Origin of the sequence: Thalassolituus pacificus (assembly GCF_025318105.1) — a bacterium.
Taxonomy (GTDB): domain Bacteria; phylum Pseudomonadota; class Gammaproteobacteria; order Pseudomonadales; family Oceanobacteraceae; genus Venatoribacter; species Venatoribacter pacificus.
In genome coordinates this window covers 173015-230685 of sequence record NZ_JAOANI010000014.1, presented here as the reverse complement: position 1 = coordinate 230685, position 57671 = coordinate 173015, and the positions used below count along the sequence as shown (strand labels likewise).

General features: G+C 53.0%; 52 protein-coding genes and 1 pseudogene (2 of these 53 running past the window's edge). 27 read left to right on the top strand and 26 right to left on the bottom strand.

The window, feature by feature from the left end:
- From NYR02_RS05770 to NYR02_RS05755, 4 genes are all read right to left on the bottom strand, one after another.
- Window positions 1-130, bottom strand: the start of a protein-coding gene (locus NYR02_RS05770) for a hypothetical protein (RefSeq protein ID WP_260975432.1). Its footprint begins 728 nt before the window's first position; the window shows 130 of its 858 coding nt (coding positions 1-130); the start codon lies at window positions 128-130; its stop codon lies off the left edge, out of view.
- Complete coding sequence (locus NYR02_RS05765) at window positions 105-812, bottom strand: hypothetical protein (RefSeq protein WP_260975431.1); 708 nt, start codon at window positions 810-812, stop codon at window positions 105-107. The genes NYR02_RS05770 and NYR02_RS05765 overlap by 26 nt, the downstream gene beginning before the upstream one ends.
- 128 nt (window positions 813-940) lie before the next feature.
- The gene (locus NYR02_RS05760) at window positions 941-2317 is read right to left on the bottom strand and encodes a DUF3422 family protein (protein WP_260975430.1); all 1377 of its coding nucleotides are present in this window, start codon (window positions 2315-2317) and stop codon (window positions 941-943) included.
- A 68-nt stretch (window positions 2318-2385) separates the two neighbouring features.
- Window positions 2386-3675 carry a YihY family inner membrane protein gene (locus NYR02_RS05755; protein WP_260975429.1) on the bottom strand — a complete coding sequence of 430 codons (1290 nt, stop codon included), beginning with the start codon at window positions 3673-3675 and terminating at the stop codon, window positions 2386-2388.
- A gap of 199 nt (window positions 3676-3874) precedes the next feature.
- Between NYR02_RS05755 and arsC the strand changes: the two genes are divergently transcribed.
- The 4 genes and pseudogenes from arsC to NYR02_RS05735 all read left to right on the top strand — a co-directional run bounded on the left by arsC (window position 3875) and on the right by NYR02_RS05735 (window position 5659).
- The gene (gene arsC / locus NYR02_RS05750) at window positions 3875-4225 is read left to right on the top strand and encodes an arsenate reductase (glutaredoxin) (RefSeq protein WP_260975428.1); all 351 of its coding nucleotides are present in this window, start codon (window positions 3875-3877) and stop codon (window positions 4223-4225) included.
- Complete coding sequence (gene wrbA, locus NYR02_RS05745; protein WP_260975427.1) at window positions 4225-4833, top strand: NAD(P)H:quinone oxidoreductase; 609 nt, start codon at window positions 4225-4227, stop codon at window positions 4831-4833. The genes arsC and wrbA overlap by 1 nt, the downstream gene beginning before the upstream one ends.
- Window positions 4830-5204, top strand: a complete 375-nt coding sequence (locus NYR02_RS05740) for a DUF2069 domain-containing protein (RefSeq protein ID WP_260975426.1) — start codon at window positions 4830-4832, stop codon at window positions 5202-5204. Before wrbA ends, NYR02_RS05740 begins: the two co-directional genes overlap by 4 nt.
- Before the next feature lie 16 nt (window positions 5205-5220).
- Window positions 5221-5659: pseudogene (locus NYR02_RS05735) on the top strand (YtoQ family protein).
- A gap of 72 nt (window positions 5660-5731) precedes the next feature.
- Here the strand turns inward: NYR02_RS05735 and NYR02_RS05730 are convergent.
- The gene (locus NYR02_RS05730) at window positions 5732-5962 is read right to left on the bottom strand and encodes a hypothetical protein (protein WP_260975425.1); all 231 of its coding nucleotides are present in this window, start codon (window positions 5960-5962) and stop codon (window positions 5732-5734) included.
- 121 nt (window positions 5963-6083) lie between these two features.
- On the opposite strand from NYR02_RS05730, the gene NYR02_RS05725 reads away from it, so the two are divergent.
- The 3 genes from NYR02_RS05725 to NYR02_RS05715 all read left to right on the top strand — a co-directional run bounded on the left by NYR02_RS05725 (window position 6084) and on the right by NYR02_RS05715 (window position 11856).
- A complete protein-coding gene (locus tag NYR02_RS05725; protein ID WP_260975424.1) occupies window positions 6084-8399 on the top strand; it encodes a methyl-accepting chemotaxis protein in 2316 nt (771 codons plus the stop codon).
- Window positions 8400-8592: 193 nt separating this feature from the next.
- A complete protein-coding gene (locus NYR02_RS05720) occupies window positions 8593-9261 on the top strand; it encodes a glutathione S-transferase (RefSeq protein WP_260975423.1) in 669 nt (222 codons plus the stop codon).
- A gap of 138 nt (window positions 9262-9399) precedes the next feature.
- The gene (locus NYR02_RS05715; protein WP_260975422.1) at window positions 9400-11856 is read left to right on the top strand and encodes a fatty acid cis/trans isomerase; all 2457 of its coding nucleotides are present in this window, start codon (window positions 9400-9402) and stop codon (window positions 11854-11856) included.
- Window positions 11857-11861: 5 nt separating this feature from the next.
- On the opposite strand, the gene NYR02_RS05710 is transcribed toward NYR02_RS05715, so the two are convergent.
- Together NYR02_RS05710 and NYR02_RS05705 are read right to left on the bottom strand one after the other, a co-directional pair.
- On the bottom strand, window positions 11862-12908 hold the full coding sequence (locus NYR02_RS05710; protein ID WP_260975421.1) for an AraC family transcriptional regulator: 1047 nt from the start codon (window positions 12906-12908) through the stop codon (window positions 11862-11864).
- Window positions 12905-13816 (bottom strand): diguanylate cyclase domain-containing protein, encoded by a 912-nt coding sequence (locus tag NYR02_RS05705; protein WP_260975420.1) that lies wholly within the window; start codon window positions 13814-13816, stop codon window positions 12905-12907. The genes NYR02_RS05710 and NYR02_RS05705 overlap by 4 nt, the downstream gene beginning before the upstream one ends.
- A 59-nt stretch (window positions 13817-13875) precedes the next feature.
- Here NYR02_RS05705 and NYR02_RS05700 point away from each other — a divergent pair, with 59 nt between their 5' ends.
- The 3 genes from NYR02_RS05700 to NYR02_RS05690 all read left to right on the top strand — a co-directional run bounded on the left by NYR02_RS05700 (window position 13876) and on the right by NYR02_RS05690 (window position 19108).
- On the top strand, window positions 13876-14310 hold the full coding sequence (locus tag NYR02_RS05700; RefSeq protein WP_260975419.1) for a hypothetical protein: 435 nt from the start codon (window positions 13876-13878) through the stop codon (window positions 14308-14310).
- Complete coding sequence (locus NYR02_RS05695; protein WP_260975418.1) at window positions 14294-17035, top strand: TonB-dependent receptor; 2742 nt, start codon at window positions 14294-14296, stop codon at window positions 17033-17035. The genes NYR02_RS05700 and NYR02_RS05695 overlap by 17 nt, the downstream gene beginning before the upstream one ends.
- A gap of 108 nt (window positions 17036-17143) precedes the next feature.
- A complete protein-coding gene (locus NYR02_RS05690) occupies window positions 17144-19108 on the top strand; it encodes a phytase (RefSeq protein ID WP_260975417.1) in 1965 nt (654 codons plus the stop codon).
- Between the two features lie 44 nt (window positions 19109-19152).
- On the opposite strand, the gene NYR02_RS05685 is transcribed toward NYR02_RS05690, so the two are convergent.
- The 3 genes from NYR02_RS05685 to NYR02_RS05675 form a co-directional block, all read right to left on the bottom strand.
- Window positions 19153-21636, bottom strand: coding sequence for an InlB B-repeat-containing protein (locus NYR02_RS05685; RefSeq protein ID WP_260975416.1), 2484 nt, complete (start codon window positions 21634-21636; stop codon window positions 19153-19155).
- Window positions 21637-21809: 173 nt separating this feature from the next.
- Window positions 21810-23189 carry a molecular chaperone gene (gene yegD, locus NYR02_RS05680; RefSeq protein WP_260975415.1) on the bottom strand — a complete coding sequence of 460 codons (1380 nt, stop codon included), beginning with the start codon at window positions 23187-23189 and terminating at the stop codon, window positions 21810-21812.
- 99 nt (window positions 23190-23288) lie between these two features.
- Window positions 23289-23768, bottom strand: a complete 480-nt coding sequence (locus NYR02_RS05675) for an MgtC/SapB family protein (RefSeq protein ID WP_260975414.1) — start codon at window positions 23766-23768, stop codon at window positions 23289-23291.
- 165 nt (window positions 23769-23933) lie between these two features.
- On the opposite strand from NYR02_RS05675, the gene NYR02_RS05670 reads away from it, so the two are divergent.
- Entirely contained in the window at window positions 23934-24506 is a 573-nt protein-coding gene (locus NYR02_RS05670; protein ID WP_260975413.1) for a VF530 family protein, read from the top strand.
- A gap of 38 nt (window positions 24507-24544) precedes the next feature.
- Here the strand turns inward: NYR02_RS05670 and NYR02_RS05665 are convergent, their stop codons facing one another.
- The 3 genes from NYR02_RS05665 to NYR02_RS05655 form a co-directional block, all read right to left on the bottom strand.
- Window positions 24545-25132: a glutathione peroxidase gene (locus NYR02_RS05665; RefSeq protein WP_260975412.1), complete on the bottom strand. Its 588-nt coding sequence runs from the start codon at window positions 25130-25132 to the stop codon at window positions 24545-24547.
- Between the two features lie 90 nt (window positions 25133-25222).
- A complete protein-coding gene (locus tag NYR02_RS05660) occupies window positions 25223-25606 on the bottom strand; it encodes a DUF2750 domain-containing protein (protein ID WP_260975411.1) in 384 nt (127 codons plus the stop codon).
- A 100-nt stretch (window positions 25607-25706) separates the two neighbouring features.
- On the bottom strand, window positions 25707-26588 hold the full coding sequence (locus tag NYR02_RS05655; protein WP_270049511.1) for a LysR substrate-binding domain-containing protein: 882 nt from the start codon (window positions 26586-26588) through the stop codon (window positions 25707-25709).
- A 129-nt stretch (window positions 26589-26717) separates the two neighbouring features.
- Here NYR02_RS05655 and NYR02_RS05650 point away from each other — a divergent pair, with 129 nt between their 5' ends.
- The gene (locus NYR02_RS05650; protein ID WP_145470110.1) at window positions 26718-27848 is read left to right on the top strand and encodes an S-(hydroxymethyl)glutathione dehydrogenase/class III alcohol dehydrogenase; all 1131 of its coding nucleotides are present in this window, start codon (window positions 26718-26720) and stop codon (window positions 27846-27848) included.
- A gap of 9 nt (window positions 27849-27857) precedes the next feature.
- Entirely contained in the window at window positions 27858-28724 is an 867-nt protein-coding gene (fghA, locus tag NYR02_RS05645) for an S-formylglutathione hydrolase (RefSeq protein ID WP_260975410.1), read from the top strand.
- Window positions 28725-28816: 92 nt separating this feature from the next.
- On the opposite strand, the gene NYR02_RS05640 is transcribed toward fghA, so the two are convergent.
- A complete protein-coding gene (locus tag NYR02_RS05640) occupies window positions 28817-30109 on the bottom strand; it encodes an NCS2 family permease (RefSeq protein WP_260975409.1) in 1293 nt (430 codons plus the stop codon).
- 269 nt (window positions 30110-30378) lie between these two features.
- On the opposite strand from NYR02_RS05640, the gene NYR02_RS05635 reads away from it, so the two are divergent.
- Together NYR02_RS05635 and NYR02_RS05630 are read left to right on the top strand one after the other, a co-directional pair.
- Complete coding sequence (locus tag NYR02_RS05635; protein WP_260975408.1) at window positions 30379-30921, top strand: adenine phosphoribosyltransferase; 543 nt, start codon at window positions 30379-30381, stop codon at window positions 30919-30921.
- 352 nt (window positions 30922-31273) lie between these two features.
- Entirely contained in the window at window positions 31274-32374 is a 1101-nt protein-coding gene (locus tag NYR02_RS05630; RefSeq protein WP_260975407.1) for a nucleoid-associated protein, read from the top strand.
- Between the two features lie 73 nt (window positions 32375-32447).
- Here the strand turns inward: NYR02_RS05630 and NYR02_RS05625 are convergent, their stop codons facing one another.
- Window positions 32448-33224 (bottom strand): hypothetical protein, encoded by a 777-nt coding sequence (locus tag NYR02_RS05625; protein WP_260975406.1) that lies wholly within the window; start codon window positions 33222-33224, stop codon window positions 32448-32450.
- Between the two features lie 273 nt (window positions 33225-33497).
- On the opposite strand from NYR02_RS05625, the gene dmeF reads away from it, so the two are divergent.
- From dmeF to NYR02_RS05610, 3 genes are all read left to right on the top strand, one after another.
- Entirely contained in the window at window positions 33498-34535 is a 1038-nt protein-coding gene (gene dmeF / locus NYR02_RS05620; RefSeq protein WP_260975405.1) for a CDF family Co(II)/Ni(II) efflux transporter DmeF, read from the top strand.
- 89 nt (window positions 34536-34624) lie between these two features.
- A complete protein-coding gene (locus tag NYR02_RS05615) occupies window positions 34625-35332 on the top strand; it encodes a DUF4336 domain-containing protein (RefSeq protein ID WP_260975404.1) in 708 nt (235 codons plus the stop codon).
- Complete coding sequence (locus NYR02_RS05610) at window positions 35329-35682, top strand: GFA family protein (protein WP_260975403.1); 354 nt, start codon at window positions 35329-35331, stop codon at window positions 35680-35682. The genes NYR02_RS05615 and NYR02_RS05610 overlap by 4 nt, the downstream gene beginning before the upstream one ends.
- A 28-nt stretch (window positions 35683-35710) precedes the next feature.
- On the opposite strand, the gene tcdA is transcribed toward NYR02_RS05610, so the two are convergent.
- From tcdA to NYR02_RS05590, 4 genes are all read right to left on the bottom strand, one after another.
- On the bottom strand, window positions 35711-36505 hold the full coding sequence (gene tcdA / locus NYR02_RS05605; RefSeq protein WP_260975402.1) for a tRNA cyclic N6-threonylcarbamoyladenosine(37) synthase TcdA: 795 nt from the start codon (window positions 36503-36505) through the stop codon (window positions 35711-35713).
- Window positions 36506-36574: 69 nt separating this feature from the next.
- Window positions 36575-37240, bottom strand: a complete 666-nt coding sequence (locus NYR02_RS05600; RefSeq protein ID WP_260975401.1) for a hypothetical protein — start codon at window positions 37238-37240, stop codon at window positions 36575-36577.
- 159 nt (window positions 37241-37399) lie between these two features.
- Window positions 37400-38566: a TonB family protein gene (locus NYR02_RS05595; RefSeq protein ID WP_260975400.1), complete on the bottom strand. Its 1167-nt coding sequence runs from the start codon at window positions 38564-38566 to the stop codon at window positions 37400-37402.
- Between the two features lie 98 nt (window positions 38567-38664).
- Complete coding sequence (locus tag NYR02_RS05590; protein ID WP_260975399.1) at window positions 38665-39135, bottom strand: SUF system Fe-S cluster assembly regulator; 471 nt, start codon at window positions 39133-39135, stop codon at window positions 38665-38667.
- A 327-nt stretch (window positions 39136-39462) separates the two neighbouring features.
- Here NYR02_RS05590 and sufB point away from each other — a divergent pair, with 327 nt between their 5' ends.
- From sufB to sufT, 6 genes are all read left to right on the top strand, one after another.
- Window positions 39463-40905, top strand: a complete 1443-nt coding sequence (gene sufB, locus NYR02_RS05585; protein ID WP_260975398.1) for a Fe-S cluster assembly protein SufB — start codon at window positions 39463-39465, stop codon at window positions 40903-40905.
- A gap of 90 nt (window positions 40906-40995) precedes the next feature.
- A complete protein-coding gene (gene sufC, locus NYR02_RS05580; RefSeq protein WP_260975397.1) occupies window positions 40996-41754 on the top strand; it encodes a Fe-S cluster assembly ATPase SufC in 759 nt (252 codons plus the stop codon).
- Between the two features lies 1 nt (window position 41755).
- Window positions 41756-43117: a Fe-S cluster assembly protein SufD gene (gene sufD, locus NYR02_RS05575; RefSeq protein ID WP_260975396.1), complete on the top strand. Its 1362-nt coding sequence runs from the start codon at window positions 41756-41758 to the stop codon at window positions 43115-43117.
- Window positions 43114-44346: an aminotransferase class V-fold PLP-dependent enzyme gene (locus NYR02_RS05570; RefSeq protein ID WP_260975395.1), complete on the top strand. Its 1233-nt coding sequence runs from the start codon at window positions 43114-43116 to the stop codon at window positions 44344-44346. The genes sufD and NYR02_RS05570 overlap by 4 nt, the downstream gene beginning before the upstream one ends.
- A 13-nt stretch (window positions 44347-44359) precedes the next feature.
- On the top strand, window positions 44360-44746 hold the full coding sequence (locus NYR02_RS05565; protein ID WP_260975394.1) for a HesB/IscA family protein: 387 nt from the start codon (window positions 44360-44362) through the stop codon (window positions 44744-44746).
- 91 nt (window positions 44747-44837) lie between these two features.
- Window positions 44838-45365 carry a putative Fe-S cluster assembly protein SufT gene (gene sufT, locus NYR02_RS05560; protein ID WP_260975393.1) on the top strand — a complete coding sequence of 176 codons (528 nt, stop codon included), beginning with the start codon at window positions 44838-44840 and terminating at the stop codon, window positions 45363-45365.
- A gap of 83 nt (window positions 45366-45448) precedes the next feature.
- On the opposite strand, the gene NYR02_RS05555 is transcribed toward sufT, so the two are convergent.
- From NYR02_RS05555 to NYR02_RS05535, 5 genes are all read right to left on the bottom strand, one after another.
- Window positions 45449-45766 carry a hypothetical protein gene (locus NYR02_RS05555; RefSeq protein WP_260975392.1) on the bottom strand — a complete coding sequence of 106 codons (318 nt, stop codon included), beginning with the start codon at window positions 45764-45766 and terminating at the stop codon, window positions 45449-45451.
- A gap of 13 nt (window positions 45767-45779) precedes the next feature.
- The gene (locus NYR02_RS05550; RefSeq protein ID WP_260975391.1) at window positions 45780-47663 is read right to left on the bottom strand and encodes a TIGR03545 family protein; all 1884 of its coding nucleotides are present in this window, start codon (window positions 47661-47663) and stop codon (window positions 45780-45782) included.
- A 4-nt stretch (window positions 47664-47667) separates the two neighbouring features.
- On the bottom strand, window positions 47668-48174 hold the full coding sequence (locus tag NYR02_RS05545) for a TIGR03546 family protein (protein ID WP_260975390.1): 507 nt from the start codon (window positions 48172-48174) through the stop codon (window positions 47668-47670).
- A gap of 102 nt (window positions 48175-48276) precedes the next feature.
- Window positions 48277-49131, bottom strand: coding sequence for a DMT family transporter (locus NYR02_RS05540; RefSeq protein ID WP_260975389.1), 855 nt, complete (start codon window positions 49129-49131; stop codon window positions 48277-48279).
- A 40-nt stretch (window positions 49132-49171) separates the two neighbouring features.
- Window positions 49172-50017 (bottom strand): HDOD domain-containing protein, encoded by an 846-nt coding sequence (locus tag NYR02_RS05535; RefSeq protein WP_260975388.1) that lies wholly within the window; start codon window positions 50015-50017, stop codon window positions 49172-49174.
- A gap of 562 nt (window positions 50018-50579) precedes the next feature.
- Here NYR02_RS05535 and NYR02_RS05530 point away from each other — a divergent pair.
- From NYR02_RS05530 to NYR02_RS05520, 3 genes are all read left to right on the top strand, one after another.
- Entirely contained in the window at window positions 50580-51725 is a 1146-nt protein-coding gene (locus NYR02_RS05530) for an efflux RND transporter periplasmic adaptor subunit (RefSeq protein ID WP_260975387.1), read from the top strand.
- Between the two features lie 15 nt (window positions 51726-51740).
- Window positions 51741-54854 carry an efflux RND transporter permease subunit gene (locus tag NYR02_RS05525; RefSeq protein ID WP_260975386.1) on the top strand — a complete coding sequence of 1038 codons (3114 nt, stop codon included), beginning with the start codon at window positions 51741-51743 and terminating at the stop codon, window positions 54852-54854.
- A 211-nt stretch (window positions 54855-55065) separates the two neighbouring features.
- Window positions 55066-55647 (top strand): chalcone isomerase family protein, encoded by a 582-nt coding sequence (locus tag NYR02_RS05520; RefSeq protein WP_260975385.1) that lies wholly within the window; start codon window positions 55066-55068, stop codon window positions 55645-55647.
- A 7-nt stretch (window positions 55648-55654) separates the two neighbouring features.
- On the opposite strand, the gene NYR02_RS05515 is transcribed toward NYR02_RS05520, so the two are convergent.
- Together NYR02_RS05515 and recJ are read right to left on the bottom strand one after the other, a co-directional pair.
- On the bottom strand, window positions 55655-56095 hold the full coding sequence (locus tag NYR02_RS05515; protein WP_260975384.1) for a DUF4124 domain-containing protein: 441 nt from the start codon (window positions 56093-56095) through the stop codon (window positions 55655-55657).
- Between the two features lie 45 nt (window positions 56096-56140).
- Window positions 56141-57671: the 3' portion of a single-stranded-DNA-specific exonuclease RecJ gene (gene recJ / locus NYR02_RS05510; RefSeq protein WP_260975383.1), read on the bottom strand. Its footprint extends 182 nt past the window's final position; 1531 of the gene's 1713 nt are visible here — the last part of the coding sequence; its start codon lies off the right edge, out of view; its stop codon occupies window positions 56141-56143.

Genomic DNA, 57671 nt, shown 5'->3' with positions numbered 1-57671 from the left:
CGCTGTCCGGTGTCGCCGGGCCTTCGTTCGCCCAATACAAACCATCTGCCACGGCGGCACAGCTGCATAAGCACGCAGCCAGCAGTGCGCCGATTTTACGTACATCAGTCATCATCGGTATAAAGGTCATTATATGCATCCTGAACGCTGGCATAACTGGCCAGTGCGCCTGTCGATTGTTCATTTTTACGGACTTTATCCAGTGCGGTCAGAACATTGAGGACGTTATCAAAGCCTTCAATAACATCGGCTGGCGCATCCACTTCTTTCAAAAGATCAGTGTAGTTGGCGACGAACTCATACGCTTCGGTTTCGGCGCGACGCTGAGCCGGTGTGGCACTTTCATCCATGCGGCCAATCACATCGACAACATTGAGTAATGATTTGGCGGCTTCGCTGTCACCGTCCACCGCTTCGTTCAGAATAAAACTGTTGAGAAAATTGGATGCCTCGGCAATGGCAGACACTTGCTGCGTTTGCCCACCCAGCGCCTGAAAATCACCATTGGATAAAAAACCATCTTCATAAAGACGCTGGGTCAGCGCCGGAATCTGGCTGGAATTGATGGTGCCGGAAAAAAACTCCGCACTGATGCGGCTGAGTTTTTCCGCACGGTAGGAAAAAGAGACTTTATCACTGCTGTCGGTCGTTACACGATTCGCCGCAGGCGTGGCTGAGCCGGTCGCCGCGGCCTCACGGCTTGCAGCCGCCTGGCTGCTGTCGCCGTTCAGTGCATCGGTTGTTGAAGCAACGCTTTTACCCAACATCGCCAGCAGGTTCTGATAACCGGACGAGGAATTATTGATATCCACCTGACATCCTCCCAAAGAGACTGGAAAGAAAGGAGCAATTACCAGGCCAGACGAATAATCCTATTAATAATCAATAATTTATAAACAAAAGCGGCAATCACTCGCCGCTTAGCGTCAGCTTTTTGCCGTTACTTTTCCTTTTGGCCATCCGCTTCCTGAGCCGCACCGGGTTCACGGGCACGACGGGTAATATGCTGACGCAGACTGTGTACGCCCCAGTACACCGCAGCCAGAACGACCGGTAAGGCAATACCTTTCAGCAGATCGCTGTTGATATTCAGCCCCGCCGCTTTCAGGGCGGTAAAAGCAATGCCGAGCAAGGCCAGAATGTAGTAACCGATGGCCACCACCGATAACCCTTCCACCGTTTGCTGTAACCGCAACTGCAACTGACTGCGGCGGTTCATCGACGACAGCAGATGCTGGTTCTGCTCCTGAATCGACAGGTCGACACGGGTGCGTAACAGACTGGTGGTGCGGTTGATGCGGCGCGATAAATCTTCCAGCCGGTCACGTACCGAATTACAGGTTTTAATACCCGGCGTCAGACGCCGCTCAAGAAATTCACGCAGGCTCTGCATGCCTTCTATTGGGCTTTCTTTCAGCTGGCGCAGGCGGTCACGCACCAGATCGTGGTAGGCCACGGCCGCCGAAAAACGGAAGTTGGTGTTGGAACGGTGACGTTCCACTTCGGCCGCCAGTTGTGACAATTCCTGCAGCAGGACACGCTCATCTTTACCGGCATCAATATCGGAAATACTCTGATTCAGCGTCGCCAGACTGTCTTCAATACGGCTTAATTCGCCGCCCATCTGGCGTGCAATCGGCAGCGCCATTAATGACATCAGGCGGTAGGTTTCCAGCTCAAATAAACGCTGCACCAGACGCCCGGTCTGATACGGCGTCAATTGCTGCGTCGTGGTTGCCGCGCCTTTATTGCACACCACAATGCGGCCAAAGCCATCAGAATGCAGTTTAAACGCGGTCCATACCTGGGCTTTATCATCGGCCACCCAGGCGCCGGATACGCGCTGTCCTTCAAACCAGCGCTGGATCTGCTTATCGTCCGGCAGGCTGTCGACCAGGGCCAGATTCACCGCCACCACCAGCTCACCGGGCATCGCCGCCAGCCAGTCTTTGGGCACAAAGCTCAGTGCATCGGCAGAGAAAGGCTCCACATCGGGACAGATAAAGGTGAAGTTGGCAAACTCCAGATGGCGCTCCCAGCGCAGCTCAAAACCACCAAAATCCTGATACAGGCAGGACGATTCCGGTGCTGGTGCGGGCACGCTGAAACGCCGGCAAAGATCGACCACATGGGCATGCAGATCTTCGCGGTTATCGTTCAGCAGAACAGTGAAATGAGCAACGTGACAGCTGCCTTCGATGATGGGTGAAGGACGGTTATGCAGCTCTTCATACAAAGCCGAACGCCATGGATGCACCTTCAGAGCGACCGAAGGTGCGGCGATGTCCGGTGCCTGATCCGTTAAGGCGTGTTTCATAATTCCATCCCGCTGCCTGCTATAAAAGTGCGCGGATTCTACCCAAGCAGACGCACAGATGCGACTGTTCAGGCCTGTTCGCGCTCTTTTCCAACAACCGTGGCCGCTGCCGGCAACAATTCACTCAACGGCATACTCAACGCTTCGCGCCGCTGAGCCAGCCACTGTTGTTGCCAGCTCTGCAACGCCGTAAAAGCAGAAGCTGCAATATTGTCAGGTAACGGCTGCTGTAATTCGTGCAAGGTCAGCGATTGAAAAAACTGCTCCAGCTTCAGACTATGCAGATCGGCCACCCATACCCAATGCTGGTCCTGGGTTTGAGTTGCCCAGCCCTGCTGCTGAAACTCCTGCAACAAACGTCCGACATCTGCCGGAGGCAAGTCCCGAGCCTGCCGACACAAGCGCGCTTCATCCGGTAAACGACCCGACTGTTGCTCCTGCCATAACGTCTGCAGCAACAGTAATCGCTGCCATAGTGCTGGCAGGCGACGCTTCTGGCTGCGGACATGGCTCAGGCTGTAACTCAGCTCCGCGCCCAGCAGCAATAACATCCAGGCCAGATAAATCCACAGCAAAAACAAAGGCACCGCCGCAAAAGCCCCGTAAATAAGCTGATACGACGGAAATAACCCCACCGCTTTGGCAAACAGGAACTTGCCCGCTTCAAATACCGTGGCCACCAGCACCGCAGCCAACAGCGCATTGCGCCAAGGCACCCGGCAATTGGGCACCAGCATATACAGCGCACAAATCGCCCCGCTGCTCAGCAGCCAGGGCAGCAAGCGCACCGGCAAAGCAATCTGATCGGTGACGGTATCCTGCCATAATGGCAATGCCGCCAGCAGCGAGCTGGCGGCAAAGGCAGCACCAAACAACAGCGGGCCAAGACTGAGTACCGCCCAATAGCGGAAGAAGGTTTGCAACCCGGAACGCGGTTTGTCGACATTCCAGATACGGTTGAACTGCATCTCGATGGTACGCAGCAGCATAAAAGCAGTAACAAACAGAAAGGCCACACCGACCCAGGTCAGCTTGCGTGCCTGCTGGCTGAACTGTACTAAATAGGCCGAAATGGTTTCGCTGCCCTCTGGCATAACATAAGCCAGAAGCTCCCCGTGGGCCTGATCGCCCCAGCTTTGCAATTCCGGAATCGCGCTGAGAATGGCGTAGGTCACTGTGATTACCGGCACCAGCGCAAACAGTGTGGTGTAAGTTAAGGCGGCGGCATCACGACGTCGCTCTTCGCCCTCAAAGCGTTTGAGCGTCTGCCATAACACCCGGCCAGTCAGACGCAAGCGCCGCCAGAGACGGCGCACAGGCGTAATGATGGCCGCAGAGTCCTGCCCGCTGAATGTCATACACAAGTTCCTGATCGTAGAAATACAATGCCGCCAGACATAAAAACAGCGCCTTTTTACGCAAGCTTTTCCTTCCGGGCGGCATCCTTTGTTAAGATGTCGGCCATTAAAATATCGGCCTACACAGGCATCGTACTCAGATGCTATCCACTGGTTGCCCGTGAACGTCCGGCACCACTGACAGAGGACAACGTAAAGCATGAGCGAAATACAGATCTATCACAATCCTCGCTGTTCCAAATCCCGCGAAACCCTGGCACTGCTGCAGGAGCTGGGTATCGAGCCCGGCGTGATCGAATATCTCAAGGATGTCCCTTCCGCCGCAGAACTGAAAAGCGTACTGAGCAAACTGGGCATCGGCGCGCGCGACCTGCTGCGCACAAAAGAAGCCGAATACAAAGAAGCCGGTCTCGACAACCTGAACCTCAGCGACGATGACATCATTGCCGCCATGTGCGCACACCCAAAGCTGATTGAGCGCCCGATTGTGATTAACGGTTCGCAGGCGCGCATTGGTCGTCCGCCACAACAGGTTCTGGAGATTCTGTAATGGCTCAGCCTTACGTTCTGGTGCTGTATTACAGCCGTCATGGTAAAACGGAGCGCATGGCGCAGCAGATGGCACGCGGCATTGAAAAAGTCAGCGGCATGGAAGCACGCCTGCGCACCGTGCCGGAAGTCTCGGCCAATACCGACGCCAGCCTGCCAGCGGTACCGGACAGCGGCGCGGTGTACTGCAGCGCCGATGACCTGAAGCACTGCGCCGGGCTGCTGCTCGGCAGTCCGACCCGCTTCGGCAACATGGCGGCACCGCTGAAGTTCTTCCTCGACGGCACCAGCCCACTGTGGCTGACCGGTGCCCTGATCAACAAACCGGCCGGGGTGTTTACCTCCAGCTCGTCATTGCATGGCGGCCAGGAAAGTACCCTGCTGAGCATGGCGCTGCCACTGTTGCATCACGGTATGGTGTTTGCCGGTATTCCTTACAGTGAAGCGGCCCTGCTGAATACCCAGAGCGGTGGTACGCCTTATGGTGCCAGCCACTGGGCCGGTGCCGATAACAATAACGACCTGAGTACGGCGGAAAGCCAGCTCTGTCAGGCACAGGGACAACGCATTGCATCCCTGGCCAAAGCGCTGGCGGAGGCCACAGTATGAAAACCTTAAATGCATACCGCATTATGTTGGCCAGCTATCTGGCGATTCTGCTGGTGCTACTGTACGGCACCCTGAGCAACGCCCCGGCTGGTAGCGAAGGCTCGGCAAATTACGCCGTTGGTGTACTCTGGTGGCTGATTAAAATTCTGCCCTTCCTGCTGTTTATTCCCGGCCTGATCAAGCGCTCACACAAAGCGGCGGCCTGGCTGTCTTATCTGTCGATTCTGAGCTTCGCCATTCTGGTCGGGCTGGGCTCCATTGTCGCCGCCAGTCTGTGCATCGTGTTGTTTCTCAGCAGCATGCTCTATACCCGCTGGGCTAAAGCCGATGCTGCTGCCATCAACTCTGCAACTAAGACCGCTCACGAATAATAAGGAATGCATAACCATGAAACTGACCGTGTATTTATCCGGCGAAATTCACACCGGCTGGCGTGAAGAGATTGCCCGTGGCGTTAAAGACGCCGGGCTGGACGTTGAACTGACCGGGCCAAATACCAACCATGGCGCCAGCGACGACTGTGGCGACCAGATTCTGGGCGCCGAAGAAAAGGCCTTCTGGAAAGATCATAAAGCCGCCAAAATCAACGCCCTGCGCACCCGCAAGCTGATGGCTGAAGCGGATATTGTGGTGGTGCGTTTTGGTGATCAATACAAACAATGGAATGCCGCCTTTGATGCAGGCTACGCTGCGGAAATCGCTGATCGTGCAACACGACCCGGCCCTGACTCACCCGCTGAAAGAAGTGGATGCCGCCGCACTGGCGGTGTGTGAAACACCTCTGCAGGTGGTGGAGATTCTGCGTTATATCAACCGCGACAGCTGATCGGCCCAAATACCGATAGCGCTGCAGCAATAAAGCCCGGGAGCCTGCTACAGGCTCCCGCGGTAAGAACGATTATTCGTCGTCCCAATCACCGTCGGTACTGTCATCCGCAATCTCAGTGGTTACGGATTCGCCACATTTAGCGCACTTGCCTTCGATAAAGATCACACCTTCCTGCTCAAACTCCACCGGCTCAACCATGCCCAGGTCGGCTTCCATACAGTTGTTACACCAGGTCTGGCTCAGGAAAGCATCCTGATCTTCTTTATCACGTGCGTAAAAATCGCGTTCGGTTCGTTCCATTGTGTTACTCCGGTTTTAATACTAAATGACCACATGATGGCATGAAATTATCGAGATATTTCCCGAAAATAACTGGCGACTATTCTACGCTGTATAACAAAGCCTGAATATGGACCTGTCTATGAATATCAAAAACCAGCTGATTCTGACCATCGTCGCCAGTACGCTCTGCGCGGTCATTCTCACGGCACTGGTTGGCAGTCAGACATCCATCAGTACAGCTCAGGAAGGTGCCGACGCACAGGTGATGCAAGCACTCATAAGTCGCCGCGATCTTAACAAAGCCAGCATCGAACGCTATCTGGCCACGCTGGAGTCGCAGCTGGTCACACTGAGCAGCAGCCCGCTGATACAACAGGCCAGCGTACTGCTGAAAACGGCTTTTTTTGATTACCCGTTACAGTACGGCGAATCCCTAAACGAACAACCGCTGAAGAAATACTATGCCAACGATTTCAACGCCACCTTCGCACAACTGAATGATGGTAAAGACTCGCCACAGCAGCAGGTTTACGCCAGCCTGAGCGATAACGCCCGTTACCTGCAAAGCGCGTATATTTCCGGCAACAGCCATCCATTGGGGGCCAAGTCAGAGCTGGATGCCCTCGGCAACGGCACCGAATACGACGAACTGCATCGCACCATTCATCCCTATCTGCGCCAGTTCCAGCAACGCTTTGGTTATTACGACGTATTCATTGCTGATGCTGATAGCGGACATATTATTTATTCTGTATTCAAAGAGCTGGATTTTGCTACATCGCTGCGCACCGGGCCTTACAAAGACAGCGGCATTGCCGCTGTCTTTAATAAAGCCATGGCATTGCCTGAGGGTGAAGTCGCTTTCAGCGATTTTGCCGTGTATCTGCCGTCCTACAATGCACCGGCATCTTTTATCGCTACTCCCATTTTCACCGATGGTAAACGCAGCGGAGTTCTTATTTTCCAGATGCCGGTGGATAAAATTAACGGCATTATGACCAACGACAGCCGCTGGGCAGAAGTTGGTTTTGGTCATTCCGGTGAAAGCTACCTGGTCGGTAACGACCTGACACCGCGCAGCCAGAGCCGCTTCTTGATTGAAGATAAACCCGCTTACCTGCAGGCCTTGCAGCAGTCGGGCTTACCCAAAACACTGTTAAATGAAATCGACCAGCGTAATTCCTCCATTGGTCTGCAACCACTGGACACCCCGTCCGTCAGAAAAGCGCTGCAGGGCGAAAGTGGCGTACACACCATCGATGATTACCGTGATGTGCCGGTACTGTCGGCGTATACCTATATCGACTTTGTTGGCACACGCTGGGCGCTGATCAGTGAAATTGATCGTGACGAGGCCTATGCCGCTGTCAGCACAATGACCACAACCCTTATGCGCAACAGCATTATTCTGGTTGTGGTGATGGCTGCACTGATGACGCTGATAGGAATATGGAGCGGCAACCGGGTTACCCGCCCGATTGTCAACGTGGTCAACCGTATCCGTCAGGTGGCTGAACGCCGTGAACTCAATGCCACGTTCAGCGAACAGGGGGCAGCGGAATTTGTGCAACTTGGCCAGGCACTGAATCAACTGTTCCGTCAGCTGCAATCCTTTTTCGGTGAAATGCAGCAGACGGCTGATACCCTCAATCACCATGCGCAACAATTGCGGACCGCCAGCAACGAAACCGCAGACCAGGTAATGCAACAAAATGAAGAAGTGAATTCAGCGGCCACGGCCACGACCGAAGTCAGCGCTTCCGTCAGCGAAGTCGCCGGGCATGCCGAACTGGCGGCAGAGAACATGCGTACTACCCGTAACCGGGTAAAAGAAAGCCATGAAATGTCCAACACTGCCCGCACCACGATTAATAAACTGCAGCAGAATATGACCCAATCCATCGCTGGCATGGAGCAACTGGCGCAAGAAAGCGAAGGCATTGGTGCTGTACTGGATGTGATTCAAACCATCGCCGAGCAGACCAACCTGCTGGCGCTGAACGCCGCCATTGAAGCTGCCCGTGCCGGTGAGCAAGGACGGGGCTTTGCAGTTGTTGCCGATGAAGTCCGAACACTGGCTTCCCGCACCGCACAAAGTACCGAAGAAATTCGTAATAAGATTCAGTCATTACAACAGTGTGTCAGCAGCGCACAACAGGCCATGAGCACCTCACAGGAAGGCACCGACGACAGTCTGGATAAAGTCGAAGGAACCGCACGATTAATGGACGAAGTATCAACGCTGATTGATCAGATGGAAGAAATGAGCGCGCAGATTGCCACCGCCGCCGAAGAACAAAGCAGCGTCACCACAGAAATCAGCCGCAATATTACCCACGTAAAAGATCTGTCCGATAACATCCTGGATGCAACGGCGATGATTCAGAATTCCAGTACCGATCTGGATACCATTACCGTTACTATCCGTAATCAGATTGGGGAATTTAAATTCTGATTGTCTGAGCACCATCATTATCCGTCGTGCAGCGGTCATGCTGCTGTGCGACGCAAAAAATGCTGCTCTCTTCTTTGGATCATATCCACTTCGCGCTAAAAAATATCCGTCTGGCACAAATGACTCTGCGCAACCGCGGGCTTTATCTGCATTCTAAGGCGGACACTCTTAACGACGACGCCACGGAGCACCCATGATCACGCTGCATCACCTGAATAATTCACGCTCACAACGCATTATCTGGTTACTGGAAGAGCTGGGGGTCGATTACGACATCAAACGCTATGAACGTGACAGTAAAACATCACTGGCGCCCGCCAGCCTTAAAGCCATCCATCCACTGGGTAAATCGCCGGTGATCACCGACGGTGAGCAGACCATTGCCGAATCCGGCCTGATTATCGAATATTTAATCCGCAATTATGGTAAAGAGCGCTTCCTGCCGGAAGAAGGTTCTGCGCCATACTGGCAATACCTATACTGGCTGCACTATGCCGAAGGCTCTCTGATGCCATTGATGGTGATGTCATTGATTTTCAATAAAATCAAAACCGCCCCGATGCCATTTTTTATTAAGCCGATCGCCCGTGGCATTGCCGATAAAGTAATGCAGAGCTACGTTGGCCCCAATGTGCTGAATAACCTGCGTTATATTGAGCAGCACCTGGGCAGCACCCCATGGTTTGCCGGAGAGCAGATGACCGGCGCCGATTTCCAGCTGATTTTTCCATTAGAAGCCGCCTTAAACCGCGGCAGTTCCGCCAACGATTATCCGAATATCAGCGCCTGGGTAAAACGCGTGCATGCACTGCCCACTTACCAGACCGCGCTGCAAAAAGGCGGACCTTACGATTACGCCTGAGCAGTAGACAATCTGCTGATCAAAATCGCTGAAAACAATCGTTAAAAGCAAGGGCAGACCGCCAGGGCTGTTAGCCGTGGCTGTCATGCCTTGCCGGGCACCGCTATAATCAGTTCTGATTTTTCCTCTGGAGTGCTTATGCCCGGTTTTCTGCAACGCCACTTTCCACGCCTGTCTGTCTTTCTTAAACCCGGCCTGTTGGCATTACTTATTGCCGGTTGCGCCACCGCCGGCATTGGCTTCAACGCTGACGAACTGTTTGGCAAAACCGTCATTAGCGATCGCCGCGCCGAGGTCAACAGCGCACCTGCACGCCACTATCGTGAAGAAATACGCCCCATTCTGGAAAACCGCTGCGTGGTCTGCCACGGCTGCTATGACGCCCCCTGCCAGCTTAAATTATCGTCTGCGGATGGCATTATGCGTGGCGCCAACAAAACGAAGGTATATGACGGCACCCGGATTCTGGCCAGTGAGCCCACGCGTCTCGGCATTGATGCTCAAACGACTGAACAATGGCGCAATAAAGACTTTTTTCCGGTTATCAATGAACGTTCCCAAACGCCAGACATTAACCTGCAAAACAGCGTGCTGTATCAAATGCTGGCTTTAAAAGCGAACAACCCGATGCCGGCAGACAAAATTCTTGACGATGACGATTTTGAACTGGGCCTGAACCGCAGCCAACAGTGTCCGACCCAGGAAGAATTCGCCCAATTTGCCGATGAACATCCGCTTTGGGGGATGCCGTATGCTTTGCCAGCGCTCAGTAACGATGAATATTCAAAGCTCACAGGCTGGCTTAAAAGCGGTGCAGCACTGTCAGCCGATCTCCCCTTGCCAGATTCATTACAGGCCGAAATTGAACACTGGGAAGCGTTCCTGAATCAGGATAATTTAAAGCAGCAACTGGTCAGCCGTTATATCTACGAGCATTTGTTTCTTGCCAGCCTGTATTTTTCTCCGCAGCCATTATTCCGCAATCAGCAGCCCAACAAACGGCCTGAATACTTTTTCAAACTGGTACGCTCTGCCACACCTCCGGGCCTGCCGATCAGTCCGGTAGCAACACGCAGGCCATATGATGATCCTCAGGTTAAGCGGGTTTATTATCGTCTGCTGCGTGACAGCAGCAGCGTTGTTGCCAAAACCCATATGCCCTACCGCCTGAATAACGAACGGATGGACTGGATCAAAGCGCTGTTTATCGAGCCGGAATACAGCGTTGACCAACTGCCCGACTATAAGCCGGAAACCGCTGCCAATCCGTTTATTGCCTTTGCCCAGCTACCGGTCAACGCCCGCTATCGCTTTATGCTGGAAGAAGCGGAATATATCATTACCGGATTTATTAAAGGGCCTGTCTGCCGCGGTCAGGTTGCTCTGAATGTAATCGACGATCATTTCTGGGTATTTTTTGTCGATCCGAAAATGCAGGAAGATGCAGGCTACAGCCAATTTCTGATTGATCAGAGTGAGAACCTGCGTCTGCCAGGCGAAGCGGAAAGTAACTCCGGTATTATTGCCAACTGGTTACGTTACTCCAGTTTGCACAACGAATACCTGGATGCCAAAAATGCCGCGCTGCGGGAAAAATTTCCGGATGGCCAACCGGTCGACCTGAGCCTGATCTGGCCGGGTAATGACAGCGTGTACAGCAACTCAAATTCGGCGAATAGCAATATTCATAATCCTAATGCCGCTTTAACTATTTTCCGCCATTTTGACAGCTCTACCGTGGTGAAAGGTATGGTCGGCCAGCATCCCAAAACCGCGTGGGTGATTAATTATTCATTACTGGAACGCATTCATTACCTGCTGGTCGCTGAATTTGATGTTTATGGCAATATCGGCCATCAGCTGATGACCCGCCTGTATATGGATTTTCTGCGCATGGAGGGTGAATTCAATTTCCTTGCGCTGCTGCCGCAGAAAGAGCGTCTGCGTCTGGCCGACTACTGGTACCGCGACGCTTCTGACAGCGTTAAAAAACACCTGGTCAACTACCAGAACCATATTCTGACCGATCCGGCCATCGAATATCACAGCCAGAATCCACAGGCCGAGTTGTACGAAAAACTGCGCCAGCGCCTGCAGCCGGTTTTGGAAACGAAATACAGCCTTGCCCGTCAGCTGATGCCACAACACCTGAATACCCTTAATGGCATTAACCGTGTTCAGGGAAAGGCGGCAACATTGATGCCTGAAATATCGCTGTTATTACTGGAAAATATGCAAGGGGACAGCCAGGTATTTACCCTGATGCGCAATAGCGGTCACAGCAATCTGACCGGCCTGCTGTATGAAGAAAACAACCGTCTGCCGCAGGAAGATTATCTGACTCTGGTGCCCGGTATTATCGGCGCCTATCCGTCGGCGTATTACCGCGTCTCGTCATTCCGCCTGAAGGATTTTGTCAGTGCCGTGGCGGGCCTGAAAGACGAAGACGATTACGAAAAACTGGCAGACCGTTTTGCTGTGCGCCGCACCGATGCACAGTTTTGGGCGCACAGCGATCAGGTGCATGAGTGGTATTTACGCAATGATCCGCTGAATGCCGGACTGCTGGATTATAACCGTCTGGAAAATCGCTAAGCTGCTCAGCCCGCAGCAAACAAGAATCGTTGTTTGCTGTCGCTCGGTGTAAGACCCGACCAGCGTTTAAACGCGCGGCGAAAATTGGTGGTGTCATTAAAATTCAGATAATGCGCCACCTGCTCGTTGGTCCAGCCATTAATGTGAAATAAATACAGGCACACATGCAGCCGTGCCTGATCCTGTAATTGCTGAAAATGGCAGTGGTGCTTATGCAGTTTCCGCTTAAAAGTTGCCGGGCTCATGGCAAAAGCCTGAGCCACTTCGGGCAGGCTCTGCGGCGCACGTAACTGCTGAGTTAGATAGTGGTATACCGCTTCATTAAATCCGTTCATCGCCACGTCCTCACCGATCAGTAACTGCGCTTCACGCAACGCAACCTGATAAGCCGTTGCAGAACCCCGAGGCCAGGCTTTTTGCAGCCAGTGTTTTTCAATCATCATCACATCCACACCTACTGAAAAGTGCAGATCCGGGCCCAAATACACCTGATATTGCTCATCCTGCGCAGGCTGCGCGTAGCTGAAGCCATAGCGCCAGGGTAAGGTTTCCTGCGCCAGCCAGCGGCTCATGGCGGTTAAACCGGTCATTGCCGTTTCCACCATAAAACGCCGTTCATCCTGCAGACCGCACGCATCCAGCCACTGCACGTAACAATAACGCTCGTCCTGATAAATACGGGGAACCAGCAGTGGTGATAAAAACCGTCGATAATCTACCAGCGCCTGCAGCGCCCGCTCCAGATCCGGAGCATTGGCCAATAATTGACTGAATACGCCGTAATGTCCGGGCCACAAACTGTCTCCCCAGCGAAAGCTGAGGTCTTCTTGCGGTAATAATTTCCGCCCGTTTGTAATTAACTGCTGTAATTGCGCGGGTGAAAGGTAATGACTTCCGGTCAGAATATCCTCATAAAAAAGACCGCTGCCGCGCAGTATTTTATGGCTGGAAATATCGCGTGCCAGCAACAGGTCAAGCAGCAGCGCCGGCTGATGATGAGCGGCAATAAACCGCTCGTCACGCTCATACCAGCGACCGCAATACATCGTCATGCAGCCAGAAAACAGCCATGCTGACGCTGTGCCGTCAGCAAGGCCTGATTTACCCGCTCAATGCTCCGGGCAGGCAGATCGCCGGGGCGGCATTCAGTCAGGCCAATGCTGATGCGTTGATAGAGTGTTTCTCCGGTGTGGCTGTGTTTAAAGGCAAAATGCTGTACCGCCAGCTCCAGCTCCTGTGCCAACTGCAATGCGGCCTCGCCTTCGGTACCGGGCAACAACAATGCGAAACGGTCGCCGGCATAACGGCAGATCAGATCGCTCTGACGCAGATTCAACAACAGCAGTTCAGCAATTTCGCGCACCAGACGGTCCCCTTCACGATGACCAAAACGACGGTTAACACTGCTGAAATCGTTAATATCAACCATCATCAGCGTCATCGGCCGGGTGCTGTTTAAATGCAGTTGTAATTGCTCTTTTAAATAATCGGCGCGCCCGAGTTGGGTCAGGCCATCAATAAAACGATGCTCGCGGAATAACCGCTCACGTTTGGCCAATTGCCGGTTAATCGACAGTTGCTCACTGTGCCAGTGAAATAAACCGTAGGTTAATAGTGCAATGCCGACCGGCATAGCAACCGATTCCAGCCAGGCGTCCCACCACTGCTCTGCAGGAATACGGATAAATTCATCCAGATTATCCTGCCACATTGCCAGAAAAATAAATCCCAACCCCAGCGTCAACAGATCAGTTACCCTGCCCGCCGGGCGACTGCCCAGAATCAACAGCATCCAGATGGCCACCGCGACCGCACTGCCGCCCTCACCTAAAACATCCAGCCAATCAATTTCACGCCAGTGTTTGGCATCACCAACCATTACCGACGCTATAACCGATGCCAACGCTAAACCAAAAACCAACAGTAATTTGCGCCGATGTAAAAACAACGTGCTGAACATAAATAATACCGGCTAATCAATAATGGCTGGCATAACTAGCAGGGCTTTATGACAACTGCATGACAAATCGAGATATGAACGTTAATGCGGCACAAATCACCCCGGGGGTTAATTCGGCTCAGTACGGCGCAGCATTATTTGCGTTTATACCGGCAGTTTTTTGCCTATCACAATCTGTGGTTATTCCTGCCCTGAACGAGCTCAGCCATCCTGTAAACATCAACGCAAGCCTTAACCCTGATCGTCTGTTGCACAATGTTGACACCTCCTGCCGTTATCAGTCACAAGGGTTAAATCGGATCATTATCGGGCCGAAAGCCGCTGAAAACCGTGGTTTTCTGCTGCATCACCGATTGGCTGTCACAGAACCGTCATACGCTCTTTCTACCGTCGCGCCACCTGCTGCCCACCAGGATCTGTCGACAGGCCCTGGGGCAGATATAAAAACGATCGATAAAGAACGACATGGAGACGAGCATGAATTTTTGCATTAAGCCACTGGCGGCGATCATTGCCCTCAGCTGTGCGGCACTGGCCCAGGCCGATGGCAACCTCGAAGGGCGGATCAGCGACACCCGCAATCAAACCGTATACAGCGGCGCCGTTATCCGTCTGGAAATGCTGGGCGATGCCAGCATGAACCGTGAAGTGCTGGCTGCCAAAGGTGGACGCTTTCGATTACCGCAGGTTCCGGCCGGTGATTATCTGCTGAGTACCGTGGTCGGTGGCAAGACCGTCGACAGCCGCACCATCACCATCCGCGATGGTGAAACCCTGACCGCCAATATTGTGCTGAACAACGCACAACAAGACGTAGAAGAAATTCTGGTGATTGGTCAGGCAGCACAAATGCAACGTGCTCTTGATCGCCAGCGTTACGCCGACAATATGATCAGCGTTATTAATGCCGATGCCATTGGTCAATTACCGGATGCCAACGCTGCCGAAGCCTTACAGCGGGTGCCGGGTTTATCCATCGAACGTGATCAGGGCGAAGGCCGTTTTGTCCGTATCCGTGGCATCAGCTCCGATTTAAACAGCGTGACCGTTAACGGTACGCAAATTCCGGCGCCGGAAGCTGGCAGTCGTTCAGTAGCCCTCGACGTAATTCCATCCAATTTGCTCAGCTCGCTGGTGGTCACCAAAACCCTGACGCCGGATATGGATGCTAACGCCATTGGTGGTGCGGTTGAAATCAACAGCATCTCAGCGCTCGACCGTGAAGGGGCATTTTATTCCGCCGCCACGCAGCTGAGTTATGACGAACAGAGCGAGCACACGAATCCGGCTTATTCCGTTGCTGGCGGTAATACCTTTGATTTCGGTAATGACCGTCGTTTGGGTGTCGCGGCGGCACTGAGTTTTGATAACCGCAAATTTGGCTCAGACAACGTTGAAACCGGTGGTGCCTGGGGTTTTGATAACGGCGCAAAACTCGAAGAACTGGAACAACGCGAATACAGCATTGAGCGTGAACGCTTAGGGGCGGCACTGAACCTGGATTACGAGCATGGCGTTAATCACAGTTTTTATATGCACAACCTGTACAGCAAATTCAGCGATAACGAACAGCGGGTTGCAAACGAAATTGAATTTGCCGATGCCATTGCTCAGGGTGAAAGCAGCGATGCTGAAGTCGTTCGCTCGCTGAAAGATCGTGAAGAAACGCAAAAAATTATCTCCTCAACCCTGGGCGCCAATCATTTTATCGGTGACTGGACCGTGGAATATAAAGTCGGCATCAGCAAAGCCTCTGAAGATGAACCCGACACCATCGCCGGCGCTGATTTTGTCAGCACCGCCGATATTTCCGGCCTCAGCTTCAGCAACAGCCGTAAACCACGCATTAACGCCCCTTCCGCATTTTATGATCCGGCCCAATACGAGCTGGATAAAATCGAGCGTACACGCAGCTATACCGAAGACAAACAGACCATGGCACAGCTGGATATCACCCGGGATTTTGATCTGGCGGATTATCCTGCACTGGTAAAGTTTGGTGCGAAAACCAAAATGCGTGAAAAATCTCAGGATGCCGATACCTGGAAATATAAAGACCTGTCAGAAGACAGCTCTGTTTCGATGAGTGATTTCGCCAGTGGCGAACGCGATTACAGTCTGGGACGTTTTGGGCCGGGAATTTCCAGCAATAAAGTGCGCAGCTATATGGCAACTCTGGATCGTGCCGACGCATTCGATGATGAAGATTCCGTACTGGAAGACTACGACATCGACGAAGATATCAATGCCGGTTACCTGATGGGCCGTATTGATGCTGACGAACTGCGGGTTATTGCCGGTGTGCGTTATGAGCAAACCAAAATCAGCGCGCGCGGTAATGCCCTGAACCAGAGCGATGAACTGGTTACCGTTAAAAAAGACAACGACTACAGCCATGTACTGCCATCGGTACAGGCACGCTGGCAGCTGGCTGACAGTACTCAGGTACGTGCAGCCTGGACCAACGCCGTCGTTCGCCCGACCTTTGAACAGATGCGCCCGAACTTTACCGATGACGGCAGCGAAGCCGAACTGGGTAACCCGGATCTGAAAGCACTGGAAGCGGCCAACTTTGACCTTGGTATCGAACATTTTATGGGCAGTGCCGGTACTCTGTCGGCCTTTGTTTTCCGTAAAAAAATCGACAATTTTATTTACGAAACCGATCTGGCAGGCTCTGCTGACTACGCCGCGTATGACGAGGTAATTACTTTCCGTAATGGCGACCAGGCTACGCTGAACGGTCTGGAACTGGCGTTTTCCCACAAACTGGACATGCTGCCAGCACCCTTTAATGGCTTGCTGCTTGCGGCCAACACCACCTTTACCCGTTCAGATGCAACGGTTTCAGCTTATGACAGCGGCACACTACTGCAGCGTGATATCAGCCTGCCGAATCAATCAGACGTTACCGGCAACTTTATTATCGGTTACGAAAATGAGCGCCTGAGCATGCGTCTGGCAACCAACTATAAATCGGAATATCTGGCCGAAGTCGGCAATCTGGAAAACAGCAAAGGGGATGTTTACCAAAGCGCCCAGACCCAGCTCGATTTTAATGCCTCTTACAAAATGACCGAGCAACTGAAACTCAGTTTTGAAGTCGCCAATATTACCGACGAGCCGTATTACGCCTACGTCAATAAAGAACGCTACAACGCGCAGTATGAAGACTACGGTCCGACCTACCGTGTGGGTATCAGCTACACCAGTTTCTGATTGTCAGAAGCCAGCCGGACCTGTTATGGGTCCGGTTTTTAACGTGCTGATTACTAACGAATGCCGTTCACACCGATGCACAACGATATAAAGAGAAAGACTTAATTTATGACTATCCGTAACCTTAACCGCGCTCTGAGTACTGCCACACTGTCTTTGCTGCTCGCCGCCTGTGCCAGTAACGACCTGCCTGAAACCACGGGTCATCTGCCCCGTCTGCCCTCTGCGACACTGTCGGCAAGTATGCTGCCAGTTAGCGCTGAGCAGGCCATTCTGATCAGCAGCGAAGGTGATGCCACGCAGAAATACTGGCTCAGTACCGGGCCGGACAACGGTATTCAATTGCAGGACAGCCGCTTTACCCTGCTGGATAAAAAAGACATTCAGGCTGAATTTATCGACCAGCGCCGTGATCAGCAAGGCACGCTGTTTGTCAGTATCGATAAAGAAAATAACCGCCCGGTCAGCTACCGCATAAAAAAACAGCATATTACCGATCTGGCGTTTGGTCAGGCACTGACCTACCCGATTGAAGGAATCTGCCTGTATCAACCGGTTGGTTCACCACTGCAGTTATTTGTACTCGACGAGCAACAAATGGCGCACCAGCTGTTAATTAAAAGCGACGGTAACGTGTTAACTCAGCAAGAAATCCGCCGTTTTCCGTTGCCACCCAACAGTGAATACTGTGTCGTCGACGATGTCAGCGAACAGCTGTTTGTCAGTGAAGAAAATGTTGGCGTCTGGGCTTACAGCGCCCGTGCAGAAAGCGAAGTGAGCCGTCAGGCGGTTGATCTGGTACAACCGTGGGGGCAGTTGCACAGCAACGGCGGTCCGTTAGCCATCAGCCAGGGACAATTATTTATTGCCGAGTTGGGCGGCAATATTCTGCACCACTACCCTTTACTACAGTCTGGCAGCGAACAGGCGACCGGTTCAGGTCGCGCGGTTATTCTCGAGCAGGCGTTGGCCAGCGACAACCTGCGTACAGGTATTAACAGCGACGGTACGACCCGTCTGATTATTCTGGATGATGACAGCGGCCAGTTATTCAGCAGCAGTATTCACCTGCCACAACAGGCACGCCAACAAGAAAGCATCCGTAATATTGCCGCTCAGGCAGAAACAACACCGGTACGGAAAACCGGCGATGCCGCCGACGATCCGGCCATCTGGGTTAATACTCACACAGCAGAAAACAGCCGTGTTTTAGGCACCAATAAAAAATTCGGTCTTTATGTTTATGATCTGAATGGTCAGGAGCTGCAGGAACTTCAGGCCGGACGGGTTAACAATGTCGATGTGCGCCAGGGCTTTACCTTTAAAAACCAGCCTGCGGATATTGCTGCAGCCAGCCAGCGTGACCGCCAGGCCATTGCGCTATTTCATATTGATCCGTTAAGCGGACATGTCAGCGCCACTACAGAAATTACCACCACTCTGGATAATGTTTATGGCCTGTGCATGTATAAAAACCTTAAAGAACAGTTTTTTGTTTTTATTAATGACGAAGACGGTCGCTTTGAGCAATATGAAATTACCGATTCAGCCACTGGCTGGAATGGTAACAAAGTGCGTGAATTCCGCGTCAATTCCCAACCCGAAGGCTGTGCTGCTGATGATATAAAACAGCAGTTATTTCTGGGTGAAGAAGATGTCGCTATCTGGACCATTGGCGCAGAAGCCGATGCAGGAACAACACTGACCCAGGTTGCAGCAGCTTCCGACATTTTGGTCGCCGATATCGAAGGTATGGATATTTACCGCAGCGGTAAAGAAGCCTATCTGGTAGTTTCCAGCCAGGGCAACGACAGCTATTTGCTTTATCAGGCCGAAGCACCCTATGAATATATTGGCCGCTTCCGCGTGGGTATTAATGCAGAAAAAGGCATTGATGGCGCTTCTGAAACCGATGGTTTAACCGTTACCTCAGCCAATCTGGGCGCGGAATACCCGCAAGGCATGCTGGTTGTGCAGGATGGACGTAATTTCCTGCCGGAAGAGAATCAGAACTTTAAATATGTGAACTGGCAGGATATTCAGACGCTGATTCAGCCTGTACTCAAACCCTAGCCGCACACTGTAAAAATCGCGGGCCTGTAATCAGGCCCGTTTTTTTATACCAGCCTGCGCCGGTCGGCCAGCGTCACAAGCAGTGCCAAAGACAACAGCCAGAACAGACTCAACGCCCCACCGCCATTATTGCCGGATGAGTTATTGCCGGCAGCCGTACTGTTCTTTTCAATACGATAGGTTGCCTGCAACAGCTCTGAGGTATTGCCCTCAGTATCAACGGCAATTGCTTTAAGCTGTGCGGATTCAGTCAACAGCACTGTACCGCCATTATCCAGCACACTGCCGGTATTAATATCCGGGCTGCTGCTATCGAGCGTATAACGGATACTGACATCCTCACTGGCACTGTGGATGGTGATCGTTTGGGCTGCAGAGTAAGTTCCTGCCGGAATATCAAACACCGGTGTTGCGATAAAAACAGTGTCAGGTTCAATGGCACGGAATTCGACACTGACCGAGCAATCCGCCATCAGCGCACTGATCGTATAGCTGGTACCGGATAATTCGCCATCGCAGCCAGTGACAGCCGCTAACTGATAGCCATCATCAGCATTGATAATAAGACTGACATCCGCTCCCGCAGCGATGGTTATCAATGCCGGAGTTACCGTACCGCCTCCGCTCACGTTACTGGTAACGGTATAAAAAATAGCTTCAAATACCGCCGTTACCGTACAGTCGCCAGACAGATTATTAATACGATAAATATCCCCCAGCAATGAGCCATCACAGCCATCAATGCTGGCAAGCCGGTAACCGGGCTCCGGTGTTACCGTTAATTGCAGGTCACTGCCCTCCTGTACGAGTTTCAGCTCTGGCGTCAGTGTTCCCTGACCTTCTGCAACGGTATTAACCGTATAAAGAACCGCCGCCATCTGGGCGATGACCGTGCAGTCAGCGGCAATATTATTAATCTGATAAAGATTGCCGTTTAATTCCCCATCACACCCCATCACATTCCTAATACGGTAATGCGCATCCGGTATAACGGTCAGCGTAGTATTGCCTCCCTGCACCAGCGAGGTGGTAACCGGAGATATCTTTCCGCTTCTGGCTGGCGCAGCCGTAATATCATAAAAGGTCGGGGACAATGTCAGCTGTCGCTGGTAAGCCTGCGCCCAGTTAACGCCGTCGTCGGATACCCAGATATCTTTTTCCGGACCATTGGTTGGTGTTCTGCCGGCAATTTTCCACATTCTTTGCTGGCCGGTCTGAGGGTCCTGAAATACCTCCAGCCCATAACGGCTGGAAAATACAAATGCCCCACGCTCAAGCCGCTTCTGCCAGTTTTCGCCATCCGCAGACGACCAGATATCACCCAGAGTAGTCCCCATAAAGAAACCACCCATCAGCCAGATCTTTTCAATACCATCCACAGGATCGGTAAAAACGGCGGTCCGGTGATGAGCTCTGCGTGAAAACGGGCTGGTCTCTTTTACCTGAACCCAGTTAACCGCATCTGTTGATGACCAGATATCATGCTTGTAGTCGTCGAACCTGTCTTCACCACCCGTTCCCCCACCAATCAACCAGAGTTTCTTTTCGTGGGTTACCGGGTCTGGAAAAACAACCACCTGATGGGATAATCGTGGCGGGAATGCAGCACTGCTGGTTTCTTCGACCCAGTTCCTGCCATCGACCGATGACCAGACGTCGTTAAGAATCCCGAAAAAATGTATACCAGCCATCGAATAGTTAAAACCACCGCCGATTAACCAAAGTTTGTCTTTGCCTGTTACCGCATCAGGAAAAACAACTATCTGGGTCTGATCCCGACGCTGGAAATGCTCCGAAGTCGGGTCTGTCGGATAAGCCTGAGTCCAGTTAACACCATCCACTGACGACCAGACATCATTAAAAGGAACTCCGTCCCAGGTCATCCCGGCGGTCAGCCATAGTGTTTCCTCGCCGGTTTCAGGGTCAGGAAAAGAGACTACCGAATGTCCGGCACGGCCCCTGAAGGCAGCATGGGCGGTTTCCAGTGTCCAGGAAACACCATCGCCGGATGACCAGACATCATTGTCAAAAGTACTGCGGGTACGGCCACCAATAACCCAGATTTTATTTTTAAACTTTACCGTCGCATGGCCAAAACGTACCGGCATTTCAGTCAGATGCTCTCCGGCTGTCACACCGAACTGGTCACTGAAAAAACTGCCTTGCTGAAAACGGTAATAGCCGGTCTGATTTAACTGCGCAGCGGTGTCGGTAATAATATTACTGTTGCTGCCATCACGGCTGAAAATATCCATCTGTCCGGCGTTGCAGGCAGCATAATTTTCACTGTCGCAATGATTGTCGCTGCTGCGATAAAATTTCAGCCCATCAATAATATCCGCACCCGCCGAATGATCGCTGAGTTGGACAGCCGTTGAGTCAGCACCAATAAACGCCGTCAGCGTCAGGTTTTTCTCAACCACTTTTTCAGCATAAGTAGGAACAGACGGCAGCAGTGTGGTTAAGCACACCACGCAGGCAAGAAATAAAGAGGCAGACCTGTGCTCAGGCAAACAAAAGGCGCTCATATCACAGGACTCATCAGAATAGTTCCTGACGATAAGCGAATACTGATACAAGCTATACCAGCCAAAAGGTTGAAAGATGTAACCAGAATGGATGAAACGCCGGGCAAGCGCCTGACACTGACCACCGCGACACCCTATCGATGGTCAGTCGGCGGTCAGTCAGCCGGCGGAAATCAACGGTAAATTTTCTCCGCCCACTCCGTCAGACCTGACGCCACACTGCCAAAATGGTCACCGTCCAGCAGTGGAATATCACCAAATACCCGGGCAACAGCCTCGCGGATAACCGGCGAACGGGCACTGCCGCCAGTCACAAAAATAAGATCCGGCTGCACGCCGGCCTGAGCAACCGCTTCCTGCATTAACGCCATAATGCGTTGCAGCGGACGCTCAATGGCCTGTTCAAGCTCCGTGCGCTGAATATGGGTATTCAGCCCGGCTTCAATATAATCCAGTACTACACAAGTGTTATCGCTGTCGGATAAGGCAATTTTTGCATTTTCTGCGCTGCGTACCAGTTGCTGATTCTGCTTGTTATCACGCAGGCGGATTAACCGGGCAATGAGTTCCGGCTGTAAACAATCACGTTGTAATTGTTCAAGGTAGAGTCCGGTTTCGAGGCTGCTGAAACGGCCAAGGGCGCCGACATCGTTGGTGCATACGGCATCGAGGAAGGTTTTGGTAGGCATCGGCTTGCCGCTTTTTAATGGCGCGGTCATGCCGAACAGTGGCATCAGCTGTTTACCCGCCAGCTGAATATCCAGATCGTTACCGCCGACCCGCTCACCACTGTGGCCAAGAAAATCCGCTTTGCGCTCGCTGCGCCCACGGTGATCCGGCCCCATGCGCACCATGGCACAGTCAGACGTACCACCACCGATATCGACCACCAGCACGGTTTTATTGTCAGTAAGATTGCGTTCAAAACTTAAACCTGCAGCGATCGGCTCGTATAAAAATTCAACCTGCTGAAAGCCACTGCGTTTTGCTGCGGCGGTTAAAATAGCCAGCGCCTGCTGGTTACTTTGTTCGGCGCTGTTATCGCTGATGCGTGAGCCCTGAAAATTCACCGGCCGGCCAATAACGGTATGGGTCAGCGTTTTTCCGCAAGCATGCTCAGCACGCTGTTTTACCGTCTGCATCATGGCGGTGACGATATCTTCAAAAAAATGCACAAATTCCGGCCGTAAACCGCTGGCCCCTAAAAAGGATTTCGGTGATTTAACAAAATAGCCTTCTTCCGGATCGGCAAAATAATGAGCAAAGGCCTGATGACCAACAAACATCACCTGCTCATCGTTGCTTAACTCCAGCTCACGGCGGGCACGCAGTGCCTGCTGTAACTGCACTTTGCGGCTGAGCAGAAAATCATCACGCAGCATGCCTGCAGGCAGCCCCAGACCGACCTGCTCGCAGATTAATTCACGGCCCAGCGCATATAGCGCCGATGGCATAAAGGTTTTTTCGCCGTCGACCGGCAGCAGATTGACACGATCCTCTGTCATCACACCGATAGCACAATTGGACGTGCCATAGTCAAAACCACAGATCATAAAAACCCCCGCTGCAAAAAAGCGGCGCAAGGTAGCACAGGGCGGAGAGGAAAAGGAAGGAAGTCGGAGAATGGCTGCCGCTAAAGACAGCCACAAAAATCAGCGGCGCTGGCGCCAGGCACTGTAGCGGGCATGGACACCACGGGTCAGCATGTTGGAATAGTTTTCCAGAATATCGACGCCCACCAGAATCGCGACCACCAGCAACGCCAGTTTGATACCCACCAACGGACTGGCAACCGCGACACAGATACCAATCGCGGCCAGCGCCCAGATGGTCGCGGCTGACGTAACGCCAAGTACCATACCATCTTTGGCCAGCATCACCCCGGCCCCCAGAAAACCTACACCGGTTACCACCTGACCAATAATACGCGAGGCATCGGTAGCATCGGTGGTGACCGCCTGAGATAAGGCAATAAACACATAGGTGCCAAGCACAATCAGCGATGAAGTACGGATACCCACCGGCTTGCCCCGCAGCTGGCGCTCAAGGCCTACAATAGTACCTGACAACAAACAGGCGGCAATTGCCGGCCAGCTCAGCGGATCAACACTCAGAAATTCAGTCAGCGTCATCGATAACCTCCGTTATTAACCCCGAGTTTAGCAGCGCTGATTGTGGAGAGAAAAGCTGGTGCTGTATTGTTTCGGCAATCGTTACTCCCGGCTACAAAAGCGCTATAGGATCACCCGCCTTAAAGCCGTACAATAGAGCGTTCATTCTTCCTACCGGATACCGCCATGAACGATCAGGTCAATTACCAGAACAACCCGCTGCACGGGGTCAGTTTAAAAAATCTGCTGATTGAACTTGTTGATCATTATGGCTTTGAAATCCTCCATGCGTATCTGAATATCAACTGCTTTAAAACCAAGCCGAGCATTGAATCCAGCGTAAAATTTCTGAAAAAAACCGACTGGGCGCGGGAAAAGGTTGAAGCCTTTTATCTGTATCAGTTTAAAAGCCTGCCCAAAGCCTCGGGTAAACAATTTGCCCTGCCTCCGCGTGACCGCATAATTCCGGCCGACCAGACTCCGGGCGAACCTGCGGTACTGAGTCTGGAAGACGCCGAGCGCTTGCGGGCCAAACAGGCAGAAAAAACCGCGGCCTTTGGCCGTGGCGGACGTCCGCAGCGTTCAGGCCAACATCATAGTCAGCGTTCCGGACAACAGTCCTCAGGGCGCCCTGCCGCCCGCTCTGAACAGCGCCCGCCTGCGCGCAGTCAACGTGAGGAAACTACCGATAAACACGATAAGCCGGCGTCTGGCACTAAGGTTGATCCCTGGGCTAAAGCGAAAAAAGCTGCCGAATAGGCAGCTTTTTCAGAGCACGATAATACCGAACACTTTGCTTATTTCAGCAGCGCTTCAATATCGTCATCACCGGGAATGGTAAAACTGGAGTTGGAGCTGATGATCTGCCCCTCGCGGTTAATCAGGTATTTGTAAAAATTCCACTTCGGTGCTGTGTCCTGGCGGGCTACTTCTTTAAACAGCGGATGAGCGTTATCGCCTTTGACCGGCACGGTCGCCAGCATGGTAAAGCTGACACCAAAATTCTCGAAGCAAATGGTCGCCGCTTCTTCTTCCGACTTGGCTTCCTGATCAAACGAATCTGACGATACGCCAATCACCACCAGACCACGGTCTTTGTATTTTTCATGAATGGCTTCCAGATCGCCAAACTGCTTGGTGAAACCGCAATGGCTGGCGGTGTTGATTAACAGCACCGGTCTGCCCTGCACCACTTCACACAGATCCAGCGTTTTGGAACTGTGCAGCTTTTTCATTTTATGCTGAAAAATCGGTGCACAGGCATTGCCCTCAGCGGTGGTGGTAAAAGCACTGCGATCAATGGCAACCGCCTGGGTTGAGCAGGCGCTGACGCTGAGCAGCAAAGCGCTCATGGCGAGTCGTTTAAGCAGGGGAATAACAGTCATGGTGCTCTCCGCAGGAAAGGGTTGATGTCACAGAACACCAACACTATACAAAACCTATACAACAAGCAATGAACGCACACACCGGCGAGCTTACTCCATCGCCTCGCGCAGCGCTTCATCCAACTCATTCGGCTCGACCAGCAGCGCTTCTTCTTTCAGGTTCGGGAACACCACCAGATAGGTTTCATCGGCGCTCAGGCCCGGTGTCCAGCGCTCCAGCCAGACATCCAGCGCGACGGCTTTGGGGGCGCAATCTTCCCACTCGCCGGTTGCCCACTCAGCGGCATAATCGGCATGGGGCCAGATGGGCAGACAGTTGTCGCCTTCGGAGGTCAGGGTTACCCAGCCTTCGTCGTTGGCCAGACTCCAGATTTCGCCGTTCGCCACGACTTTGTCAATAAAGTGCTGATAGCGCTGATGGTTCGACAATTTCAGGCTGGCCTGATGTTCTTTCGGACTGAGGGGATAACTCATAGCATTCTGCCTTAAGGCCTGACGTAAAAAAGCGCACTATAAGGACTCATGCAGGTTAAGTCATCACCGACTTGCGGCGGGATAACAAAGCCTTCGCTTTTTATACATTGAGCTTCTGTTCCAGATAATCCGCTAACAAACGCACCTTGGGTGAGAGATGGCGACTTTGCGGATAAATTGCCCAGATTCCTTCATTAACCGGCCGGATGGCCGGTAACAGGCTGATCAATTCAGCGCGCTGAATGTGCGGCAACACGTAGTAGTCCGGCAGCTGCACGATACCAATCCCTTTTAAGGCGGCGTCCAGCAACGCCGGACCACTGTTGGCGCTGAGGCTGCCGCTGATGTGCACCACCCGTTCGCGGCCGTGTTCTTTAAAGCGCCAGTAATCGAGGGTGCCGGCCAGGCAATTATGCTGCTTCAGTTCCGCCAGCGAATGCGGCTCGCCATGGGCCGCCAGATAAGCCGGTGCGGCACAGGTGTACTGCTCACGCGACGCCAGCCGACGCGCCACCAGCCGGTCATCATCCAGCTTGCCGAGACGCACCGCCATGTCATAACCGCCATCAATCAGATCAAGCTTCTGGTTAGTAAGCAGATACTGCAACTGAATCTGCGGATACTGCAGAGCAAAATCATTCAGCAAGGGCGCAATATGACGTTCGCCATAACTCATCGGCGCAGTGATGCGCAGCTTACCCTGCGGCGTGGCCTGCAGATTGCTGAGTGCCAGCTCCGCCTCGGCCAGACCGTCAAGCACCAGGCGACAATGCTGATAATACAACTGCCCCGGTTCGGTTAACGCCACCCGCCGCGTGGTACGGAACAGCAACTCACTGCCCAACCGCTGTTCCAGCGCCCGCACCTGACGGCTCACCTGCGCGGTAGACAACCCAAGCTGCACCGCCGCTGCGGTAAAACTGCAGGATTCCGCCACCGCCACAAACTCACGGATTCCCTCCCACTGGGGGATTGATTGCATCTTTTTCGCCCGATTATTACCAATATGTAAAAGTGATTTTATAACCAGCGGGATTATCTCACCAACAGAAATGATTACACTGCCTGTTCAGAATTTTTTACCCACCACCTTTGCTGTTGGAGATACACCATGACCGCAGAAACCATTACCTGCCGCGCCGCCATTGCCTGGGGCCCGGGCCAGCCGTTATCCGTCGAAGAAGTTCAGGTAGCGCCACCCAAGGCTGGTGAAGTACGTGTGCGCATCGTTGCCACCGGCGTCTGCCATACCGATGCCTTCACCCTGTCCGGTGAAGACCCTGAAGGTATTTTCCCGGCCATTCTCGGCCACGAAGGCGGCGGTATTGTGGAATCCATCGGTGAAGGCGTCACCAGTGTTGCCGTTGGCGACCATGTGATTCCGCTGTACACCCCGGAATGTGGCGAATGTAAGTTCTGCCTGTCGGGTAAAACCAACCTGTGTCAGAAAATCCGTGCCACCCAGGGCAAAGGCCTGATGCCGGACGGCACCAGCCGCTTCTCGCAAAACGGCAAAACCATTTATCACTACATGGGTTGCTCAACCTTTTCTGAGTACACCGTGCTGCCGGAAATCTCTCTGGCCAAGGTCAACCCGACGGCACCACTGGAAGAAGTCTGCCTGCTGGGCTGTGGCGTCACCACCGGTATGGGCGCAGTGATGAACACCGCCAAAGTAAAAGAAGGCGATACCGTGGCCATTTTCGGTCTGGGTGGTATTGGTTTATCGGCGGTGATTGGTGCAGCCATGGCGAAAGCCTCGCGCATCATCGCTATCGACATTAACGAAAGTAAATTCGAACTGGCCAAACAGCTGGGCGCAACTGACTGTGTAAATCCGAAAAACTTCGACAAGCCGATTCAGGATGTGATCGTCGAGATGACCGACGGCGGTGTGGATTTCTCGTTCGAATGCATCGGCAACGTTAACGTGATGCGCTCGGCCCTCGAATGCTGCCACAAAGGCTGGGGCGAATCGGTGATTATCGGCGTTGCCGGTGCCGGTCAGGAAATCTCCACCCGTCCGTTCCAGCTGGTTACCGGCCGCGTCTGGCGCGGTACCGCCTTTGGTGGTGTGAAAGGCCGCAGCGAACTGCCGGATTACGTTGAGCGTTATTTAAAAGGCGAATTCAAATTGAGTGATTTTATTACTCACACCATGGGTCTGGATGCCATTAACGACGCCTTCGATTTAATGCACGAAGGCAAAAGTATCCGCAGCGTTATTCATTACAACCAGTAAGGGGATGTCATGACGGACGTGAATACCGATGTTGAGCGCCTCAGCCAGAACAAAAGTTTTGGTGGCTGGCACAAGCAATACCGGCATCAGTCGGCGGTGCTAAACTGCAGCATGCGCTTTGCGATTTTTCTGCCGCCACAGGCCAGTAACGACAACCCGGTGCCGGTACTCTACTGGCTCTCGGGTCTGACCTGTAGCGATGAAAACTTTATGCAGAAGGCCGGCGCCCAGCGCCTGGCCGCTGAGCTGGGCATTGCCATCGTCGCACCGGACACCAGTCCGCGCGGCGACGGCGTGGCCGACGATCCGCAGGGCGCTTACGATCTGGGTTTAGGAGCCGGTTTTTATCTGAATGCAACTCAGCCGCCCTGGGCCGCGCACTACCGTATGGAAGATTATGTCCTGCAGGAATTACCGGCCTTAATCGAAGCGCTGTTTCCGGTCAGCGACAAGCGCGCCATCAGTGGTCACTCGATGGGTGGGCACGGTGCTCTGACGCTGGCGCTGAAAAATCCGCAGCGTTTTACCTCGGTGTCGGCGTTCAGCCCGATCAGCAACCCGAGCCGCTGCCCCTGGGGCATCAAAGCGTTCAGCGCGTATCTGGGCAACGACCGCGAGCAGTGGCTGGCTTATGACAGCAGCGAGTTGATGCGCAACAGCCCGCAAGGTGAACATCTGCCGGCACTGGTCGATCAGGGTCTGGCCGATGATTTCTTAAGCAACCAGCTGCATCCGGAAACACTGGAAGACGCCGCCCAAGCCAGCGGCTATCCGCTGACTTTGCGCCGCCATGAAGGCTACGATCACAGCTACTATTTCATCAGCAGTTTTATTGATGATCACCTGCGTTTTCATGCGCAGTATTTGGTTGGCTGATCAGCCAGACAGGTAAAACAAAAAAAGGCAGTGGATTGCTCCACTGCCTTTTTTGTTGCCCGTTGATAACCGGGCGTTTTGCGCACTCTCTATCAGTGCACAAAAATTACTTTCAGCAATAACAGCGCCGACAACACCCAGACACCAACCGACAGCTCACGCGCCTTACCGCCCAGCACTTTCGCCAGCGCATAGGTGATAAAGCCCAGTGTAATACCGTGTGCAATGGAGAAGGTCAGCGGCGTCATCAGCAGCACCACAGCCACCGGCGCGGCTTCGGTCAGGTCTTCCCAGTCCACTTCTTTCAGCGTAAACAGCATCAGAATCGAGACATAGAAAATCGCACCCGCGGTCGCATAGGCCGGAATCATACCGGCCAGCGGCGCGAAGAAAATACTCAGCAAAAACAGCACACCAACCACAACCGCGGTTAAGCCGGTACGGCCTCCGGCGGAAACACCGGCCGCACTTTCGATATAACTGGTGGTGGTTGAGGTGCCCAGCATCGCGCCGGTCACGGTGGCGGTACTGTCAGCCAGTAAAGCCTGCTTTAAGCGTGGTACCTGGCCATCACTTTTGGTCAGCCCCGCACGCTGGGTTACGGCAATCAACGTGCCGGAGGTATCGAACAGATCGACAAAGAGGAACGCGAAAATAACGCTCAGCATCGCCACATCAAAGGCTTCGGCCAGGTTCATCTGCATAAAGGTCGGAGCAATCGACGGTGGTGCAGACACAATGCCCTGATACTCTACATGACCCGTTGCAACGGCAATCACACTCACCAGCAGCACCGCCAGCAGTACCGCACCGTGAATATTGCGCTGGGTAAAAGCAATGATCAGGAAGAAACCAAGGATCGCCATGGCCGGACCGAAATCACCTAAATTGCCCAGACTGACCAGTGTCGCCGGATGCGCCACAATAATGCCGGCATTTTTCAGCGCGATCAGTGCCAGAAAGGCGCCGATACCCGCGGCAATGGCTTTTTTCAGCGTGACCGGAATGGCATTGATCGCCCATTCACGGATCTTAAACAGACTGAGCAGAATAAAAATACAGCCAGACAGGAATACTGCCCCCAGAGCGGTCTGCCAGCTGTAACCCATGCCCAGCACAACACCGTAAGTAAAGAAGGCGTTCAGACCCATACCCGGCGCCAGCGCCACCGGCAGATTGGCCCAGAAACCCATGATAAAACAGCCGACCGCCGCCGCCAGACAGGTCGCCACAAACACCGCACCATGGTCCATACCGGCATCCTCCAGCATCGCCGGGTTCACGAAAATAATGTAAGCCATGGTCAGGTAAGTAGTGACACCGGCCAGCACCTCGGTGCGCGTGTTACTGCCGAAACGCGACAGCTGAAACAGCTTTTCCAGCATGGGAAGAACCTCTGTTTGTGAACGAAACAAGTCCAGCGGCCAGCATTCATGCGGCCCCGACCCAAACACATCACTGCCGGGCACGATCCGCATCCAACGGAGGGAGACTTTTTGTGGGCGCGGATTATAATGCCCCGTTTGCCAAAGCCAAAGAAAACCTGACTGATTGGTCGGTTCTTTTCGCCTGCGGCCAGTCTTGCCGGTCATGCCACCGGTACACGCACCCGACATTCACGTACATTGCCGTACCCAACCGACAGAGACAGACCATGAGTGCCTACAGCCAGGAAATCAAAGACGCCATCCGCACCGTTGCCAACTGGCCGGAAGACGGTGTGATGTTTCGCGACATCATGCCACTGCTGCAGAACCGCAGCGTATTCCGTAAGCTGATCGACAGCTTTGTACACCGCTATCAGGATCAGCAACTGGATGCCATTGCCGCCATCGACGCGCGGGGTTTTATTCTCGGTGCGCCGCTGGCCTACGAACTGGGCCTGAGCCTGGTGCCGGTGCGCAAGAAGGGTAAACTGCCGTTTAAAACCGTGACCCAGAGCTATGACCTGGAATACGGTTCTGCCACCATAGAGCTGCACACCGATGCCTTTAAGCCCGGTGATCGCGTACTGGTGATGGACGATCTGATCGCCACCGGCGGCACCATGCTGGCCGCCTGTGAGCTGGTGCGCCAGCTGCAGGCCGAGGTGGTGGAAGTGGCTGCCATCATTGATCTGCCCGACCTGAAAGGCAGCGAAAAACTGCGTAACGCCGGATTCGACGTTTATGCCATCTGTGAATTTGACGGACACTAGGGCCTGTCGACACTAAGTAAATCCGGCCTGCTGAAAGCCAGTTTTTCTCAGAACAAGAAGTGAGGAGTGATATTAGCGGGCTAAATGAATGACGAACGACGACGTTAATGGGGAAAACTGGCCTCAGCCCGAAGGGTTATGGCTAATAACCCCTCATCCAGCGTTGCTGTTCGTTCGCTTAACCCGTTACCAATCTGTCTGGAACAGATTGGCGTGCCAACCCGAAGGGAAAGCACAGGGATGTGCTGAACATCCCACACTCTCAGCGCCTTGTCTGAGAAATTTTTAGCCAATAACAGTCCTGTTTAATTAGTATCGACAGGCCCTAAAAGCCCGCTAAGAGATAAAAACCATGAGCCTGCGCCATTTTGTAACCCATCAGATCAGCAAAGATATTAAAGATCCGGCCGCAACGCTGGTATGCAGTGAGCAGGAAGCCGATCTCGACAGCGAATTGGTCGCACACTTCTACGCGCAAACAGCCGCACAGTTGAAAGCCGTGCTGACGCAACGCTCCGGTAAACGCTACGGTATTTTTCACCCGGAAATTACCCAGGCACGGGCGCAGATTCAGGATTGGCAGGGCGAGCGCCAGAGCTTTGTTGCCCTCACCCGCCGCCTGAGCAAACAGTTCGCCAACGCCCTCGACAATACCGAGCTGGCGCTGGAAGGCTACCTCGCCTTCTTTTACGAGCAGCTGGCCGACAGCGACCGTCTGTACATGTTCCACCTGCGGCGTAAAAGCAGCGTCTCGATTAATACCGATATGACGCTGAGCGAAACCCATTATCTGGATTTTTCCAATACCGGTTTTGGCGTCATGCTCAACATCACCGATTGGCTGGCCGATGACGACAGCAAATACCTGACTTTCAGTTTTGGCCGCGGCGATAAGCCACTGCAAAATCAGTTTGCCGAATGCATTGGTTTTACCGATACCTTAAATACCGCCGCCGAAACCGAAGAGTTTCTGGAAATTGTTGATCAGTTCAGCCAGACGCTGAACCCGGAAGACAGCTTTGAATACAAAACCAAAGTGGTCGATTACTGCATTGAGCAGGATCTGCGCGGTGAACCGGTCGTGTTCGATGAGCTGGCCAGCTATATGGAAACCCAGGTCAAAGCCGAACCGGCCAAAGCCTTTGCTCACTATATTGTCGACAAACAAAAAGAACGTCAGCAAAGCCAGCGACAAAACAGCGAGTTAACGCCGGAGCAGCTGGCGGCTCAGGGAGCTTCACAGCAGGTGGTGGCGGAAGCCATTAAAACCGAGCTGATTCCCGACCGTAAAAAGCTGCGCGGATTTATCCGCTACAGCGGTAAAAATAAAGACCTGAGCCTGAGTTTCTCTGCCAGCCTGCTGGATAAAGATATTATCTTTGATAAAAGCAGTAACGAGCTGCGCATCACCAGGGTGCCGGAGTCGCTGCTGAAACAATTAAAAGAATCCTGATTACCGGCAACGCGAAAGAATAAAACACCGGACATAAAAAAAGCCGCAACTGCGGCTTTTTTATGCTTTTAACTCAGGATTCAGCACTGTCTTCCGGTTGCAGTTTTTTCAGCAATAACTCACGGATAGAGTCACAGGTGCGGGTCACAATAAAGACCGCAGAGCGTTCGTTATAGGCCAGCAAAGTACTTTCCAAAAAGCCCCATTTACGCTCAACCTGAGTGCGTAATTCCGCATCATCCAGTTCGGCAGTCAACGCCTTGAAGAGTTTATTCTGTTGTTCAATGCCGGTATCCGTTACCGACAGACCGCCAAAAATATTGATATTAAAAAACAGATAAGCAGAAACTATATGCTCAAGACTGTCGAGCATATTCAGTATGCGGCGGGTTTCATTATCCAGTACGGTCGTATCAGGAATACTGCCATCGAGAACGGCATACAGTTTGTTGTAATTTTCTTCCAGGCGGATAGAAAAGTTAACGTCTTCCGCTTTGGCTGCAAGCGCACGGTTGTCATTAACAAACTGCGTCATCTCCTGCCATGCGGGAGCCAGCTCAGGCCAGTTTGGTTTAAGAGCATTCGCCAATGTCTGGCCTTCCGCTAAAACGGTATCCAGACGCTGAGCGGATTTACGATCACCATGCTGTAAAGAATAAAGGCTGAATTCGGCACTGCTGCGATAGGCCAGTGTCTGCAATAACAAGCGCTGGCGCACGGTGTCTGCACTCAGATTGACCTGAGTCTGGCCATCAGTGGCTTTATTAACCGGGCTTTCGTCAGCATTTACCTGAGCTGTATTCATCAATACTGACCCAACGGTCACCATCAGTAACAACAGATGCTTCACTCGTTCGTACTCCTTGTTGGCGGTGAGCACTCGATAAAGAGCGCCGGACAGTTTACCTGCCGCTTGTTTTTTTTCATTGGCTGAACCTTCTCTTTAACCGGGCCACAGTGTCAATAGTGGTTTGTTATTAAGGCCGACACTAACCCCCGAAAATCTTCCATACATCCTTTTTATCACTAAGTAAGATAAGATTGTCGCGATAAAACATGACATTTGGCTATTCCGTTCTAATTCATACAAACGAATATGCCAATATTATTACAGAGGTTTTTAATGACCGAGCACAACATCAGCCACTGGCAACACTCCCATCATTTCAGTGGCAGCAACCCCGATGGCGAACGGAATACATTCTATGTTCTGCTTCTGACCGTCGTCACCATGGTTGCTGAAATCGTCGCCGGCGTCTGGTATGGCTCAATGGCGCTGCTGGCCGATGGCTGGCATATGGGCACCCACGTTGCTGCTTTTCTGATTACGTTATTCGCCTATCGCTATGCCCGTCGCCATGCCGACAATCCGGCTTACAGTTTCGGTACCGGGAAAGTCAATGTGCTGGGCGGATTTGCCAGTGCCGTTGCGCTGGCGGTGGTTGCGTTGGTGATGTTGGTTGAATCGGTGGTGCGGGTATTTGAACCACACGCCATTCAGTTTGATCAGGCAATTCTGGTGGCCCTGCTGGGTCTGGCGGTGAACCTGGTCAGCGCCCTGCTGCTGAAAGATCACCATCATCACGGTCATGATCATGGTCATCATGGCCATGCACATCACGACCACGACCACGATCACGATCACGATCACGATCACGATCACGATCACGATCACGATCATCATGGTGATCACAGCCATAGCGGCCATGACCATAATCTGCGTGCGGCGTACCTGCATGTGCTGGCCGATGCCATGACCTCGGTATTGGCCATTGCTGCCCTGCTTGGCGGTAAATACCTCGGTCTTAACTGGCTGGATCCATTAATGGGAATTGTTGGTGCACTGATTATTTCACGCTGGGCGATCGGCCTGGTAAAACAAAGCGCACCGGTACTGCTCGACGCCAGCATCAGCGATCAACAACGCGCCGCGATCCGCCAGACAATAGAGCAGGACGGTGATAATCAGGTGGCCGATATTCATATCTGGAAAGTCAGCGGTAATGATTACGCGGCGATTATTTCGCTGGTGACTCATCAGCCGCGCCACACCGACCACTACAAAGCGCTGTTAAGTCCTTTCAGCCAGCTGACACATATCACGATTGAGGTGAATGAGTGCCACTTACCGGAGTGCCCGGTGAACCGGCCGCAACATTAAGCGGAACCAAAACAAGACCGGAAACGTCTGTAGCAGAAAGTATCGATACCAGAAACAACGAACCGGAAACACAGTGCAAGGGAGTGCCAATGAATAATCTCGCAGATAATACCTGGTCTTTTGACGGGGAAGCAGTGCCTTTTTTCACCCTGCCCTACACCACCCGCATGACGGTTATCCGCCTGTCCTGCGGCTCGCTCTGGGTACACAGCCCTATTCGTCTGAATGAGGCGCTGAAACAGCAGATTGACCAGCTCGGTCCCGTTCGCTATCTGATCGCGCCGAATCAGCTCCATCATCTTTTTCTGCCCCAGTGGCAGCAACAATACCCCGATACCCAGCTGTTCGGTACTCAGGGCGTCCAGGATAAACGTCCGGATATTCGCTTCGACGGAATATTCACACCCGGCTTTACCGCCCCCTGGCAGGACGAGATACAACAACTGCTGTTTACCGGCTCCGCGGTAATGGAAGAAGCCGTCTTCTTTCACAAAGCATCAAAAATACTGATCGTCACAGATCTGATCGAAAATTTTGCTCCGCAGTCTTTTACCCCACTGAAACGCCTGCTGGCCAAAGCCGCGGGCATTCTCGCCCCCAATGGCAAAATGCCGGCCGACTGGCGTTTAAGCTTTTTGTTTCACAAAGCTGAAGCCCGCGCTCATATGCAACGGATTATTGGCTGGCAGCCAGAGAAAATCAGCATGGCACACGGTCTGATTATCGAAAAAGATGCCGTTGCTTTTCTGCACCGCTCATTCAGCTGGCTGAATCTTAAACAAGAGGATGTGCAATGAGAGCGTATACAGGTTCCTGCCACTGCGGCGCAGTAAGTTTTTCTTTTAAACATAAAGAAATAAGCGAAGGCCTGCGTTGCAATTGCTCCATTTGCATCCGTAAAGGCGCTTTAATGACTAGCTTTGTGCTGGCTGCGAATGAGATAACCATCAACGTACAGAATGATTCTCTGGCCACCTATGAATTTTCCAGCGGTATCGCCAAACATCACTTCTGCCGCCATTGTGGCATTTATACGTTTCACCAGACCTTGCGTAAGCCCGGTCATTACCGAATGAATATCGGCTGCATTGAAGGTATCGACCCGTTCAGCCTGCGTACTGAAGTGTTTGATGGTGCGGCGCTGTAAGGCGCCGCATTGCGCTTTTAAAAGTGCTTCAGCTCTTTTTACCAGCGTCTTCGGCAATGCGCTTCACTACCCGAGCAGCAGCGACAAAACCAAAGGTGCCGGTCACCATGGTCGCCGATCCAAAGCCCGACGAACAATCCAGCCGTGTGCTGTCTCCCTCGAACGATTTGGTCTGACACACGCTGCCGTCCGGCTGCGGATATTGCAATTGTTCGCTGGAGAACACGCAGGGAATGGAATAGTTGCGTGCGGCATTGCGCGAGAAATTGTACTCCCGCCGCAATATTGAGCGCACTTTCCGCGCCAGCGGATCATTAAAGGTTTTATTTAAATCGGCGATCTGAATCTGGGTAGGATCGGTCTGCCCCCCGGCGGCTCCGGTGGTCACAATCCGGATTTTATTGCGTTTGCAGTGGGCAATCAGGGCGGCTTTGTTTTTCACGCTGTCGATGCAATCAATCACATAATCCATGCCGGTATGGATTAATTCACGCTGATTATTGACGGTCACAAATTCCATCAGCGCATGCACTTTGCACTCAGGATTAATCCGACGGATACGTTCGGCCACCGCTTCGACTTTCAGTTTGCCGATATCGCCACCCAGCGCATGGATCTGACGATTGGTGTTGGTCACACAGATATCGTCCATATCAATCAGGGTAATTTCACCGACACCGGAGCGGGCCAACGCTTCCGCCGCCCAGGACCCCACGCCGCCAATGCCGACCACACAGACATGGGCGGCATGCAAACGCTGCAAACCGGCAACACCGTATAAACGGCCGATACCACCAAAACGATCAAGATAGTCGGGAGTCATGCACACCTTCAGAAACACCGGGCGTACATCGCAAAGAATGCCGCCGTTAACAGAACGGCGCGCAGTATATCAGAGGCTTGAGACGCGGGCTGCCTGCAGATCCGTGGCAGCCGAAGCCTGAACACTGACGGCAGAATCTTTACGGCGTAACCAACGGGCGGTTTCAGCAATGCGGCGCAGCGAAGGCTCACCACGGTCATACTTCAGCAGCAACGATTTGGCTTCCGAGGCCGGCAGTTCTCCCATCAAGCCCGCTTTCAGCTCAGGGATCGGCGCAATACGTGCGGTCAATGTGCTGACCAGCAGAGGCAAAAAAGATGCGGATAAACGCGCATGCTCACGGTAGTTCAGAGTAACAACCGCAGCGTCACCGTCATGCTCAATGGTCAGATGATCGTTGGCTTTCAACGGGCCTTTGACCAGAGCGAAAAAGGTGTTCAGGTCGGCAGCATAGGTAGTCCAGACATCATCGCTGTGTACCACGGCAAAAGCTTCCTGCCATAACTGACGAAAACGATAAGCACTGATCTTTTCTTCCACCACCTTAAACTCAAGGCGCTGTGGCGCGACAGCCGAGGCTGACTCATGGCTCTCTGTACCCACCGGAGCGGTATAGAGTGCTGTCAAAAACCAGGGTTTATTGAGCGTCTGAAAAATACCAACGCCCTGTAACTCATCAGCCTGACACTGGAAGGACCAGATCAGGGCAACAACAACGGTTAACAGATTACGCATGGTGAAGCCTCCACTCCTGCTTTCAAACAACTCAATAAACACCCGTATCATGTGCCCGCCGACCATCGCGCTCAACGACCCTTTGCGCCATTAGAGAAAGGTTTTGCAACCTTTGAAAGTGTGACCTAATTCCTTGTTTTTAATAATAAAAGTGGATCATCAATTGTGCGCAAGAACGAAGCGGAAAGGGATATCAAACTCGAAACTTTCGCCCTGCAACAGGTCTGGTACCGGAGGGTATGGCGCGGCTTTTTTCGCCGCCCGCAACGCCGCCCGGTCGAGTAACCTCAGCGCCGAACTTTCACTGGTGTCGGCCAGTAATAGCTCACCGTCTCGGTTCAACTGCAAGCTCACGCGTACCGTGCCTTCCAGGCGTTTACGCAAGGCCTGATCCGGGTACTGAACCTGGTGATTGGCCTGACGCAACAAGGCACGGTAATACTGCATTTCAGCCTGCTGACGGGCAATCATCAGCGCCTTTTCCTGTGCCTCTCTTTCGCGCAGCATTTCCTGCTCGGTGTTCAAGCGCTCAGCAAGCGCCGGCGATAGATTTTCAGCCTGTTTTTCCCCGGCGGCCGGAGCAGCCAAAACAGCCTCCTGCACTCGGCGCGATGGCTCCTGTGACGCAGGATGTGACAATTTTGGTACATTCGATGCCACCTTTTGCGCCACCCCCGTTACATTAATAGCCCGTACCTCAGGCGCGGCTGTGACGACCTGCGACTCCGCAGTGTGACCGCCATCACGCTTCTGCCATCCGGCAATAACCTCTGCCCGTCCCGGCTTAACCCTTTTTGCCTCCCAACTGACCTCCAGCTGCGCGCGTGCTGCGGGTTTCATCCGCAACAGATCTTCACGAAATCCCGGCGACTGCGGAAATTTGCCAATCCAGGCCGCCAGTAACAAGCGGACAAAACTGCCATCGCTGATCACCAATACCTCAATGTCATTTATCAGTACCCGGCATGGTCCACTTTCATTGGAAATCAGCAGCCGGTCGCCTTCCAGCAGATCATCCTTCAACAGGTTGGTAAAACGGCTGACATCCTCAACCCGGGCATTCATCTCTGCTTCGCTCAGATTAATCGCCAGCCCCTCATTCCACAGGCGATAGAAACGCCGCGGCGAAATACGCTCCGCCAGCACACGGATTTCCAGGCTTAATGGCTGCTCAGCCGTCAACCATTGCCGACTGTCAGACAAATCACTGTAAATAGCCGCCAGATAGACATCGTTATTCAGCCGGCGATAAGTCCCCATCGCCTGCAGCTCAAGCGCCTGCGAAGGCACCAGCCAGAACACCAGAAAGAAAAGTAAGAAGCGCATCGTCGGTCATCCTGAGAGATTTCCGGCGATTCTAATAAGAAAAGATGACAGAAAATTGTCGGAGCCACCCATCCTGACGATCCGCACAAGATCAGGGATCAGGACAAGTTGACCAGCTCAATAAAAGACGTGAGCGGCAATGCATCGCGTACCAGCTGCTCCTGGCGTTCGGGGTTGCGGATATCCTGCAGGGTTACCCGTGCCAGCACCTGAGTAATTAACTGGTTAATCCCCCCCCAGTTGGCCGATAACGAGCAACTGGCGGTGATATCACATTGGTGATCATCGGCCGCACATTCGGTCAGAGCGACCGGACCTTCAAAGGCCTGCACCACATCCAGCATGCGGATTTGTCCCGGTGCACGGGCCAGGCGGTAGCCGCCACGGGCACCACGCTGCGCCATCACCAGGCCACTGTCGACCAGTGCTTTCATCACCTTGCGTACCGTCGGCAAGGCCAGCCCGGTCAGACCGGCAATGTCATCGGTCGACAGCTTAAGCGCCCCGGCCTGCGCCAGCTCGTTCAATACAACCACACCATAATCGGTGAGCTTGCCTATTTTCAGCATACAACCTGCCTTGTCTGATACATGGATAATGCCCAGACCAAACGAGAATTTGTCGCGATTGGTCAGAATTCATCCGCTTTGCTAGAATGCGCGCATCCATTAAAGCATACCAATACGGTATTGATTAATATACCCGACTAAATTACTCTGTTATTACCCTGACTTGCGTTAGAATGTCGCGCTGAAACAGCGCACAGCCGATCGGGCATCCCTCAGGACGAAGCGGATGACATCGGGGTAAACGCCAGACGCGGGTCCGGCAGCAAAGCAGGCTCACTGAACGAGCCAACGTGCAGATCGGGCCGCATCCATACGAGAGAGTTCACTATGAGCAGCAACGCTGAAATCGAACGCCGCATTGGTAATGAATACCAGGCCGGCTTTGTTACCGACATTGAATCAGACACCATCGAAGCGGGCCTGAGCGAAGATGTTGTGCGTTTTATTTCCGCCAAAAAAGGTGAGCCCGAGTGGATGACCGAATGGCGTTTAAAAGCTTTCCGCGCCTGGCAGGAAATGAAAGAACCAAGCTGGGCAAATGTGCATTATCCGGAAATCGACTTCCAGGCACTGTCTTATTACTCCGCGCCGAAAAGCATGGCCGACAAACCGAAAAGCCTCGATGAGGTTGATCCGGAACTGCTGCGCACCTATGAAAAGCTGGGCATTCCACTGCACGAGCAGATGGCTCTGGCCGGCATTGCTGTGGACGCCGTATTCGATTCGGTATCGGTTGCGACCACCTTCCGCTCCAAACTGGCCGAAGCCGGTGTTATTTTTATGCCGATTTCCGAAGCCGTGCATGAGCATCCGGAACTGGTAAAAAAATACCTCGGCACCGTGGTGCCACAGCGCGACAATTTTTACGCTGCACTGAACTCAGCCGTATTTTCCGATGGCTCCTTTGTGTATATCCCTAAAGGCGTGCGCTGCCCGATGGAACTGTCCACCTACTTCCGTATTAACGAAGCCAAAACCGGTCAGTTTGAACGTACCTTAATCATTGCCGACGAAGGCTCCCACGTAAGCTATCTCGAAGGCTGCACCGCGCCGATGCGCGATGAAAATCAGCTGCACGCAGCGGTGGTTGAACTGATTGCACTGGACAACTCTGAAATTAAATACAGCACCGTGCAAAACTGGTATCCCGGCGATAAAGAAGGCAAAGGCGGTATTTACAACTTCGTAACCAAGCGTGCCGTTGCCCACACCAATGCCAAAGTCAGCTGGACGCAGGTGGAAACCGGTTCGGCCGTCACCTGGAAATACCCAAGCTGTGTATTAAAAGGCGACAACTCGGTGGGCGAATTTTATTCCGTCGCATTAACCAATAATTATCAGCAGGCCGACACCGGCACCAAGATGATTCACCTGGGTAAAAACACCCGCTCGACCATTATTTCCAAAGGTATTTCGGCCGGTAAAAGTCAGAATGCTTATCGTGGTCTGGTGCGTATGAACCCAACCGCAGCCGGTGCACGTAACTACACCCAGTGTGATTCACTGCTCATCGGTGACCAGTGCGGGGCTCATACCTTCCCCTACATCGAAAGCAAGCATCCGTCGGCGGTGATTGAACACGAGGCCACCACCTCAACGGTGAGTGACGACCAGTTGTTCCTCTGCCGTCAGCGCGGTATCGATACCGAGAAAGCCGTTTCTATGATTGTGAACGGTTTCTGTAAAGAGGTATTTAAAGAACTGCCGATGGAATTCGCCGTAGAAGCCGGGAAGTTACTGGAAGTTTCATTGGAAGGCTCTGTCGGCTGATTCAATGCCTGACGTTACACCTCCGCACATTAAAAAATTGCAACTCATCCGCCGCGGCGGATGACAGACTGAAAAAAGGTACTGCTAACCATGATCAGCATTAAAAACCTGCACGCCAACGTTGAAGACAAAAACATTCTCAAAGGTCTGAACCTGGAGATTAAACCCGGTGAAGTGCACGCCATCATGGGACCAAACGGTGCTGGTAAAAGTACGTTGGGTAATGTGCTGGCAGGTCGTGACAATTACGAAGTGACCGAAGGTACAGTCGTTCTGAATGGCAAAAACATTCTCGAGATGGAGCCAGAAGAGCGCGCCCGTGAAGGTCTGTTTCTGGCGTTTCAGTACCCGGTAGAAATCCCCGGTGTCTCCAACCTTGAATTTTTAAAAGCCTCTGTGGATTCCGTTCGCGCTCATCAGGGCAAACCGGCACTCGACTCCGTACAATTTTTAAAACTGGCGCGGGAAAAATGCAAAGCCGTAAACCTTGACCAGAGCTTCCTCAAGCGTGGTGTTAACGAAGGCTTTTCCGGTGGCGAGAAAAAGCGCAACGAACTGATGCAAATGATGCTGCTGGAACCTTCCCTGTGCATCCTCGATGAAACCGACTCCGGTCTGGATATTGATGCCCTGCAGGTGGTCGCCGAAGGCGTGAACGCCATGCGCGATGCCAACCGCAGCTTTATTGTGGTTACCCACTATCAGCGTTTGCTTGATTACATCGTACCGGATTACGTACACGTACTGGCCAATGGCCGTATCGTAAAATCCGGCGGTAAAGAACTGGCGCTGGAACTGGAAGAAAAAGGCTACGGCTGGCTGGAAAGCGCAGACAACGGAGCGGCGTAACATGGCAGAACAGTTTCACGCACAACAACTGGCGCTGGCTTCTGAGCAAGCCCGCAATCCATTACTGGCCGCATTAAACGCCGCCGGTCAGCAGGCTTTTGCCGCCGCCAGTGTGCCTAACCGTAAAACCGAAGCCTGGAAATACACCTCGCTGCATAACCTGCTGACCGGTGATTTTCAGCGTACTGCCAGCCAGTCGGAATTAACCGCTGAGTTGCGCGAAGCGGCAACCCTGGGCAATTTAAAAGCACCGCGCCTGGTGTTTGTTAACGGCCAGTTAAATAACGAATTGTCTGATGCCCTGGCGCTGGAACAGGTCACCCTGTTCAGCCAGGCCAATGCTGCGCAGCAAGCGCTAATCAGCCAACATCTGGGCACTGTTCTGGCACAGGCCGCCGATAACAAAAGCGGCAGCGCACATTTATTTAACGATCTGAATAATGCCGCCGTTAATGATGGCGTGCTGATTCATATCGGCAAAAATCAGCGCCTTGAACAGCCACTGCAGATCAGCTGGCTGACCACAGCAGAAGCGCAGCCTTTCAGCCTGAACGGCCGCCTGCTAATGATTCTGGAAAATGGTGCCGAAGCCACACTGGTAGAACATTACGCGTCAGACGAACAGCAGCAGAACAGCTTTACCAACGCACTGACCGAGCTGGTAATAGGTGACAACGCCCGCCTGCAACATTACCGTCTGCAATTAATGCAGGAAGATGCCCTGCATATCGGCAGTACGCATGTAGCGCTGGCGCGCGACAGCCAGTACAACGCGTTCCATCTCGGTTTAGGCACACGGCTAACCCGTAACGATATTGTGATTAATCACAACGTTGGTGGATCGCACTGCGAGCTGAACGGCGTGTACATTCCGCAAAATCAGCAGCTGCTGGATTTCCACACCTGCGTTGAACACAAAGTACCGCATTGCACCAGCAATGAGGTGTTCCGCGGCATTATGAATGACAAAGCCCGCGCCGTTTTTAATGGCCGGATTCATATTCATCCGCAGGCGCAGAAAACACTGGCGCAGCTGAGCAATAAAAACCTGCTGCTGACCAACACCGCCGAGGTTTATACCAAGCCAGAACTGGAAATCTATGCCGACGACGTGAAATGTGCCCATGGTGCTACCGTTGCTCAGCTGGAAGAGAAAGCCATGTTCTATATGCAAAGCCGTGGCATCAGCAAAAAAGAAGCCGAAGTCATGCTCAGTTTCGGCTTTATTAACGAACTGCTGGAAGCCCTGCCACACGAAGACATTGCCTCGGTACTGCGTCCATTACTGGCACGCCGTTTTGGTCGCGACCAATCATTAAGCCGCCACCTGCTGGAAAACGACATCAGCGGAGATAACGCATGAGCAGCCTCAGTGCGGAACAATTAACCAGCCTGCGCCAACAGTTCCCTGCCCTGCATCAGGAAGTGAACGGCAAGCCATTAATTTATCTGGATAACGGCGCAACCACGCATAAACCGAACGCGGTGATTAACGCGCTGGTTGATTATTACCAGCAGCATAACTCCAATGTTCACCGTGGTGCTCACACCCTGAGCGACCGTGCCACCGAGTACTTTGAAAACGCCCGTAAAACCGTGCAGTGTTTTTTAAATGCGGCAAAACCAGAAGAAATTGTCTGGACCAAAGGCACGACCGAGTCGATCAACCTGGTGGCCGCAACCTGGGGCAGAAGCAATATTAAAAGCGGTGACCGTATTCTGGTCAGCGCGATGGAACATCACGCGAATATCGTTCCCTGGCAAGTATTGTGCGAACAGACCGGTGCCGAACTGCAGCCCATCCCAGTGCTGGAAAATGGTGAGCTGGATATGGTGGCCTTTGAATCTTTACTGACGCCAGACGTAAAGCTGGTATCAGTGGTGCACGTATCCAATGCACTGGGCACGATTAATCCAGTAGCTGACATTATTCGTCTGGCTCATACCAATGGCAGTAAAGTGCTGATTGACGGTGCCCAGGCGGTTGCCCACTGGGACATCGACGTACAGGCTCTGGATGCCGATTTTTATGCGTTCTCCGGCCATAAACTGTTTGGACCGACCGGCATTGGCGTACTTTATGGTAAAGAAGCATTACTCAATGCTATGCCGCCCTATCAGACCGGTGGCGAAATGATTGAACACGTCAGCTTTGCCAAAACCACTTATAACGGTCTGCCGTATAAATTCGAAGCCGGCACCCCCAATATTGCCGGAGCAATCGGCCTTGCCGCTGCCGTCGATTATTTAAACGGCCTTGATCGTGTCGCCCTGGCCGCGCATGAAGATGCATTACTGGCCCGCGCCAACGAACGTGCAGCAGAAATTGGCGGCATTCGGATTATTGGTAACGCGGCGCATAAAGCCTCGGTGTTTGGTTTTATTCTTGAAGGCGCACATCCGGCTGACGTTGGCACCCTGCTCGACCAGCAAGGCATTGCCGTGCGTACCGGGCACCACTGCGCTATGCCGATTATGGAACAATTTAAAGTACCGGGTACCGTACGGGCGTCTTTCACTTTCTACAATACACTGGAAGAAGTGGACGCTTTGTTTAAAGGCCTGGAAAAAGCCAAAATGTTTTTACTCTGAGGATGGAAGGACAATGACGACCGAAACCTTTGATCCAAACGCACAGCCTGCAACATACGATCCCAACGCTATTGCCAGCGCAAGTATGACAGAAGCGGCCATTAACCATATCCGCAAACAGCTGGCCAAAAATCCGGCCATGAAAGGCATTCGCCTGGGCGTTAAAAAAAGCGGCTGTTCTGGTTTTAAATACGATATCGAATTTGTTGAACAGGCTCATGACGGTGATCAGACCATTCAGGTGGCCGACGACATTCAGTTATTCATTGCTGCCGATGCCGCACCCTATGTACGCGGAACCGAAATTGATTTCAGTAAAGAAGGTCTGAACAGCACCATTAAGTTCAACAATCCGAATGCCAAAGATCTGTGTGGCTGCGGCGAATCGTTTTCTGTCTGACCAACGCAGCCTACGTTGCCTGAAGTTTATTGCACAACGCTGTAACGTTTATGAAGCGCTGTAAGCGCAGTCGCTTCACCAAGGAGTAGATGTGGAAAGAAGAATGGTCGTGGCTCACTCAGCCTGCCCTGCGCGAATGGTGCCATCCGGTACGCCGACCACCATTCCGGCTGGTAGCTTTGTAACCATTAATCAGGCGCTCGGTGGCAATTACACCGTCACACTGAATGGTAATATGCTGCGCGTTGATGGCACCGATGCCGCAGCGCTGGGCCTGGAATCCGAAGAAATTGAATTTGAACAACGCAGTGATGGCTTAGTCCACGAAGACCAGATTCGTCAGGCGCTGCGCACCATTTACGATCCGGAAATTCCGGTTAACCTGCTCGACCTGGGGTTAATTTACGGCATTCATATTGATAACAAAGCGGTTAAAATTAACATGACGCTGACCGCACCGACCTGTGGCATGGGGCCAGTGTTAATTTCTGATGTTAAATACCGTGTTGCCAAAGTCCCGAATGTAGAAAGCGTTGAAGTCGAACTGGTCTTCGATCCACCCTGGGGTCGCGACATGATGACGGAAGAAGCGCAATTAGAAGCGGGTTTATTCTTCTGATAAAAAAACGGGGCCGAGGCCCCGTTTTTCGCGACTGAAAGTAGCTCCCACAGAAAATAGCGCTCAGCCTAACTCGCTTGACCTCAGTGATCCGGTTCTTTAGTTCCCGCCGGATTCAAATCCAGCAGCATGTGGCCATAAATCGACTGGCTCTGTAAATCCACCACAATCACCATCGCGACGCCCTGATACTGACTGTTAATCAGCACGTGTTCATATTTGTCGTCCATACGGTACACATGGGTGACATTACCGGCACGGCAATCGGCAAAGGCAAAGTCTTCTGCCGGAATCGCGGCAACGTATTCCCAGAAATCAACAATCGGTTCGCCCGCCTCAACCCGCTTAGGGTTGGTGCGGGTTTCATGGAATTCCAGCGGATTCAGCTTACGGGTTTGCATTTAAAATTTCTCGTTAAAACAGTTTCTTCAATTTATCTTTGGCTTTTTCTGCCGCTTCTTTTTTCTTGCGCTCGGCTTCAGCTTTAGCGGCTGCCTTTTCTGCATCCAGTTTGGCTTTGGCTTCTGCTTTTTCACGCTCTGATTTTTCGCGGGCTTCACGTTCCTTCTGCGCTTGGTAATCTTCCAGATTCTGACCAGCCAGCTGCGATACTTTGCTCAGTCGCTGCTCCAGTGTCCCTTCAAGCTGATTAAACTCGCCAAGCTTACCGGCATAATCACCGATATAACGTTGTAGCTTCTGATCCAGTTTCGCCTGTAACTTCGCTTCCAGCTCCGCTTGTTTATCTTTCAGGCGGGCACCGAAAGCGGCGTTCAGCTGCTTATCCAGATCAGAGCCTAATTTAAAGTCAGGGCCGGTAATCTTCCCACTGGCACTGGCATTAACATCAAACTGCTGTACTTTTGCCAGCGCCAGCCCCAGTTCTTTGGCAAAGGTTGTTTTACCCTGACTGCGGAATTGAGCACGACCAAACTGCGCATCACTTTTAGCATTCAGCTTACCCTGGCTGACAACCGCGAGCCCCTGAATCTGTACCAGTGAGGATGCCAGTTTGGCTCCGGCAACGCCCAGGTTCATATCACGCAGCTGCCAGTCTTTTATGTTCAGCGTCAGCGTATCAGTACCCGGCGTTTTACGGTGGTCGAGTACAATATCCACGCTCATATCTTCAACCTGCTTTAAGCCTGAGCCGTTAACCAGAATACGTGTCGGACGCCCGAGCACCGACGGTTCACTGGTAATATCCTGCGCATTAATCAACAGATTTCCGGAAGCTGTGCTCGCTGTCAGCTTCGCATTGCGCAGTAAAAATCCCGGCCACGGGTCAGCCGACGGAAAATGCACAAAGCGGCCATCACGCGGTGCTCTGGCTGTTTCCTGCGCAGCATTTTCCTGCTCGTCTTTCGCCAGGTAGGGTTTTACTTTTTCGTACCAGTACAGCGCTTTTTCTGCCCACTCGCCGGCTTGCTCGCCAAACAGTAAAGCACTCATATTGGCCGCACCACCGGCGTTCAGCTGGTATTTACTGCGGATACTTTTAAGATCGTCTCCCGGTGCTGCTTTTAACGCTTTGAGCTTATCGCTGATATCGCTGCGGGCATCCGCCAGCGTTTTCCTGGCGCTGGCAATGGCCGCTTTATCCTGCTTAAAGCGGGCTTTCAGTTCGTCCAGTTTCTTTTTACGGGCTTTAAAATCATCCAGCGATTTAAAACTGCCAGAAGTCAGGGCTTTTAATTCCTGCTCGTACTGGCTCAGAGCTTTATCATCGGGAACATTACGCAGCGCATTATCGACAGCATTTTTATGGCTGGCATAACTTTGCTGGAATTCATTACCCGCATGTTCCGTACGCAGCGATTCACGCGCCAGAATGTCATCCGCACTGGGCAGTTCGACATTTTTCAATACAGAATTGTTGTTTTCTTTTTCGGCAGTCTGTTCAGCGACAGTCTCCTCCTGAGTTGCTTTTTTCTCCAGTGCGCCAGAGGTCTTGCGGGCGGTATTAAACTGCAGATTATCGACGGCCAGATCACGGATAATGGCTTTGCCTAAAAACAGTGGTGCCAGTTCCAGTTCGGCGGTGGCTGTATCCAGCTGCAACACATTGCTCATCGGTTTGCGGCTATCAGCCACCGTTAAGCCATGAATCACAAAGCCCAGAGGGTTTAAACTGAGCGACACACTGTCGACTTCGACTTTGGCGTCAGCCGCATCGGAGCCAAAGGTTTCGATGCCTTTTTCAATTAACGGGCCGGCAACAAATAAGAACAGTGCTGCCACGATAAGAGAAATAACGATAAATGCGGCCAGGCCTGACCAGCGAATCCATTGCTTCATAGCCTTACTCCGCGATTGATTTGTACAGGTTATAGAACTTAGAGGCTTTTAATACCTGCGCAATTTTGAGCTTATTGAACCACGCCAACAAACGATGACGATAAAGGTTAATCAATACTTTACTGAGGACAAAAACCGGTACGGCCGCCAGCAGACCAATAATCAGACCTCCCAGAACCAACGAATGATTAAACGCCGTCATACGCCAGAAATCGTTCTGATACATTGCCTGCCAGGTGTCCACTAACGCCGGATTCGCCAGCAGGCTTTCTCCCAGACGCGCCGCATAAGGATCAATAAACCAGGCCAGTAACGAAAAGGCGGCCACTCCGAGGAAAAATGCACTCAGATTGATGCGCAGAATAAAAGCCAACAGCACAATTAAAGCGTTATGAACGCTCATTAAGGGAGTCAGGGCGACGATCAGCGCCAGTGAAAAAGCCAGTGCGATCTGACCCGGCGCCGATTCAGAATTCAGCGCTTTCAGCAATTTGGCCAACATACTTAACATAATGCGTTCCCGGCATCCGATTGAATGCCCAACACTATACCATGTGACTTGTGACGGAACAGTGGACGTCACGGGTCAGATAAAACCAGAAAAGAAAGCGGCTCAGCCTCTGCGGAAACGCAGCGCAATCAATACCCCGGTAATAATCAGCGCCATCGCCAGCAGACTGAGCATGTCGGGAATTTCCGCCAGAATCAGGCTGCCCAGCAGGGTTGCCAACACCGGCACCAGCAGTTGCAGTTGTGCCGCACGCTGCAGTCCCAATGCCGGTAACAGACGATACCAACCCCAATATCCCAAACCGGAAGCCAGCACGCCGGACGCCAGCGCCAGCAGGATGCCTTGCCAGGTCAGCGCGCTGACAAAACCATCGACATCAACGCTGGCATCTTGCACCCACCACCAGCCAAACAGGGGTAACAGCAGCAAAGTGGCACTGACAAAAGCCCCCTGCACATCACGCAACGGTTGCGCAGACCCCTGACCGAGCACCACAAAAGCCGCCCACCCCAAACCAGACAACAACATGAGGGCAGAAGGTATTAAGTCCGGCAGTTCATTACCCGGCAACAGCAGCATCACCAAACCGATAAAGGAAATAACCACTCCGGCCAGTGCCATGCCCTGCAGCCTCTGACCACGACGGTGCGCCACCAGCAACAAACTGAGCTGAACGGTGGCAAATAAAATAAAAGCCCCCACGCCGGTATCCAGCGCAAGATAGGCATAAGCAAAAGCCAGCGCATACAGCAGCAGAGCTGATCCGGTCACCAGGTCGCGGCGCTGTAACTGAGGGCGACGGTTCAGCAGCAACAATAAGGTCAGTGTGAGAGCGCCACTGCCGAGACGCAGCAGACTGAAGATCAATGGATCAAGGTCGTAAACCACCAGCGCCCAGCGGCACAGTAAAGAGTTCGCGGCAAAAGCCAGCAGCACACACAAGGTCAGCACGAACATACAAAGACTCCGGTCAATATCGGGCTGACCGGTGAACGCATCAGGCCAGCTCTGAAGTGGCCAGACGTTCTACCAGATCTTCTTTGATGTCCAGATATTCATGCTCCGGCAAAGCGAGATGCTCCAGCGTGCGGACAAGCAGCCGGTCCAGACTGGCGCGGCTGGCAAAATTCCAGTAGCGGTGATACTCCTGACTGATATCTTTGGCCAGGATCAGCAGCGCATTAGCATTTTTGACGTCATCACTCACCTGAGCCTTCCCCATCAAAGCCGCCTGAGCGTGGGCCTGCAGTGCCAGTGCAGCCGCCACAGAGTCCGGCATAAACCAGTCATGAGCTAACCGCCCTGCCAATTCAAAACGATCGGTGGCGTAACGTTCGCGCTCTGCTTTACGGGTTTGAGCAGCATTACAGTTTGCCTGCGCCCTGACCCACGGCTGATAGTCCGGATAATTCGTGCGCATCACCGCCGAACCAATGTCATGCATCATGCCCAGACTGTAAGCATGATCGGCACTGACAGGGTTCGATCTGATATGCGGCAGGCGTTCCGCCAGGCACTGGCACAGCACCGCCACTTCCGTGGCGCTGTCCCAGAATTGTTGCCAATGTCCTTCTGCATCCAAACTGCTGCGCAGCGCGACGGATTGAATCAAGGCAGCCACTCTGGGCATTCCTAACACTGATAAGGCGTGATCAACCGAGTGAATACGTTGCGCACGGCGGAACAGCGGGCTGTTAACGATCGCTAATACGCTGGTGTAAAGGGCAACATCCTGCTTAATCAGTTCAGCCATTTGCCCGGGGTTGGGCTCTGCGCTGCGGAGAATCGTCTGTAGCTGCAGTAACAGCTCGGGGCGTGGTGGAATCATCAATGGCGTTGGCATGACGCTTTTCTTGTCTTCTTTATCAATTAATATTTGTACCGCTCTGCAAGATAGTTGAAAATTCGCCACTGTTGCGTAAAAAACATCAATTTTTTAGTAATAAAACGTCACACTGATCCATTAATCTGCATCTTTCCGGAGTTTTGTCCTGATTGGAAAATTCAAAGGACAAACCTGACGCATATCGTCGTTATTTTATGTGATTGTTTCAGCATCCGTGCAAAAAAGGACGGTGCCTTGCGGCGAACTGGCCAGGCAAGACAATCCGGTACATAGTGAAGACCATGCTAAAAAAACGCAGCAATGCACAGAATCCTGCCACTGGGGCAAGCGAGTGATGTGTAATAAATCAGTAAAACAACGGATTGTGATTATTCCACACAAGTAAACAATGCATTCCGTATGGCTGACCTAGTCACCGTCCGGAGGAGCCGTTATAAATCTGTCATGAGATTTACAGCAGCTCTCTGTGGGCTTATCGGGATACTTCCCGGCCTGTCATCCACCGATATCAGATCAACAAGACTGCTAAACGACGCAACCGTCACTTTACGAGGACATTATGGGAAAATTTGAACCACGTATCCGCTACAGGCTCCTTCTCGCAGCGGCCAGCGCAGCATTGCTGACTCTGGCCGGATGCAGTGAACAGCAAGCGGCTGCACCACAAGCAATGCAGATGCCCCCACCGGCGGTTGATGTAGTCACCCTACAGAGCCAGCCTCTGGAACTGAAAGACACCCTGGCCGGACGCGTATCGGCATTCCGTACGGCGGAAATCCGCCCTCAGGTTAACGGCATTATTCTCAAACGCTTCTTTGAAGAAGGCGCGACGATCAACGCCGGCGACAAACTGTATCAGATTGATCCGACCCTCTATCAGGCCGCCTTGGCCAGCGCTGAAGCTCAGCTGACCGTCGCAGAAGCCAACGCTTATGCTGCCAGTCTGAAAGCCAAGCGCTACAAAGAGCTGTCGAAAAAATCAGCGATCAGTGCGCAGGAAGTGGATGACTCAGAAGCCGCAGCCAAACAGGCTGATGCTCAGGTTAAAGCCGCTCAGGCCGCCGTGCGCAGTGCCAAAATCAACCTCGGCTATACCAAGATTACGGCACCGATTCCGGGTGTTATCAGCCGTTCAACCATTACCGAAGGTGCGCTGGTTTCTGCTCAGCAGGCAACCGCTCTGACCACCATCCGTCAGCTGTCACCGGTGTATGTCGACATTCAGCGTCCGGCTGCGTCTCTGGTGAAGATGAAAAATCCATCGCTGTCACGCGTGGTCACCGTTGAACTGGACGATGGCACCCCCTACAGCGAATCCGGTGAGCTGCAGTTTGCGGACGTCAGCGTTGATCCGGGTACCGGCACCGTCAACGTCCGTGCGCAGTTCGACAACAAAGAAGCACTGCTGCTGCCAGGCATGTTCGTACGCGCTAATGTACCCAGCCAGCGTATTGAAGATGCCATCCTGGTTCCGCAGATTGCCATCATCCGTCAGGCCAATGCTGTTACCACCGCGATGGTTGTTAATGAAAGCAACACCGTTGAAATGCGGGTGGTTGAGGTCAGCCGTGCGATTGATGACCAATGGCTGGTAAAAAGTGGCCTGCACAATGGTGATCGCGTGATTGTCAGCGGGCTGCAAAAGGTAAAACCGGGCATCGTTGTTGCCCCGGAAGAAGCCAAGACGACCAGCGCCAAGCCTTAAGGAGAATCCTGAAACATGGCTAAGTATTTTATCGACAGGCCGATTTTTGCCTGGGTGATCGCCATCATCATTATGCTTGCGGGCATCATGTCGGTGATCACGCTGCCGGTGCAGCAGTATCCGACCATCGCCCCGCCTTCGGTGCGTATCAGTGCTGTTTATCCGGGTGCCTCGGCACAAACACTGGAAGACAGTGTGACGCAGGTTATCGAACAGAATATGACGGGGCTCGACAACCTGTTGTATATGTCCTCACAAAGCAGCAGTGCCGGTAGTGCCACCGTGACTCTGACCTTTGCCGCCGGTACCGATCCGGATATCGCGCAGGTGCAGGTACAGAACAAACTGGCGCTGGCCGAGGCTTTGCTGCCGCAGGAAGTTCAGCAACAAGGTGTCAGCGTTACCAAAGCCTCCACATCGTTCCTGATGGTGGTTGGTCTGGTTTCAGAAAATGCCGGTATGAGCCGGGCAGACCTGTCCGACTTTGCCTACAGCCAGCTGAAAGACCCGCTGTCCCGTACTTCAGGCGTGGGTGAAATCCGCGTATTTGGTTCGCAGTACGCCATGCGTTTATGGCTGCAACCGGAAAAACTGAATGCCTTTGGTCTGACACCACTGGAAGTCAAAGCGGCGGTGGGCGAGCAGAATACGCAGTTCGCCGCCGGTCAGCTGGGTGGTTTGCCTGCGGTGCAGAACCAGCAGCTGAACGCCACGATCATTGCCCAGACCCGTCTGGAAGCGGTCGATCAGTTTGAAAATATTCTGTTAAAAGTAAATACCGACGGTTCTCAGGTACGCCTGAAAGACGTTGCCCGCGTCGAGCTGGGTGCGGAAGACTACTCGGTATCCAGCTTTTATAACGGTAACCCGGCTGCGGGGATTGCCATTCAGCTGGCCTCCGGTGCCAACGCACTGGATACCGCCAATGCCGTACGGGAACGCATCAGTGAGCTGTCTGCGTTCTTCCCGGAAGGCGTCAAAGCGGTGTACCCGTACGACACCACGCCGTTTGTACAGATTTCTATCGAAGAAGTGGTTCAGACCCTGATCGAAGCCGTTGTGCTGGTGTTCCTGGTGATGTACCTGTTCCTCGGTAACTTCCGTGCCACGCTGATTCCAACCATTGCCGTTCCGGTGGTTCTGCTGGGTACTTTTGGGGTTATGGCCGCCTTTGGTTACAGCATCAACACGCTGACTATGTTCGGTATGGTTCTGGCCATTGGTCTGCTGGTGGACGACGCCATTGTTGTGGTGGAAAACGTTGAGCGGGTCATGGACGAAGACGGCCTGTCACCGAAAGAAGCCACCCGTAAATCCATGGGTCAGATCACCGCCGCACTGGTCGGTATTGCTCTGGTGTTGTCTGCGGTATTCGTACCCATGGCCTTTATGAGTGGCTCCACCGGTGCCATTTACCGTCAGTTCTCACTGACCATCGTATCGGCCATGTTGCTGTCGGTACTGGTGGCGCTGATTCTGACCCCGGCACTGTGTGCCACACTGCTGAAGCCTGTTCACAAAGGTGAACTGGAACATCAGAAAGGCTTCTTCGGCTGGTTTAACCGTACCTTCGCCAAAGCGACCGACAAATACATGGGCGGCGTCAGCGCCACCCTGAGCCGTCCGGTACGTCTGGTGGTGATATACATCATCATGCTGTTAATCATGGCGTTCCTGTACGTGCGTCTGCCGACCTCCTTCCTGCCGGAAGAAGATCAGGGCGTGCTGATTAACCTGGTGCAGCTGCCGCAGGGTGCCACACTGGAACGCACCAACAAGGTGATGAAAAAGCTGGAAGAGCACTTCCTCAGCGAAGAAAGTGTGGAATCCATCTTCACCGTTGCCGGCTTCAGCTTTGCCGGTCAGGGTCAGAACATGGGTCTGGCATTCGTTAAACTGAAAGACTGGGATGAACGTAAAGACCCGTCACAATCCGCTAATGCGATTATTGGCCGTGCCTGGGGCGCCGTCAGTCAGTTTAAAGATGCCACCGTCTATCCGATTAACCTGCCTCCGATTCCCGAACTGGGCGTTGCGTCAGGTTTTGACGTGATGTTGCAGGACCGTAATAACCTGGGTCATGACAAGCTGGTGGGCATCCGTAACCAACTGCTGGGCATGGCGTCACAAGACCCTCGTCTTGCTGGCGTGCGTCCGAACGGCATGCAGGATGTACCGATCTTCCGTATCGATATCGACTACGAGAAAGTGAAGTCTCTGGGTCTGAATATCAGCGACGTTAACTCAACGCTGAGCACCGCCTGGGGTGGCTCGTACGTGAACGACTTCCTCGACCGTGGCCGGGTAAAACGCGTCTATCTGCAGGCTGATGCACCGTACCGCATGCTGCCGGAAGATCTGGAGCAATGGTACGTGCGTAACCGCGATGGCGAAATGGTGCCTTTCAGTGCCTTTATCACCACCCGCTGGGACTTCGGTTCGCCACGTCTGGAGCGCTATAACGGGGTTCCTGCGCTGAACATTCAGGGTCAGGCGGCACCGGGACTGAGTACCGGTGATGCGATGCAGGCCATTGAAGAGATTGTGGCCAAGCTGCCTGCCGGTGTCGGTATTGAATGGACGGGGATGTCGTATCAGGAGCGGGTTGCCGGTTCTCAGGCTCCGCTGCTGTATGCCATCTCGCTGCTGGTGGTATTCCTCTGTCTGGCAGCATTGTACGAGAGCTGGTCGGTGCCCTTCTCCGTCATTCTGGTGGTACCACTGGGTATTCTGGGTGCGTTGATTGCGGCCAACAGCCGTGAACTGGCGAACGACGTTTACTTCCAGGTCGGCCTGCTGACAACCATTGGTTTGTCGGCGAAAAACGCCATCCTGATTGTGGAATTCGCCAAATCGCTGGTGGATCAGGGCAAAGGCGTTGTGGAAGCAACACTGGAAGCGGCCCGTATGCGTCTGCGTCCGATTCTGATGACCTCCATGGCCTTCATTCTCGGCGTACTGCCACTGGCCATCAGTACCGGCGCGGGTGCCATGAGCCGTCAGGCCATTGGTACCGGTGTAATCGGTGGTATGTTGGCAGCTACCTTCCTGGCCATTTTCTTTGTGCCACTGTTCTACGTACTGGTGATGAAACTCACCCACAAGCTGCGCGGCCAGAACGCTCAGTAAGTGTCAGCGCCCGGTATCACCGGGCGCTTTTTTCTTTGTTTGTTCCTTCCCCTGCTTTCCTTTAATCGTTTATTCCTTTCCTTGTTTGTTGTCTTTATTTATTGATATCTGACAGGTCAAAAAGGGACAGCCACATCTTTCACTTGCACTTTTTGTCCTCATCGCACTACCCTCTGCAGCAATACAATAAATAACAATAAGAAGGTTCCTTATGTTACGCACTCTGATGATGACGTTGCTGCTGACAGCGGCGGCTCCATTATGGGCAATCACCGTAGAGAACGTCGATGTTCCTGAGGTTGTACCGGCCACCGCTGATTCACCAGAAATGACGCTGCGCGGCGCTTCTGTCCGTCGTGTTTATGGTTTTGTTGAGGTCTATGTTGGCGCGTTATACCTGAAGAACAGCGCGTTGGAAGACAAAGAAGTTATCCGTGTCGACGATCCGCGCCGCATGGTGTTTTACGTGACATCCGAGCGGGTAAGCGCACGACGTTTTACCAATGCCATTCAGGAAGGCTTAGCCATTAATATCACCACCGGTGAAATGGCGGCCATGAGCGAACGCGTTAACCAACTGGTCAGCCTGTTTGATCACAAGTTTGTCGAAGGCACTGTGGGTTATATCGAGTGGGTTCCGGATCTGCAGGAGTCCCGTATCGTGATTGACGATACCGTGCGCGGCAGTGTTCCCGGTAAAGATCTGAACGATGCTTTGCTGAAGATCTGGATCGGCGATCACCCGGTCAGTGAGCGTTTTAAAGAAGAAGTGCTGGGCCACCGCGACAGCTGACTAAACCCTAACGGCAGTATTTTTTTATCTTGTCGTTCAGAGCATCACGTCGCTGACGTTTCCGCTGCATCGCTTCAAGACTGGTTGAGCCATAAGGTTTGGCACTGAACAGGCGCAGATCGTAGCGCGCCTTGTCGCATTTAGCAGCACGCTGCTGCGCCTGTTTCTCTGCTCTTTCCTGCGCCAGACGCTGTGCTTTGCGTTTGGCTTTATGAGCTTTTTCTTCTGCCCGGTAATCGCGTCCTTCTGTCAGCGAACGTCCATCCCGCTCAGCCTCATCCGGTTCATACTGATTCAGCGGTTCAAGCTCTACCGTTTCGGCATGTTGCTGTGATGGCGGACGGTCAGAAAACTGCACCCGGCCCTGGTCATCTACCCAGCGATAAATATCAGCCTGCGCAGACAGGCTGTTTAACAGTAATAAACCAAGCAGATAGTGAACACTCATCCTTGAGCCTCCTGTCATTGGCGGCCTGCTGAGCTGGCCGGGAAATTACGCTTGTGCCACCAGATTGCGGATCAACAGTTGCACACTCTGGCGACCACGGAATTCATTCACATCCAGCTGAAATACGCAGTGCGCCCATTCAGCCTGAGGTTGTGGCCAAACCGCGGGATCAATATTGAACCAGATCGCATCCAGCGCCAAATCCGAGCCTTTAGGCTGCAACACCAGTTTCAGATGACGTTCACCGACAATGCGCTGCTGTACCAGGCGGAAATCGCCACTGAACAGCGGCTCAGGAAATGCCTGCCCCCAGGGCCCGCCCCAGCGCAGAAGCTGCGCCAGCTCAAGGCTGAATTCCGCCGGGCTGAGCTCACCATCGGTTTCAATCCGCTGCTGCAACTGCGCGTCGCTCAGATGACGGCGACAGACGTCATCAAATAAACGCGAGAATTCTGCCAGACCGCTGGCATGCAAGGTCAGCCCTGCGGCCATCGCATGACCACCGAATTTTTTCATCAGATGTGGCGCGCGTTTATCAACTTCATCCAGTGCGTCACGCATATGCAAACCGGGAATCGAACGCGCCGAGCCTTTCAGCATGCCCTGTTCATCCGCTGCCATGGCAATCACCGGGCGATGTACTTTCTCTTTGATGCGCGACGCCAGAATACCAATCACGCCCTGATGCCAATCCGGTTGAAACAGACACAGTCCGGTAGGCAGATTATCTTCCGCCTCAAAGCGGCTTAAATACTGCAGCGCTTCTGCCTGCATGCCCTGCTCAATATCGCGCCGGTCACGGTTCATTTCATCCAGCGTCTGCGCCAGCTGTAATCCGCGTCCGGCATTGTCGGTCAGCAGGCATTCAATCCCCAATGACATATCATCCAGCCGACCGGCGGCATTGAGGCGCGGGCCGATGGCAAAACCAAAATCGGCGGCAATGATGCGCGACGGCTCACGCCCGGCAACCTGCAGCAAGGCCAGAATGCCAGCACTGGCATGTCCGGCACGGATACGGCGCAAACCCTGCTCCACCAGAATGCGGTTGTTGTAATCCAGTGGCACCACATCGGCCACGGTTGCCAGTGCAACCAGATCGAGCAACTGAGCCATATTCGGTGCCGGTTGCGGCAACTGACCCAGTTCGGCCAGACGCGCGCGTAACGCCAGCATCAGGTAAAACACCACGGTACAACCACAGGCAGCTTTGCTGGGAAATTCACAGCCAGGCTGGTTAGGGTTCACAATAGCGGCGGCTTCAGGCAGGGTGGCCGCAGGCAGATGGTGATCGGTTACTAACACCGGAACCCCGGCCGCCTGTGCGGCTGCGATGCCTTCGTGGGAGGCAATGCCGTTATCCACCGTAATAATCAGGTCCGGCTTCATCGGCAGCGCCACCTGCACCAGTTCCGGTGACAGGCCATAGCCAAAATCAAAACGGTTAGGCACCAGATAATCCAGCTGCTGCGCACCCAGCAAACGCAGCGCACGGATGGCCAACGCGGTGCTGCTGGCACCATCGACATCAAAGTCGCCGACCACCAGCAAACGCTTCTGCTGAGTCACCACCGGC

Excerpts from the sequence above, each read along its gene's own strand:
- NYR02_RS05565 (WP_260975394.1), top strand. The coding sequence starts at position 44,360 with ATGACGACCGAAACCTTTGATCCAAACGCACAGCCTGCAACATACGAT.
- NYR02_RS05670 (WP_260975413.1), top strand. The coding sequence starts at position 23,934 with ATGAACGATCAGGTCAATTACCAGAACAACCCGCTGCACGGGGTCAGT.
- NYR02_RS05630 (WP_260975407.1), top strand. The coding sequence starts at position 31,274 with ATGAGCCTGCGCCATTTTGTAACCCATCAGATCAGCAAAGATATTAAA.
- NYR02_RS05650 (WP_145470110.1), top strand. The coding sequence starts at position 26,718 with ATGACCGCAGAAACCATTACCTGCCGCGCCGCCATTGCCTGGGGCCCG.
- yegD (WP_260975415.1), bottom strand. The coding sequence starts at position 23,189 with ATGATCTGTGGTTTTGACTATGGCACGTCCAATTGTGCTATCGGTGTG.
- NYR02_RS05720 (WP_260975423.1), top strand. The coding sequence starts at position 8,593 with ATGATCACGCTGCATCACCTGAATAATTCACGCTCACAACGCATTATC.
- NYR02_RS05545 (WP_260975390.1), bottom strand. The coding sequence starts at position 48,174 with ATGTTAAGTATGTTGGCCAAATTGCTGAAAGCGCTGAATTCTGAATCG.
- NYR02_RS05755 (WP_260975429.1), bottom strand. The coding sequence starts at position 3,675 with ATGACATTCAGCGGGCAGGACTCTGCGGCCATCATTACGCCTGTGCGC.
- NYR02_RS05700 (WP_260975419.1), top strand. The coding sequence starts at position 13,876 with ATGACAAATCGAGATATGAACGTTAATGCGGCACAAATCACCCCGGGG.
- NYR02_RS05515 (WP_260975384.1), bottom strand. The coding sequence starts at position 56,095 with ATGAGTGTTCACTATCTGCTTGGTTTATTACTGTTAAACAGCCTGTCT.
- NYR02_RS05640 (WP_260975409.1), bottom strand. The coding sequence starts at position 30,109 with ATGCTGGAAAAGCTGTTTCAGCTGTCGCGTTTCGGCAGTAACACGCGC.
- NYR02_RS05595 (WP_260975400.1), bottom strand. The coding sequence starts at position 38,566 with ATGCGCTTCTTACTTTTCTTTCTGGTGTTCTGGCTGGTGCCTTCGCAG.
- NYR02_RS05760 (WP_260975430.1), bottom strand. The coding sequence starts at position 2,317 with ATGAAACACGCCTTAACGGATCAGGCACCGGACATCGCCGCACCTTCG.
- NYR02_RS05610 (WP_260975403.1), top strand. The coding sequence starts at position 35,329 with ATGAGAGCGTATACAGGTTCCTGCCACTGCGGCGCAGTAAGTTTTTCT.
- NYR02_RS05685 (WP_260975416.1), bottom strand. The coding sequence starts at position 21,636 with ATGAGCGCCTTTTGTTTGCCTGAGCACAGGTCTGCCTCTTTATTTCTT.
- NYR02_RS05540 (WP_260975389.1), bottom strand. The coding sequence starts at position 49,131 with ATGTTCGTGCTGACCTTGTGTGTGCTGCTGGCTTTTGCCGCGAACTCT.
- sufC (WP_260975397.1), top strand. The coding sequence starts at position 40,996 with ATGATCAGCATTAAAAACCTGCACGCCAACGTTGAAGACAAAAACATT.
- sufB (WP_260975398.1), top strand. The coding sequence starts at position 39,463 with ATGAGCAGCAACGCTGAAATCGAACGCCGCATTGGTAATGAATACCAG.
- NYR02_RS05590 (WP_260975399.1), bottom strand. The coding sequence starts at position 39,135 with ATGCTGAAAATAGGCAAGCTCACCGATTATGGTGTGGTTGTATTGAAC.
- NYR02_RS05710 (WP_260975421.1), bottom strand. The coding sequence starts at position 12,908 with ATGACGATGTATTGCGGTCGCTGGTATGAGCGTGACGAGCGGTTTATT.
- NYR02_RS05690 (WP_260975417.1), top strand. The coding sequence starts at position 17,144 with ATGACTATCCGTAACCTTAACCGCGCTCTGAGTACTGCCACACTGTCT.
- NYR02_RS05535 (WP_260975388.1), bottom strand. The coding sequence starts at position 50,017 with ATGCCAACGCCATTGATGATTCCACCACGCCCCGAGCTGTTACTGCAG.
- NYR02_RS05655 (WP_270049511.1), bottom strand. The coding sequence starts at position 26,588 with ATGCAATCAATCCCCCAGTGGGAGGGAATCCGTGAGTTTGTGGCGGTG.
- NYR02_RS05660 (WP_260975411.1), bottom strand. The coding sequence starts at position 25,606 with ATGAGTTATCCCCTCAGTCCGAAAGAACATCAGGCCAGCCTGAAATTG.
- NYR02_RS05665 (WP_260975412.1), bottom strand. The coding sequence starts at position 25,132 with ATGACTGTTATTCCCCTGCTTAAACGACTCGCCATGAGCGCTTTGCTG.
- NYR02_RS05730 (WP_260975425.1), bottom strand. The coding sequence starts at position 5,962 with ATGGAACGAACCGAACGCGATTTTTACGCACGTGATAAAGAAGATCAG.
- NYR02_RS05675 (WP_260975414.1), bottom strand. The coding sequence starts at position 23,768 with ATGACGCTGACTGAATTTCTGAGTGTTGATCCGCTGAGCTGGCCGGCA.
- NYR02_RS05635 (WP_260975408.1), top strand. The coding sequence starts at position 30,379 with ATGAGTGCCTACAGCCAGGAAATCAAAGACGCCATCCGCACCGTTGCC.
- NYR02_RS05520 (WP_260975385.1), top strand. The coding sequence starts at position 55,066 with ATGTTACGCACTCTGATGATGACGTTGCTGCTGACAGCGGCGGCTCCA.
- NYR02_RS05530 (WP_260975387.1), top strand. The coding sequence starts at position 50,580 with ATGGGAAAATTTGAACCACGTATCCGCTACAGGCTCCTTCTCGCAGCG.
- NYR02_RS05740 (WP_260975426.1), top strand. The coding sequence starts at position 4,830 with ATGAAAACCTTAAATGCATACCGCATTATGTTGGCCAGCTATCTGGCG.
- fghA (WP_260975410.1), top strand. The coding sequence starts at position 27,858 with ATGACGGACGTGAATACCGATGTTGAGCGCCTCAGCCAGAACAAAAGT.
- NYR02_RS05715 (WP_260975422.1), top strand. The coding sequence starts at position 9,400 with ATGCCCGGTTTTCTGCAACGCCACTTTCCACGCCTGTCTGTCTTTCTT.
- tcdA (WP_260975402.1), bottom strand. The coding sequence starts at position 36,505 with ATGACTCCCGACTATCTTGATCGTTTTGGTGGTATCGGCCGTTTATAC.
- NYR02_RS05705 (WP_260975420.1), bottom strand. The coding sequence starts at position 13,816 with ATGTTCAGCACGTTGTTTTTACATCGGCGCAAATTACTGTTGGTTTTT.
- NYR02_RS05550 (WP_260975391.1), bottom strand. The coding sequence starts at position 47,663 with ATGAAGCAATGGATTCGCTGGTCAGGCCTGGCCGCATTTATCGTTATT.
- NYR02_RS05570 (WP_260975395.1), top strand. The coding sequence starts at position 43,114 with ATGAGCAGCCTCAGTGCGGAACAATTAACCAGCCTGCGCCAACAGTTC.
- NYR02_RS05600 (WP_260975401.1), bottom strand. The coding sequence starts at position 37,240 with ATGCGTAATCTGTTAACCGTTGTTGTTGCCCTGATCTGGTCCTTCCAG.
- NYR02_RS05615 (WP_260975404.1), top strand. The coding sequence starts at position 34,625 with ATGAATAATCTCGCAGATAATACCTGGTCTTTTGACGGGGAAGCAGTG.
- NYR02_RS05725 (WP_260975424.1), top strand. The coding sequence starts at position 6,084 with ATGAATATCAAAAACCAGCTGATTCTGACCATCGTCGCCAGTACGCTC.
- NYR02_RS05525 (WP_260975386.1), top strand. The coding sequence starts at position 51,741 with ATGGCTAAGTATTTTATCGACAGGCCGATTTTTGCCTGGGTGATCGCC.
- sufD (WP_260975396.1), top strand. The coding sequence starts at position 41,756 with ATGGCAGAACAGTTTCACGCACAACAACTGGCGCTGGCTTCTGAGCAA.
- dmeF (WP_260975405.1), top strand. The coding sequence starts at position 33,498 with ATGACCGAGCACAACATCAGCCACTGGCAACACTCCCATCATTTCAGT.
- arsC (WP_260975428.1), top strand. The coding sequence starts at position 3,875 with ATGAGCGAAATACAGATCTATCACAATCCTCGCTGTTCCAAATCCCGC.
- wrbA (WP_260975427.1), top strand. The coding sequence starts at position 4,225 with ATGGCTCAGCCTTACGTTCTGGTGCTGTATTACAGCCGTCATGGTAAA.
- NYR02_RS05555 (WP_260975392.1), bottom strand. The coding sequence starts at position 45,766 with ATGCAAACCCGTAAGCTGAATCCGCTGGAATTCCATGAAACCCGCACC.
- NYR02_RS05695 (WP_260975418.1), top strand. The coding sequence starts at position 14,294 with ATGAATTTTTGCATTAAGCCACTGGCGGCGATCATTGCCCTCAGCTGT.